Source organism: Streptomyces sp. NPDC048331, from assembly GCF_043201215.1.
Classification (GTDB): domain Bacteria; phylum Actinomycetota; class Actinomycetes; order Streptomycetales; family Streptomycetaceae; genus Streptomyces.
On the sequence record NZ_JBICYT010000005.1, the window covers coordinates 262,325 to 319,995 of the forward strand.

At 73.3% G+C, this 57,671-nt stretch carries 46 protein-coding genes and 1 tRNA gene (2 of these 47 running past the window's edge); 29 read left to right on the forward strand and 18 right to left on the reverse strand.

Annotated elements, in window-relative coordinates:
* Together ACGFYY_RS11200 and pepN are read left to right on the forward strand one after the other, a co-directional pair.
* Nucleotides 1-588, forward strand: partial view of an aspartate-semialdehyde dehydrogenase gene (locus tag ACGFYY_RS11200; protein WP_393708338.1) — the 3' portion only. The gene continues 441 nt to the left of window position 1, outside the view; 588 of the gene's 1,029 nt are visible here — the last part of the coding sequence; its start codon lies off the left edge, out of view; it ends in the stop codon at nt 586-588.
* Nucleotides 589-729: 141 nt separating this feature from the next.
* The gene (gene pepN / locus ACGFYY_RS11205; protein WP_365267527.1) at nt 730-3,315 is read left to right on the forward strand and encodes an aminopeptidase N; all 2,586 of its coding nucleotides are present in this window, start codon (nt 730-732) and stop codon (nt 3,313-3,315) included.
* A gap of 115 nt (nt 3,316-3,430) precedes the next feature.
* On the opposite strand, the gene ACGFYY_RS11210 is transcribed toward pepN, so the two are convergent.
* From ACGFYY_RS11210 to ACGFYY_RS11225, 4 genes are all read right to left on the reverse strand, one after another.
* The gene (locus ACGFYY_RS11210) at nt 3,431-4,333 is read right to left on the reverse strand and encodes a LysR family transcriptional regulator (protein WP_393708341.1); all 903 of its coding nucleotides are present in this window, start codon (nt 4,331-4,333) and stop codon (nt 3,431-3,433) included.
* A 10-nt stretch (nt 4,334-4,343) separates the two neighbouring features.
* Nucleotides 4,344-5,264, reverse strand: coding sequence for a DMT family transporter (locus ACGFYY_RS11215; protein WP_393708343.1), 921 nt, complete (start codon nt 5,262-5,264; stop codon nt 4,344-4,346).
* A 50-nt stretch (nt 5,265-5,314) separates the two neighbouring features.
* A complete protein-coding gene (locus ACGFYY_RS11220; RefSeq protein ID WP_393708345.1) occupies nt 5,315-6,247 on the reverse strand; it encodes an EamA family transporter in 933 nt (310 codons plus the stop codon).
* A 63-nt stretch (nt 6,248-6,310) separates the two neighbouring features.
* Complete coding sequence (locus tag ACGFYY_RS11225; RefSeq protein ID WP_393708347.1) at nt 6,311-7,624, reverse strand: MFS transporter; 1,314 nt, start codon at nt 7,622-7,624, stop codon at nt 6,311-6,313.
* A gap of 104 nt (nt 7,625-7,728) precedes the next feature.
* On the opposite strand from ACGFYY_RS11225, the gene ACGFYY_RS11230 reads away from it, so the two are divergent.
* The gene (locus ACGFYY_RS11230) at nt 7,729-8,220 is read left to right on the forward strand and encodes a MarR family winged helix-turn-helix transcriptional regulator (RefSeq protein ID WP_393708349.1); all 492 of its coding nucleotides are present in this window, start codon (nt 7,729-7,731) and stop codon (nt 8,218-8,220) included.
* A 109-nt stretch (nt 8,221-8,329) separates the two neighbouring features.
* Here the strand turns inward: ACGFYY_RS11230 and ACGFYY_RS11235 are convergent, their stop codons facing one another.
* On the reverse strand, nt 8,330-8,569 hold the full coding sequence (locus ACGFYY_RS11235; protein ID WP_150257463.1) for a hypothetical protein: 240 nt from the start codon (nt 8,567-8,569) through the stop codon (nt 8,330-8,332).
* A gap of 20 nt (nt 8,570-8,589) precedes the next feature.
* Nucleotides 8,590-10,617: a 4-alpha-glucanotransferase gene (locus tag ACGFYY_RS11240; protein ID WP_393708351.1), complete on the reverse strand. Its 2,028-nt coding sequence runs from the start codon at nt 10,615-10,617 to the stop codon at nt 8,590-8,592.
* A 214-nt stretch (nt 10,618-10,831) separates the two neighbouring features.
* Between ACGFYY_RS11240 and ACGFYY_RS11245 the strand changes: the two genes are divergently transcribed.
* A complete protein-coding gene (locus ACGFYY_RS11245) occupies nt 10,832-13,834 on the forward strand; it encodes a beta-N-acetylglucosaminidase domain-containing protein (protein ID WP_393708353.1) in 3,003 nt (1,000 codons plus the stop codon).
* Nucleotides 13,835-14,024: 190 nt separating this feature from the next.
* Here the strand turns inward: ACGFYY_RS11245 and ACGFYY_RS11250 are convergent, their stop codons facing one another.
* Nucleotides 14,025-14,567, reverse strand: a complete 543-nt coding sequence (locus ACGFYY_RS11250; RefSeq protein WP_365280008.1) for an HNH endonuclease — start codon at nt 14,565-14,567, stop codon at nt 14,025-14,027.
* Between the two features lie 286 nt (nt 14,568-14,853).
* Between ACGFYY_RS11250 and ACGFYY_RS11255 the strand changes: the two genes are divergently transcribed.
* The 14 genes from ACGFYY_RS11255 (at nt 14,854) to ACGFYY_RS11320 (ending at nt 34,240) form a co-directional block, all read left to right on the forward strand.
* Nucleotides 14,854-15,936, forward strand: a complete 1,083-nt coding sequence (locus ACGFYY_RS11255) for a mechanosensitive ion channel family protein (protein ID WP_393708356.1) — start codon at nt 14,854-14,856, stop codon at nt 15,934-15,936.
* A gap of 516 nt (nt 15,937-16,452) precedes the next feature.
* Nucleotides 16,453-17,682, forward strand: a complete 1,230-nt coding sequence (locus ACGFYY_RS11260) for an ROK family transcriptional regulator (protein WP_365280014.1) — start codon at nt 16,453-16,455, stop codon at nt 17,680-17,682.
* Between the two features lie 154 nt (nt 17,683-17,836).
* Nucleotides 17,837-19,171, forward strand: a complete 1,335-nt coding sequence (locus tag ACGFYY_RS11265; RefSeq protein WP_365280017.1) for an ABC transporter substrate-binding protein — start codon at nt 17,837-17,839, stop codon at nt 19,169-19,171.
* 4 nt (nt 19,172-19,175) lie between these two features.
* Nucleotides 19,176-20,120: a sugar ABC transporter permease gene (locus ACGFYY_RS11270; RefSeq protein ID WP_365280020.1), complete on the forward strand. Its 945-nt coding sequence runs from the start codon at nt 19,176-19,178 to the stop codon at nt 20,118-20,120.
* On the forward strand, nt 20,117-20,971 hold the full coding sequence (locus tag ACGFYY_RS11275; RefSeq protein WP_393708360.1) for a carbohydrate ABC transporter permease: 855 nt from the start codon (nt 20,117-20,119) through the stop codon (nt 20,969-20,971). Before ACGFYY_RS11270 ends, ACGFYY_RS11275 begins: the two co-directional genes overlap by 4 nt.
* A 5-nt stretch (nt 20,972-20,976) precedes the next feature.
* A complete protein-coding gene (locus ACGFYY_RS11280) occupies nt 20,977-22,242 on the forward strand; it encodes a 6-phospho-beta-glucosidase (RefSeq protein ID WP_393708362.1) in 1,266 nt (421 codons plus the stop codon).
* Nucleotides 22,233-23,228: an N-acetylglucosamine kinase gene (locus tag ACGFYY_RS11285; RefSeq protein ID WP_393708364.1), complete on the forward strand. Its 996-nt coding sequence runs from the start codon at nt 22,233-22,235 to the stop codon at nt 23,226-23,228. Before ACGFYY_RS11280 ends, ACGFYY_RS11285 begins: the two co-directional genes overlap by 10 nt.
* A gap of 207 nt (nt 23,229-23,435) precedes the next feature.
* Nucleotides 23,436-24,845, forward strand: coding sequence for a hypothetical protein (locus tag ACGFYY_RS11290; RefSeq protein WP_393708366.1), 1,410 nt, complete (start codon nt 23,436-23,438; stop codon nt 24,843-24,845).
* 188 nt (nt 24,846-25,033) lie between these two features.
* Nucleotides 25,034-25,984 (forward strand): glutamate ABC transporter substrate-binding protein, encoded by a 951-nt coding sequence (locus tag ACGFYY_RS11295; RefSeq protein ID WP_393708542.1) that lies wholly within the window; start codon nt 25,034-25,036, stop codon nt 25,982-25,984.
* A gap of 110 nt (nt 25,985-26,094) precedes the next feature.
* A complete protein-coding gene (locus ACGFYY_RS11300; protein WP_393708368.1) occupies nt 26,095-27,381 on the forward strand; it encodes a hypothetical protein in 1,287 nt (428 codons plus the stop codon).
* Nucleotides 27,378-30,194: a tetratricopeptide repeat protein gene (locus tag ACGFYY_RS11305; protein ID WP_393708370.1), complete on the forward strand. Its 2,817-nt coding sequence runs from the start codon at nt 27,378-27,380 to the stop codon at nt 30,192-30,194. Before ACGFYY_RS11300 ends, ACGFYY_RS11305 begins: the two co-directional genes overlap by 4 nt.
* A 3-nt stretch (nt 30,195-30,197) precedes the next feature.
* On the forward strand, nt 30,198-31,763 hold the full coding sequence (locus tag ACGFYY_RS11310) for a protein phosphatase 2C domain-containing protein (RefSeq protein ID WP_393708372.1): 1,566 nt from the start codon (nt 30,198-30,200) through the stop codon (nt 31,761-31,763).
* Between the two features lie 60 nt (nt 31,764-31,823).
* On the forward strand, nt 31,824-33,158 hold the full coding sequence (locus ACGFYY_RS11315) for a VWA domain-containing protein (protein WP_393708374.1): 1,335 nt from the start codon (nt 31,824-31,826) through the stop codon (nt 33,156-33,158).
* A 44-nt stretch (nt 33,159-33,202) separates the two neighbouring features.
* Nucleotides 33,203-34,240 carry an FHA domain-containing protein gene (locus tag ACGFYY_RS11320; RefSeq protein WP_393708376.1) on the forward strand — a complete coding sequence of 346 codons (1,038 nt, stop codon included), beginning with the start codon at nt 33,203-33,205 and terminating at the stop codon, nt 34,238-34,240.
* A 13-nt stretch (nt 34,241-34,253) separates the two neighbouring features.
* Here the strand turns inward: ACGFYY_RS11320 and ACGFYY_RS11325 are convergent, their stop codons facing one another.
* Entirely contained in the window at nt 34,254-35,243 is a 990-nt protein-coding gene (locus ACGFYY_RS11325; RefSeq protein ID WP_393708378.1) for a methyltransferase domain-containing protein, read from the reverse strand.
* A gap of 160 nt (nt 35,244-35,403) precedes the next feature.
* On the opposite strand from ACGFYY_RS11325, the gene ACGFYY_RS11330 reads away from it, so the two are divergent.
* On the forward strand, nt 35,404-35,808 hold the full coding sequence (locus ACGFYY_RS11330; RefSeq protein ID WP_150257476.1) for a globin: 405 nt from the start codon (nt 35,404-35,406) through the stop codon (nt 35,806-35,808).
* 51 nt (nt 35,809-35,859) lie between these two features.
* Here the strand turns inward: ACGFYY_RS11330 and ACGFYY_RS11335 are convergent, their stop codons facing one another.
* From ACGFYY_RS11335 to ettA, 3 genes are read right to left on the reverse strand one after another with little or no spacing between them, the layout of a single operon-like run.
* Nucleotides 35,860-36,573 (reverse strand): hypothetical protein, encoded by a 714-nt coding sequence (locus ACGFYY_RS11335; protein WP_393708381.1) that lies wholly within the window; start codon nt 36,571-36,573, stop codon nt 35,860-35,862.
* Nucleotides 36,570-37,019 (reverse strand): thioesterase family protein, encoded by a 450-nt coding sequence (locus tag ACGFYY_RS11340; RefSeq protein ID WP_365272013.1) that lies wholly within the window; start codon nt 37,017-37,019, stop codon nt 36,570-36,572. Before ACGFYY_RS11340 ends, ACGFYY_RS11335 begins: the two co-directional genes overlap by 4 nt.
* A 10-nt stretch (nt 37,020-37,029) precedes the next feature.
* Nucleotides 37,030-38,694: an energy-dependent translational throttle protein EttA gene (ettA, locus tag ACGFYY_RS11345; protein WP_393708383.1), complete on the reverse strand. Its 1,665-nt coding sequence runs from the start codon at nt 38,692-38,694 to the stop codon at nt 37,030-37,032.
* Nucleotides 38,695-38,931: 237 nt separating this feature from the next.
* Between ettA and ACGFYY_RS11350 the strand changes: the two genes are divergently transcribed.
* Nucleotides 38,932-39,159 carry a hypothetical protein gene (locus ACGFYY_RS11350; RefSeq protein WP_393708385.1) on the forward strand — a complete coding sequence of 76 codons (228 nt, stop codon included), beginning with the start codon at nt 38,932-38,934 and terminating at the stop codon, nt 39,157-39,159.
* Between the two features lie 153 nt (nt 39,160-39,312).
* Here the strand turns inward: ACGFYY_RS11350 and ACGFYY_RS11355 are convergent, their stop codons facing one another.
* From ACGFYY_RS11355 to ACGFYY_RS11375, 5 genes are all read right to left on the reverse strand, one after another.
* Nucleotides 39,313-40,788, reverse strand: a complete 1,476-nt coding sequence (locus ACGFYY_RS11355) for a bifunctional phosphatase PAP2/diacylglycerol kinase family protein (RefSeq protein WP_393708387.1) — start codon at nt 40,786-40,788, stop codon at nt 39,313-39,315.
* A gap of 133 nt (nt 40,789-40,921) precedes the next feature.
* Entirely contained in the window at nt 40,922-42,073 is a 1,152-nt protein-coding gene (locus ACGFYY_RS11360; protein WP_393708389.1) for a thioester domain-containing protein, read from the reverse strand.
* A 239-nt stretch (nt 42,074-42,312) separates the two neighbouring features.
* Complete coding sequence (locus ACGFYY_RS11365; RefSeq protein ID WP_030715964.1) at nt 42,313-42,720, reverse strand: single-stranded DNA-binding protein; 408 nt, start codon at nt 42,718-42,720, stop codon at nt 42,313-42,315.
* Nucleotides 42,721-42,842: 122 nt separating this feature from the next.
* Complete coding sequence (locus ACGFYY_RS11370) at nt 42,843-44,702, reverse strand: GTPase (RefSeq protein WP_393708392.1); 1,860 nt, start codon at nt 44,700-44,702, stop codon at nt 42,843-42,845.
* Nucleotides 44,703-44,706: 4 nt separating this feature from the next.
* On the reverse strand, nt 44,707-46,323 hold the full coding sequence (locus tag ACGFYY_RS11375; protein WP_393708394.1) for a dynamin family protein: 1,617 nt from the start codon (nt 46,321-46,323) through the stop codon (nt 44,707-44,709).
* Between the two features lie 332 nt (nt 46,324-46,655).
* Between ACGFYY_RS11375 and ACGFYY_RS11380 the strand changes: the two genes are divergently transcribed.
* From ACGFYY_RS11380 to ACGFYY_RS11390, 3 genes are all read left to right on the forward strand, one after another.
* Nucleotides 46,656-46,728: transfer RNA gene (locus ACGFYY_RS11380), tRNA-Arg, on the forward strand.
* A 290-nt stretch (nt 46,729-47,018) separates the two neighbouring features.
* On the forward strand, nt 47,019-48,302 hold the full coding sequence (locus tag ACGFYY_RS11385; RefSeq protein WP_393708396.1) for a phosphoribosyltransferase family protein: 1,284 nt from the start codon (nt 47,019-47,021) through the stop codon (nt 48,300-48,302).
* 86 nt (nt 48,303-48,388) lie between these two features.
* On the forward strand, nt 48,389-49,510 hold the full coding sequence (locus tag ACGFYY_RS11390; RefSeq protein WP_393708398.1) for a sulfite oxidase: 1,122 nt from the start codon (nt 48,389-48,391) through the stop codon (nt 49,508-49,510).
* A 33-nt stretch (nt 49,511-49,543) separates the two neighbouring features.
* Here ACGFYY_RS11390 and ACGFYY_RS11395 read toward each other — a convergent pair whose 3' ends face one another.
* The gene (locus tag ACGFYY_RS11395) at nt 49,544-50,008 is read right to left on the reverse strand and encodes a phospholipase (RefSeq protein WP_365272041.1); all 465 of its coding nucleotides are present in this window, start codon (nt 50,006-50,008) and stop codon (nt 49,544-49,546) included.
* Nucleotides 50,009-50,199: 191 nt separating this feature from the next.
* On the opposite strand from ACGFYY_RS11395, the gene ACGFYY_RS11400 reads away from it, so the two are divergent.
* Nucleotides 50,200-50,721, forward strand: a complete 522-nt coding sequence (locus tag ACGFYY_RS11400) for a hypothetical protein (RefSeq protein ID WP_393708401.1) — start codon at nt 50,200-50,202, stop codon at nt 50,719-50,721.
* An 85-nt stretch (nt 50,722-50,806) separates the two neighbouring features.
* On the opposite strand, the gene ACGFYY_RS11405 is transcribed toward ACGFYY_RS11400, so the two are convergent.
* Nucleotides 50,807-51,577: an alpha/beta fold hydrolase gene (locus ACGFYY_RS11405; protein WP_393708403.1), complete on the reverse strand. Its 771-nt coding sequence runs from the start codon at nt 51,575-51,577 to the stop codon at nt 50,807-50,809.
* A gap of 125 nt (nt 51,578-51,702) precedes the next feature.
* Between ACGFYY_RS11405 and ACGFYY_RS11410 the strand changes: the two genes are divergently transcribed.
* The 5 genes from ACGFYY_RS11410 to ACGFYY_RS11430 form a co-directional block, all read left to right on the forward strand.
* Nucleotides 51,703-52,137, forward strand: coding sequence for a GNAT family N-acetyltransferase (locus tag ACGFYY_RS11410; RefSeq protein WP_393708405.1), 435 nt, complete (start codon nt 51,703-51,705; stop codon nt 52,135-52,137).
* A 181-nt stretch (nt 52,138-52,318) separates the two neighbouring features.
* The gene (locus tag ACGFYY_RS11415; protein ID WP_393708407.1) at nt 52,319-53,971 is read left to right on the forward strand and encodes a serine/threonine-protein kinase; all 1,653 of its coding nucleotides are present in this window, start codon (nt 52,319-52,321) and stop codon (nt 53,969-53,971) included.
* A 162-nt stretch (nt 53,972-54,133) separates the two neighbouring features.
* Nucleotides 54,134-55,339: a S8 family peptidase gene (locus ACGFYY_RS11420; protein ID WP_393708409.1), complete on the forward strand. Its 1,206-nt coding sequence runs from the start codon at nt 54,134-54,136 to the stop codon at nt 55,337-55,339.
* A 211-nt stretch (nt 55,340-55,550) separates the two neighbouring features.
* Nucleotides 55,551-56,846 (forward strand): hypothetical protein, encoded by a 1,296-nt coding sequence (locus ACGFYY_RS11425; RefSeq protein ID WP_393708411.1) that lies wholly within the window; start codon nt 55,551-55,553, stop codon nt 56,844-56,846.
* 86 nt (nt 56,847-56,932) lie between these two features.
* Nucleotides 56,933-57,671 carry the 5' portion of a WxL protein peptidoglycan domain-containing protein gene (locus tag ACGFYY_RS11430; protein ID WP_393708413.1) on the forward strand. 320 nt of this gene lie beyond the right edge of the window, so the window shows 739 of its 1,059 coding nt (coding positions 1-739); the start codon lies at nt 56,933-56,935; its stop codon lies beyond the right edge, outside the window.

Genomic DNA, 57,671 nt, shown 5'->3' on the forward strand with positions numbered 1-57,671 from the left:
CTGATCGCCACCACCTACCAGGCCGTCTCCGGCTCGGGCCTGGCCGGTGTGGCCGAGCTCAAGGGCCAGGCCTGCGCGGTGGCCGAGGCCGCCGACCAGCTGACCTTCGACGGCGACGCGGTGGCCTTCCCCGAGCCGGCCGTCTACAAGCGCCCGATCGCCTACAACGTGGTCCCGCTCGCGGGCAACCTGGTCGACGACGGGTCCTTCGAGACCGACGAGGAGCAGAAGCTCCGCAACGAGTCCCGCAAGATCCTGGAGATCCCTGGGCTCAAGGTCTCCGGCACCTGCGTGCGCGTCCCGGTCTTCTCCGGCCACTCCCTGCAGGTCAACGCGCGCTTCGCGAACCCGATCAGCGTCGAGCGCGCCTACGAGCTGCTGAAGGACGCCCCCGGCGTCGAGCTCTCGGAGATCCCGACCCCCCTGCAGGCGGCGGGCAAGGACGCCTCGTACGTGGGCCGCATCCGCTCCGACGAGACGGTGGAGAACGGCCTCGCGCTGTTCCTGTCCAACGACAACCTGCGCAAGGGCGCGGCCCTGAACGCGGTGCAGATCGCCGAGCTCGTGGCCGAGGAGCTGCGCGGCTGATCCCGCCCACCCGACGCGAGGGCGGCACCGTCACGGTGCCGCCCTCGCGCGCGTTTTTTCGCCCGTGGATTACTCCGGGGCGGTGACGGTGTCCGGATGGCAGGATGGCCGGGCAACGTCACCATCGAAGGAGATGAACGCGTGCCTGGCACGAATCTCACCCGTGAAGAGGCTCAGCAGCGGGCCAAGCTGCTGACCGTCGACTCCTACGAGATCGAACTCGATCTCAGCGGCGCACAGGAGGGTGGCACCTACCCGTCCGTGACCACCGTGCGCTTCCAGTCGACCGAGGCCGGGGGCGAGACTTTCATCGACCTGGTCGCTCCGGCCGTGCACGAGGTCGTCCTCAACGGCAGGTCGCTGGACGTCGCCGCCGTCTTCCACGACTCCCGGATCGCGCTGAGCGACCTGGCGGCCGGCGCCAACGAGCTCCGGGTCGTCGCGGACTGCGCGTACACGAACACCGGTGAGGGCCTCCACCGCTTCGTCGACCCGGTCGACCAGCAGGCATACCTCTACACCCAGTTCGAGGTACCGGACGCGCGGCGAGTCTTCGCCAGCTTCGAGCAGCCCGACCTGAAGGCCACGTTCCAGTTCACCGTGACGGCCCCCGAGGGCTGGACGGTCATCTCGAACTCCCCGACCCCGGAGGCCGCGGACGTCAAGGACAACGTCTGGCGCTTCGAGCCGACCCCGCGCATCTCCTCGTACATCACCGCGCTGATCGTCGGTCCGTACCACGCGGTACACAGCTCCTACGAGGGCCCGGACGGCCAGTCGGTACCGCTCGGCATCTACTGCCGCCCCTCGCTCGCCGAGTTCCTCGACGCGGACGCGATCTTCGACGTCACCCGGCAGGGCTTCGACTGGTTCCAGGAGAAGTTCGCCTACGCGTACCCCTTCGCCAAGTACGACCAGCTCTTCGTCCCGGAGTTCAACGCGGGCGCCATGGAGAACGCGGGCGCGGTCACCATCCGCGACCAGTACGTCTTCCGCTCGAAGGTGACGGACGCGGCGTACGAGGTGCGCGCGGAGACGATCCTCCACGAGCTGGCGCACATGTGGTTCGGCGACCTGGTCACCATGGAGTGGTGGAACGACCTGTGGCTGAACGAGTCCTTCGCGACGTACACCTCGATCGCCTGCCAGGCCTACGCCGAGGGTTCGAAGTGGCCGCACGCGTGGACCACCTTCGCCAACTCCATGAAGACCTGGGCGTACCGGCAGGACCAGCTGCCCTCCACGCACCCGATCATGGCCGACATCCGTGACCTCGACGACGTCATGGTCAACTTCGACGGCATCACGTACGCCAAGGGCGCCTCGGTGCTCAAGCAGCTCGTGGCCTACGTCGGCATGGACGCCTTCTTCAAGGGCGTGCAGGCGTACTTCAAGGCGCACGCCTTCGGGAACACCCGCCTGTCCGACCTGCTGGGCGCCCTGGAGGAGACCTCGGGCCGTGACCTGGCCGCCTGGTCGAAGGCGTGGCTGGAGACGGCCGGCATCAACATCCTGCGCCCGGAGGTCACCACCGACGAGAACGGTGTGATCACCGCCTTCGGCATCCGCCAGGAGGCGCCCGCGCTGCCCGCCGGCGCCAAGGGCGAGTCCACCCTGCGCCCGCACCGCATCGCGGTCGGCCTGTACGAGCTCCAGGACGGCGCCCTCGTGCGCACCGACCGGATCGAGCTGGACATCGACGGCGCGCTCACCACGGTGCCGGAGCTGGTCGGCCGCACCCGTCCGGCGGTCTTCCTGCTGAACGACGACGACCTGTCCTACGCGAAGGTCCGCCTGGACGAGGAGTCCCTGGCCACCGTCACCGCGCACATCGGCGACTTCACCGAGTCCCTGCCGCGCGCCCTGTGCTGGGCCTCGGCCTGGGACATGACCCGCGACGGCGAGCTCGCCACCCGCGACTACCTCGCGCTGGTCCTCTCGGGCATCGGCAAGGAGTCCGACATCGGCGTGGTCCAGTCGCTGCACCGCCAGGTGAAGCTGGCCATCGACCTGTACGCCGCCCCGGCGTGGCGGGAGGAGGGCCTGGCGGCCTGGACCGAGGCCACCCTGGAGCACCTGCGCGGCGCCGAGCCGGCGGGCGACCACCAGCTGGCGTGGGCGCGCGCCTTCGCGGCCACCGCCCGTACCGAGGGGCAGCTGACCTACCTGTCGGCGCTGCTGGACGGCGCGGCCGAGATCGAGGGCCTGGCCGTCGACACCGAGCTGCGCTGGACGTTCCTGGAGCGGCTCGTCGCGACGGGTGTCGCCGGGGAGCCGGCCATCGCCGCGGAGCTGAAGCGGGACGCCACGGCGGCCGGCGAGCGCCACGCGGCGACCGCCCGGGCGGCGCGCCCGACGGCGGAGGCCAAGGCCGAGGCGTGGGCCTCGGTGGTGGAGTCCGGCGACCTGCCGAACGCGGTCCAGGAGGCGGTGATCGGCGGCTTCGTCCAGACCGACCAGCGCGAGCTGCTGGCCCCGTACACCGAGAAGTTCTTCTCGGCGGTCAAGGACGTCTGGGAGAACCGCAGCCACGAGATCGCCCAGCAGATCGCGGTGGGCCTCTACCCGGCGCTGCAGGTCTCGCAGGCGACGCTGGACGCGACGGACGCGTGGCTGGCCTCGGCCGAGCCGAACGCGGCGCTGCGCCGCCTGATCTCGGAGTCCCGCGCGGGCGTCGAGCGGGCGCTGAAGGCCCAGGCGGCGGACGCGGCTGCCGCTCAGGTCTGACGGCTCGCACCGTAGCCGGGGCTCCGCCCCGGACCCCGCGCCTCAAACGCCGGCGAGGCTGGTTTTTCAGCCCGTCCGGCGTTTGAGGACCGGGTCCGGGCGGAGCCCGGCCCCCCTACCGACGGGCCGAGGCCACCTCGCGGAGGGCCGCCAGGACGTGGGCCAGCGCCGGCGCGGACTCGGCGCCGCGGCGGACCGCGGCGAGCACGTGCCGCGTCGGGCGGTCCCGCGACAGCACCCGGACGGCCACGCCCGAGGCGCGGCTCGACACCATCCGGGGCACCAGCGCCACCCCCATCCCCGCCTCCACCATCGCCAGGATCGCGGTCCAGCCGGAGGCCGAGTGCGCCTGTTCCGGGACGAAGCCCGCCGCCTCGCACGCGGACCGGGCGATCTCCGACCAGGGGCCGCTGCCCCCGTAGATCCACGGGTCGCCGGACAGGTCCGCCAGCCGCAGATCGGCCGCGGCCGCCAGCGGGTGGCCCGGCGGGAGCGCCACGTCCAGCGGGTCCTCCAGGAGCGCCACCCGGGTGAACCGGGGATCCCGCGCGGTCGGCGCGTGGGCGGTGAGGGACAGCGCCAGGTCCACGCCCCCGGCCGAGAGCAGCTCGTAGGCCTCGGCCGCCTCCGTCTCCCGGACCCGGATCTCCACCCCTGGGTGGGTCCGCCGCAGCGCCGCCACCGCCGGGACCACGAGCGCCGGTACGGCGGTGGAGAAGGCGCCCACCCGTACCTCGCCCGTGTCGCCGGCGAGGTATCCGGCCAGTTCCGCGTCGGCCCGCTCCAGCTGCGCGAACACCGCCTCCGTGTGCCGCAGGACGAGGTGGGCCGCGTCCGTGAGCCGTACCCGGCGGCCCTCGGCCTCCAGCAGCGCCACGCCGAGTTGCCGGGCCAGGTTCGTCAGTTGCTGCGATACGGCCGAGGGCGTCATGTGGAGCGCCTCGGCCGCTCGGGTCACGGTCCCCTGGTCGGCGAGGGTCCGCAGGATCCGCAGCTTCTTGATGTCCCACTCGGTCATGGGCCCGAACCTACCGCCGGGCACTCCCCAGCCCGACTCCGCCGAGGATGAGCGCCATGCAGAGCAGCTGCGCCGGTCCGGTCCGCTCGCCCAGGAGCAGGAAGCCGAGCCCGGCCACGCACACCGGCTGGAGGTAGTAGACGACTCCCGCGCGGGCGGCGCCGATCATCGAGACGGCCTTGTTCCAGGCGAAGAAGGCGACGGCCGAGGAGAACACCCCGACGTACAGCAGCGGTACGACCGTCCCGGTGGTGACCTCGAAGCCGCCCTGGACGGAGACGGAGACGGCGTAGGCGGGTGCCAGCATCAGCGCGCCGAGCACGAAGGTGGTGATCAGGAAGGCCAGTCCGCCGAGTTCGGCGGGCTTGCGCCGCAGCAGGGCGCTGTACGTGGCGAAGGAGAGGGCGGCCGCGAACATCCACAGGTCTCCGGCGCCGAAGTCGAAGCCGATCGAGCCGTCCCCGACGAGCAGCAGCACCCCGAGGGCGGCGAGCAGGATGCCGAAGGTCCGTCGTGCGCCGAGCCGTTCGCCGCCGAGGCGGGCGTAGAGCGCCATGATGACGGGCGAGGCGGCCATGATCATGCCCATGTTGGAGGCGGAGGTGGTCAGTCCGGCCTGGTGCACGAGCGTGTTGTAGAGGGTGACGCCGAACAGCGAGGCGAGGGTGATGAAGCCGAGGTGCCGCCGGATCAGGGCCCGCTGCTGCCATGCCTGGCGGGCGGCGAAGGGGGCGACGGCCAGCAGGGCGATGATCCAGCGCCAGAAGACCGCCTGGACGGGTGGGACGGTTTCGGCCATGCCCCGGGTGGCGACGAAGCTGCCGGACCAGACGACCGTCGCGAGCAGGGCGAGGAGCGCGCCGAGCCCGGCGGCACCTTTCTTCCCCGTGCTGCCGGGCTTGGCTTGCGAGACGGTACGGACGCGGTCCATGACGGCCACTGTGGGTCTGCTCCTCGGGGTGGGTCGGTGGTGTGTGGGGACTACCGTCGCACCACCTCATCCGTCAGGTCCATCGAAATGTTCTGATCATTCTTTTCAGCAGAACTGAACGATCGGGAGGTGCGGGCGGCCGCCAGCTGGCCGGCGACGGTGGCCCCGAAGGCGATCGCCATCCCGACGAGCTGTACGGGCGACAGCGCCTGGCCGAGGGCGGCCCAGCCGATGACGGCGGCGGTGAGCGGGGAGAGCGGGCCGAGCAGGGTGACCGAGGTGGCGCTGAGGGCGCCGATGCCGCGGAACCAGAGCCAGTACGCGATCCCGGTGTTGATCAGCATCATGTAGCCGTAGCCGAGGAAGGCCTTGCCGTCGAGCGCGGGCGGGGCCCCCTCGACGAGTGCGGCGACGGGGATGATGAACAGTCCGCCGGCGGTGAGCTGCCAGCCGGTCATCGCCAGCGGGCCCACGCCCTCCGGGCGGCCCCAGCGCTTGGTCATCACGGTGCCGGCACCCATGGAGGCGGAGGAGATCACACCGGCGACGACACCGGCCGCGTCGAGCCGGGCCTCGGCGGTCAGGACCACCATGCTCACGCCGAACGCCCCGACGACGGCGGCCAGTACGGTGCGCAGGCTCGCCCGCTCCCCGAGGACGAGCGCGGCCAGTCCTACGACGAACAGCGGGCCGGCGGCGCCCAGCACGGCCGCGACACCGCCGGGGAGCCGGTAGGCGGCGAGGAACAGCAGCGGGAAGAAGGCGCCGATGTTGAGGATGCCGAGGACGGCGGACTTCCACCACCACTGCCCCTTGGGCAGGGTGCGGGCCAGGGCGGTCAGCAGCAGTCCGGCGGGCAGGGCCCGCATGACCCCGGTGAACAGCGGCCGGTCGGGCGGTAGCAGCTCGGTGGCGACGGCGTAGGTGGAGCCCCAGGAGATGGGGGCGAGTGCGGTCAGGGCGACGGTGGCCAAGCGCTTCATGGCGGTGGCTCCTCGATCGGGCGAAGGAAGCGGAAGGGCGGAGGGGAGGGCCGGGGGCGGGGCTCAGGCCGCGGCGGTCACGGGAACCGGCCGGGCGGCGCCCGGGACGACCGGGGGCTCGGCGTGCACGGCCTGGGCCGGCAGGTGCCGCTCCAGCCGGAGCAGCGCCAGGGCGGCGCCGAGGGCGGCGACGGTCAGGACGGCCCAGGGCAGGCGGCCGTCGACGGCGAGCAGGGCGGTGAAGAGGGAGGGGGCGAGCGCACCGGCCAGCGAGTAGGACAGCTGGTAGGTGGCGAGGTAGCGGCCGCGGACGGCCTCGGGGGCGGCGGAGACCGACAGGGCGCCACCCGAGGGGCTGTGGACGAGCTCGCCGAGGGTGTAGACGACGACGATGACCAGCAGGGCGATCAAGGTGGCGGTCCGGCCGGGCCGCAGTGTGCCCAGCGCGATCTGCCCGACGAAGGCGGCGGCGAAGAGCACGGCGCCGAGGGCGGCCGAGCGGGTGCGGCGGGCGCCGGAGCGGCGGACCCGGCCCGCGATCAGTACGCCGATCCCGGCGCACAGCGCGGTGTTGACGGTGAACGCGGCTCCGGTGAGGGAGTCGGGGGCCCCGAGCCAGGTGGAGAGGTAGAGCGGGAAGAGGACGGAGAGGGCGGAGTAGCCCAGCGCGGTGAGGAAGTTGGCGGCGGTGAGCCCGAGGAAGGGGCGGTCGCGCAGGACGGTGCGGTATCCGGCGGATCCGGTCACCGGGGCACCGGCAGCGCCGGCCCCTGGGACGGCCCGGACCGCCCGGACCCGGCCGACGAGCAGTCCGGCGAGGGCGAAGGCGAGCGCATTGCCCCAGGCGGTGTACGTGAATCCGCCGGTGCCCCACAGGGCCAGCACCCCGGTGACGAGCAGGGCGCCCGCGCCCATCCCGGCGTTCTGCAGGGCCCGGGTCGACGCCTGGAGCCGGTCGCGGGCGGCGCCCCGCGCCACCTCGCCGATCAGGGACTGCTGGACGACGGAGAAGGAGCGGTCGGCGAGGGCGGTGACGAGGGCGACGGCGGCGAAGGCGGGCAGGGAGCTCGCGAGGGGGTACAGGGCGAAGCCGAGCGCCCGCACCCCGTAGAGCAGCAGGTTGACCCGCTTGGCGCCGAACCGGTCGACGGCCGTGCCGGCCAGCGGCATGAACGCCAGCCCGGCCAGTCCGGTGACCGTCATGACCAGGCCGACGACGGTGAGGGAGAGGCCGGTGACGTGGTGGAAGAAGACCAGCGAGAACGGGACGTACATACCGATCCCGACCGCGCTGATACCGATTCCGAGGAGCAGCGACCGCTCCCCCGCGACCTTCGCTTCCCCTGACGCGGTCGTCTTCCTCATGAACACCGTCATGACCCCTCCCCAGATTCGGTTGCTGCTAAGTAGCTTACCGTTAAGCTACTTAGCGTCAAGCAACTTTCTTGCGAACGATCTCGGGGAGGCCGGATACTGCACGCATGAGTGACGACAAGGACGCAGTGGACGCGATCACGGCCCAGTGGTTCGCGGTGCGCCCCGACCTGGAAACGGCACCCATGGCCGTCTTCGGACGCATCTACCGGATCACCAAGGCCATGGGCGACGCGATGGAGCAGTGCTACGCGCGCTTCGGCATCTCGCGCGGCGAGTTCGACGTCGTGGCCACGCTGCGCCGATCGGGAGAGCCGTACACGCTCTCACCCAGGCAGCTCTCGGCCACCCTCATGCTCACCACGGGCGGCATGACCGGGCGTCTGGACAAACTGGAGAAGGCCGGGCTGCTGTGCCGCAAGCCCGATCCGCACGACCGGCGGGGGCTCCAGGTGACGATCACCGACCGCGGCCTGGCACTCATCGACGAGGCCGTCAGCGCCGGTCTGGAAGTGCAGCGCGCCGCGCTCACCGGGCTGACCGACGACGAGGTCGCCGTGCTCACCGGCCTGCTCCGCCGACTGCTGGCCGCTGTCTGAGGACACGACAAGGCGCCGGGGGGCGTCGCACGGCCGAATCGAATCGGCGGTGCGGACCCCCGGCGCCCGGGAAGATCTGCTGGTCCCGGCCCCGTGGGGCCGGACCGGATCAGGCCTGCTTCTGCTTGCGGTCCGACTTGTCGAGGACCATCACGAGACCGATGATGCCCAGGAAGATCACCAGGGGCAGGGCCACGTACAGGCCGACCGTCTCACCGATGCTCAGGCCCGGACCCGGGTCGTCACCGTCGTCGCGGGTGAGCGCGAGGGCGGGAGACGTCATCAGCAGCATCATCAGCGCGGTTCCGGCCGTGACGGCGCCGGCGCGCAGAGCGTTCTTCTTGTCCACGGTGCAAACGTAGCGAACACCTAAACGGGGCGCGCGCCCGGGGGTGCCGTACGGGGTCGTACGCCCTCCCCCACCGCGCTCAGCAGGGCGTTCGCCCGCGGCGAGGACACCAGCTCCTCCAGGGTCAGCGGCCGCCCCGCGGCATCGGCGACCGGCAGCCTCCAATTGGGGTACTGGTCCCAGGTGCCGGGCAGGTTCTGCGGCCGCCGGTCCCCCACCGCGTCCGGCAGCCATACGCCGACCAGCCGCGCGGGGGTGCGCAGCAGGAAGGCGTACAGGGCCCGTACGGCGGCCTCCTCGCCCTTGGTGTCCAGGCCCAGCCCGTCCAACAGCTCCAGCCACTGGGCGGTGTCGGCGGCGTCCTCGGCCCGCTCCAGCTCGGCCGGGCGGGTCAGCAGGCCGAGCCGGTCGCGCAGTTCCACATGGCCCCCGGCGAGCTTGGCGGCCGTGGGCGGCAGGTCGTGCGTGGTGACGGTGGCCAGGCAGTCGGACCGCCAGGCCTGGGGGGCCAGCGGGTCCCCGCCGCCGTCCCAGTCCCGCTCGAACCAGAGCACCGAGGTGCCGAGCACCCCGCGCCGTGCCAGTTCCTGACGGACCCGCGGCTCCACCGTCCCGAGGTCCTCCCCGATGACCAGGGCGCCCGCCCGGTGGGCCTCCAGGACGAGGATCGCCAGCATGGCCTCGCCGTCGTAGCTGACGTACGCCCCTTCCGCGGGCGGAGTCCCCTCCGGGATCCACCAGAGCCGGAACAGCCCCATCACGTGGTCGATCCGCAGGGCGCCCGCATAGCGGAACACCCCGCGCAGCAGGGACCGGAACGGCGCGTAGCCGGTGTCGGCCAGCACGTCGGGGCGCCACGGCGGCAGCCCCCAGTCCTGGCCGCGCGCGTTGAAGGCGTCCGGCGGCGCGCCGACCGAGATGTGCCGGGCGTAGCAGGGCGAGCCGAAGACGTCGGAGCCCTGCGGGTGCACCCCGACGGCGAGGTCGTGGACGATGCCGACCGTCATCCCGGCCTCGCGGGCGGCCCGCTGGGCGGCGGCGAGCTGGCCGTCCGTCAGCCAGACCAGCCAGCGGTGGAAATCGGCCCGCTCCTTCGGGTCCTCCTCCCCCGCGTGCCCGGCGCACCAGACGGCGTGCACGTCCAGCGGTGCGCCCTGTTCGGCGCAGAACGCCCGGTAGGCGGCTTCGCGTTCGGGCGTGCGCGGCACGGCGTACAGCAGCTCCAGGGCCGACCGCTTGAGCTCCCAGACGGCGTCGCGGTCGATCAGCGCACCCTTCTCCATGACCTGGCGGCGCAGCTCGCCGCCGCGTGCGGCGAGCTCGTCGAGGGCCGCGCGGTCGGGGCAGTCGGCGTACTCGGGGACGTCCTCGATCCGCAGGTGGACGGGGTCCGGGAAGCGCCGCGAGGAGGGCCGGTAGGGGGAGGGGTCGGTCGGGGCCCCGGGCACGGCCGCGTGCAGTGGGTTGACCTGGATGAACCCGGCGCCGTGGGTACGGCCCGCCCAGCGGGCGAGCTCCGCCAGGTCGCCGAGGTCGCCCATGCCCCAGGAGCGCTCGGAGAGCAGGGAGTAGAGCTGGACGAGCAGCCCGTGGGCCCGCTCGGGCGCGGCCGGGGCCCGCGCGGGGGCGACGACCAGGGTGGCCTCGGCGCTCCGCCCGTCCGGCGCCTCGGCGACGAGCCGGTGGACGCCCAGCGGCAGCGCGGGGCCCCACGCGAGCACCTCGCCCGCCTCCTCGGCCACCACCCGCACCCGGGTGCCGGGGGGTAGCCCGGCGGGCTCCGGAGCCACCCGCTCGCCCTGCCAGAGCACCACCGTGGGCGGCAGCAGCCGCCCGGCCGCCTCCCGGACGGCGGACTCGGCGCTCACCCGGATGCTTTCCGCGTCGTCGGTGACCACCCCCAGCAGCCCGAGGACCGTCCTGACGGTGGTCTCCGGCACCGGGACGGAGACGTCGGCGGCGGGCCGGTAGTCGGTGGCGACGCCGTACTGGGCAGCGAGCCGGGCCAGGTCGTCCATCTGCGGGCGCTCCTTCGTGCGTGCGGGCATGAGGGCATGAGGGTGAGTCAGAAGATTGGGACACAAGGGTGGTTCACGAGGGTGGGACGCCGCCGGGGAACACCGCGTCCATACCCACTCGGAGGCACCGCATTCCTGCCGCATACGGGGCAGATCACCCATCCACATTGACACTCCAGCCGCACGGATGGTGGGCTCAGGCTCATTCGTACGAGTGGGGGACGTCTCGGGACGAGGAGGCTCAGTGCAGCTCAGGGGTAGGAGGCGGAACACCGCCGCCGCTGTGGCGGTGATCGGCACGCTCCTGGGCGGCGCCGTGTCCTCCGCGCCGCCCGGGATCTTCGCGGCGCCCACCGCACCGGACAGACCGGCGCCCGGGGCCAACCCCGGCGCGACCCCGGTGTCCGCCGCGGCCGGGCCGATGCTCGACCCGGGAGCCGACATCGCGCGGGCTGCCACCGAGGGGCCCGCCGTGTGGCCCCGGCCGCAGTCGATGGCCGCCGATCCGGCGCGCGAGCTGCCGCTGGGCACCGAGGCCGTGCTCGTCGCGGCCCCCGACGCCGATCCGTATGCCGTCCGGGTCGTCCGGGAGGCCCTGCGCGCGGCGGGCGTCCGCACCGTCCACGAACCGGCCCCCGGGGCTCCGCTGCCCGCGCGGGGCACCGTCGTACGGCTCCAGGACACCGACGCGGAGCAGGCGCTGCGGGCGCTGGGCGCGGCCGCGCCGTCGGACCTGCCGACCGGTGGCTACCGGCTGGCCGCGGGCCGGCACGCCGGCCGGGACACGATCGCGCTGGCCGGCATCGGCGGGGAGGGGCTCTTCCACGCGGCGCAGACCCTGCGCCAGCTCCTCGCGGCCGGCGGCGGGAAGATGCCCGGCGTCCTGGTGCGGGACTGGCCGGCCGCGCCGGTACGCGGGATCACCGAGGGCTTCTACGGACAGCCGTGGACCCAGGAACAGCGCCTCGCCCAGCTGGACTTCATGGGCCGCACCAAGCAGAACCGGCTGCTCATAGCGCCCGGCGACGACCAGTACCGCACGACGGCCTGGCGCCAGGACTATCCGCAGGAGCAGCAGGCCGAGTTCCGCGCGCTGGCCGAACGGGCCCGCGCCAACCAGGTCGTCCTGGCCTGGGCGGTGACGCCGGGGCAGTCGATGTGCCTGTCCTCGGAGGCCGACCGGGCGGCGCTGGCGCGCAAGCTGGACGCGATGTGGGACCTCGGTTTCCGCGCCTTCCAGGTGCAGTTCCAGGACGTCAGCTACACCGAGTGGGGTTGCCGGGCCGACCGGGACCGGTACGGCAAGGGCCCGGCGGCGGCCGCGAAGGCGCACGCGGAGGTCGCGGGCGGACTGGCCGCGCACCTGGCCGCCCGGTACCCGGGAGCGCCCGCGCTGTCGCTGCTGCCGACGGAGTACTACCAGGAGGGCGCCACCACCTACCGGACGGCCCTGGCGGGCGCGTTGGACCCGCGGGTGGAGGTGGCCTGGACGGGCGTGGGCGTGGTGCCGCGGACGATCACGGGCAAGGAACTGGCCGGAGCCCGCTCCGCCCTGGGGCACCCGCTGATCACCATGGACAACTACCCGGTGAACGACTGGGATCCGGGTCGGATCTTCCTCGGCCCGTACGCGGGCCGCGAGCCGGCGGTGGCGGGCGGTTCGGCGGCGCTGCTGGCCAACGCGATGCCGCAGGGCACCCTGTCGCGGATCCCGCTCTTCACGGCGGCGGACTTCGCGTGGAATCCGCGCGGCTACCGGCCCGGCGAATCCTGGGCGGCGGCGGTGCGCGACCTGACGGGCGCCGATCCGCGCACCCGCCAGGCGGTGGCGGCGCTCGCCGGGAACACCACGTCGTCCGGGCTCAAGCAGGAGGAGTCGGCGTATCTGAAGCCCCTGGTCGAGCAGTTCTGGAAGGCCCGCGCCGCGGGCGATCCGGCGGCCGGGACCGAGCTGCGCAAGGCGTTCACGGTCCTGCGCGAGGCCAAGGAGCGGCTGCCCGCCCTGTCGGGCGAGGCGGGCCCCTGGCTGGACCGCCTGGCGCGCTACGGGACGGCGGGCGAACTGGCGGTGGACGTCCTGCAGGCCCAGGCCCGCGGGGACGGCACGGCCGCGTGGAAGGCCTCCCGGGCCCTGGCCGAGGTCCGGGCGACACTGGCGCAGCCCGGACCGGCCCGGGTGGACAAGGCCGTCCTGGAGCCCTTCCTGACGAAGGCGGTGGCCGAGGCCGACGCCTGGACCGGGGCCGCCCGCAAGACCGGCACGGTGACGAAGGAGGCCGAGGCCTGGACCGTACGACTGGACGCCCCGCGCCCGCTGTCGGCGGTGACCGTGATGACCGAGCCGCTCCCGGCCGGGGCACGGGGCGCCGTGGTCGAGGCACACGTACCGGGCGAGGGCTGGCGCAAGATCGCCGGCGCCGCGGCCTCGGGCTGGACCCAGGTGGAGACACCGGGGCTGAGCGCGGACGCGGTGCGGCTGTCCTGGGCCGGGGCCGAGTCCGCACCCACGGTGCACCAGGTGGTGCCGTGGTTCGGGGACGGCCCGCGGGCCCGCTTCGAGCTGGCGGACGGGGCCGCCGCGGACGCCGAGATCGGCGGCGCCGCGCAGCGGATCTCGGCGCAGCTGTCGGCGCTGGGACCCGCCGAGGTGCGCGGACCGCTGTCGGCACGGCCGCCGGCGGGCATCGAGGTACGTCTCCCGCAGACCGTGGTGGCCCCGCGGGGCGGCCAGGTGTCGATCCCGCTGGAGGTCAGCGTCGCCGCGGGCACCCCGGCGGGCAGCTACCAGGTGCCGGTGACCTTCGACGGGGAGTCACGGACCTTGACGGTGCGTGCGGTGGCCCGTACCGGTGGCGCCGATCTGCTGCGGAACGCGCGCGCGACCTCGTCCGCGAACGAGACCTCCGACTTCCCGGCCTCGGCGGCCGTGGACGGTTCCATGGCGACCCGCTGGTCGTCGCCGGCGGTGGACGGCGCGTGGTGGAAGGCGGAACTGCCCGCTCCGGCGCGGGTGGGACGGCTGGAGCTGCACTGGCAGGACGCGTACCCGTCGGCGTACCGGGTGGAGACCTCCACGGACGGGGTGACCTGGCGCCCGGCGGCCGCCGTCAAGGCCTCCCGGGGCGGCCACGAGACGCTCCGGATGGACGCCCCGGACACCCGCTTCCTGCGGATCACGTGCGAGACCCGCGCGACGCGGTACGGCTGCTCCCTCTGGTCGGCGGAGGCCTACGCGGTCACGCCGTAGCCGTACGCCTCACCCCAGCCGGCGCACCCACCCGGCCCCGCCGCCGCACCTTCGAGCCCCGCCGGAGATCGAGGCGCGGGGTCCGGGGCTGCGCCCCGGGACGCCGGGCCGCACGTCCACGACGGGCGCAACCCCACAGGGGACCGGCACCCCCGCAGGGGCAGGCAACCCCGCAGGGGAGCGGCGGGCGCTACCCGGCCGCCACCCCGATCCCGATCCGCTCCAGCGCGTCGTCCGCCCCGTACGGCTGGAGATACGGCATCCACTGCGGATCCCGATGCCCCGTCCCGATGATCCGCCACGCCAGACCGGACGGCGGCGCCGGCTGGTGCCGCAGGCGCCAACCGAGTTCCAGCAGGTGCCGGTCGGCCTTGACGTGGTTGCAGCGGCGGCAGGCGGCCACGACGTTGTCCCACGCGTGCCGCCCGCCCCGGCTGCGCGGGATGACATGATCGACGCTGGTGGCGACGGCACCGCAGTACATGCAGCGACCGCCGTCCCGCGCGAACAGCGCGCGCCGGGTGAGTGGAACGGGCCCCCGGTAGGGGACCCGCACGAAGCGCTTGAGCCGTACCACGCTGGGCGCGGGGACGACCCTTGTCGCGCTGTGCAGATAGGCGCCGGATTCTTCCAGGGAGACGGCTTTGTTCTCCAGGACGAGGACGAGCGCGCGGCGGAGCGGTACGACGCCGAGGGGCTCGTACGACGCGTTGAGGACCAGGACGTGCGGCACGGACTGCCTCCTTGTACGCCGGCGGCGCGTGGCTCGCGCCGGGACGATCTGCTCTCCAGTCTCTCCTCAGGGCTGGTCGAAACGCCACCACTCGCCCGTAACGGGTCCGAGGTGTTTTCAACCACAGTCAGTCATCCCCAGGTGAGTCTGGTCTCTCCCTCGAACACGGCACCAAGGTGAAGGGATTGCCCCGTTAGTGTGGTCTGTCTGTCCCGCATGTCCCCGGGATCCGTCCGGGGGTCCCCCCGGTTCCGCGGGCAGACCGTTACACCTGGAGGTTCCCGTCGTGCCCTGGCCCGCCGCTCCGCTGCCGCTGGCAGCCGACGTTCCGGACGCGCCCGCATCGGTCAAGGAGGCGCAGGCGAGCGTCACCGAGGCCGCCAGCTTCATCGAGCAGAACTGGGCCACCTGGCTGAGCATCGGCCTGCGGATCCTGCTGATCGTCGTGATAGCGGCGGTGATCCGCTCGGCGGTCCGCAAGGCGCTGACCAAGCTCATAACCCGGATGAACACCAGCGCCGAGGCGGTGGAGGGCACCGCGCTGGGCGGGCTGCTCGTCAATGCGGAGCGCCGGCGCCAGCGTTCGGAGGCGATCGGATCGGTGCTCCGGTCGGTGGCCTCGTTCCTGATCCTGGGTACGGCCGCGCTGATGGTCCTGGCCGCGCTGAAGATCGATCTGGCCCCCCTGCTGGCGAGCGCCGGTGTGGCCGGTGTGGCGATCGGTTTCGGCGCCCGGAACCTGGTGACCGACTTCCTCTCCGGCGTCTTCATGATCATGGAGGACCAGTACGGCGTCGGCGACAAGATCGACGCGGGTGTGGCCTCGGGCGAGGTCATAGAGGTCGGCCTGCGCGTGACCAAGCTCCGCGGGGACAACGGCGAGATCTGGTACGTGCGCAACGGCGAGATCAAGCGGATCGGCAACCTCAGCCAGGGCTGGGCGACCGCGGGCGTGGACGTCCAGGTCAAGCCCTCGGAGAACCTGTCCCGCATCCGCGAGGTGGTCAAGGAGGTCGCCGACGCCATGGCCAAGGAGTCCCCCTGGGACGAGCGCCTGTGGGGCCCGGTGGAGGTCCTGGGTCTGGACGAGGTGCTGCTCGCCTCGATGACCGTGAAGGTGTCCGCCAAGACCATGCCCGGCCAGCAGTTCGCGGTGGAGCGGGAGCTGCGTTGGCGGATCAAGGAGGCCTTCGACGCCGCGGGCATCCGGATCATCGGCGGGGTGCCGGCGGCCGACGAGGACGAGGAGGCTCCGGCCGACCCGTCGGCCTCGGTCGCCGCGCCGTCCGCCCTGGCGAACCCGACCTCTCCGCAGTCACTGGCCACGGCCCCGATCCCGCCGCCGGCCGGCCCCCGGGTCACCAAATAGCCACCCGGCCGGGCGGCCCCCTAAGGGCTGTCCCGTAATCCGCGGCGGGTCGGCGCGCGGCGTCAGATGCGGTGCATCGCAAGGCGGAGGGTCGTCCGCATACTGGGCGTATTCGGGCGATCCCGACAACGCGGCGAGGTGCCGTAGCTGGCGCCGCGCGCCCGCCGGGGATTACGGGACAGCCCTTAGGTCGTCTCTTTCGGATCTTGTCGGTCGGGCCCGCGTTGTCCGGTGCCGTGCCTCGCAAGGCGGAGGGGCTCCCTTGTGCTGGACGTACCGGGGTGCTCCGACAACGCCGCGAGGTGCGGTGCCGGGCCGCGCGGGCCCCGACAAGATCCGGAAGAGACGGCCTAGCCGCTCGGCCCCTTCGTCGCACGTCCCACGAGCCCCGCTCGTCCCGCTGCCCCGCAGGTCATCCGTGAAATGACACAGCCTGCGGGGCAGCGGCATTGACACACTTCAACAGGTGATAGGAAACTTACCTAACAGATCACCTCGGTGAGGGAGAGCCGCACGATGCCCGCCGCCACGCCCGGAACGCCCAGCCTGTTGCGCGCCATGAACGACCGGGCCGCACTCGAACTCCTGCTGACGCACGGCCCGCTGTCCCGGACGCGCATCGGGCACCTGACCGGACTGTCCAAGCCCACCGCCTCCCAACTGCTCGCCCGCCTCGAAGCGGTCGGGCTGGTCGTCGCCACGGGTACGGACGGCGGCCGCCCCGGCCCCAGCGCCCAGCTCTACGCGATCAACCCGCGGGCCGCCTACGTCGGCGGCCTCGACGTCACCCCGGAACGCGTGCTGGCCGCCGTCGCCGACCTCACCGGCACGGTGGTCGCCACCCACGAGGTTCCCTACACCGAGGGGGCCGAGGCCGTCGACCAGGTGACCGAGGCCCTCGGCGGGGCCGTCAAGGCCGCCGGACTGACCCGCACCGACCTGCGCCGGGTGGTCATCGGCACGCCCGGCGCCTTCGATCCCCAGACCGGCCGCCTGCGCTACGCCAGCCATCTCCCCGGCTGGCATTCCCCCACCCTCCTGGAGGAGCTGGCGGCGGCCCTGCCGATGCCCGTCGAGTACGAGAACGACGTCAACCTCGCCGCCGTCGCCGAACAGCGGCTCGGCGCGGCCCGCGGCCACGAGGACTTCGTCCTGCTGTGGAACGAGGAGGGCCTCGGCGCCGCGCTGGTCCTGGGCGGCCGGCTGCACCGCGGCTGGACCGGCGGCGCCGGCGAGGTCGGCTTCCTGCCCGTGCCGGGTCGGCCCCTGGTCCGGCAGGTCACCCGGGCCAACTCCGGCGGGTACCAGGAGCTGGCCGGCGTGGAAGGACTGCCCCGGCTCGCGGCGGAACTGGGCGTCGAGCCGCCGGACACCACCGATGCCGCGGCGGCGCCGGCCGCACCGCACGGACCGGAGGTCGCCGCGGCCGTCGCCCTGCTGACCGGGGCCGCGGCCGCGCCCGAGGGGGCGCGGCTGCGCTTCCTCCAGGCGTACGCCACCGCGCTGGCCACCGGTCTCGCCTCGGTCGTCGCCGTGCTGGATCCGGAGATCGTGGTCCTGTCCGGGGCGGCCATCAGTGCGGGCGGCGAGCCGCTGCGCGCGCTGCTGGAGGCCGAGCTCGCCGAACTGGCCCCCTCCCGGCCCCGGCTGGTCCCCGGCGAGGTACGGGAGCGGGCGGTCCTGCACGGTGCGCTGGAGAGCGCGCTGGCCGCCACCCGTGACGAGGTGTTCGACACCTCGGGCTGACCCGCCCGGTCCCCGCCGACCACCCCCTCGGCCGACACCCCGCATCCCGCATCCCGGACCCGCACACGCGACACGCACGTCCGCACGCATCCGCACACCCCACCGCCACCGGCACCCCCCACGGAAGTTCCTCCCGCAGAGAGCGAGCCCCGCCATGCCCAGAATCGGACGCCCGACCACCGCGATCGCCGTCCTCGCGGCGATATCCGCCCTCGCCACGGCCTGTACGGGCCAGGGCGCGGACACCGCCTCCGACGATCCGAAGGCGGACGTCACCCTCACCTTCTGGCACGGCTGGTCCGCGCCGAGCGAGACCAAGGCGATCGAGGACAACATCGCCCGGTTCCGGAAGGCGCACCCGAACATCAAGGTCGAGGTCACCGGCAACATGACCGACGACAAGATCAACCAGGCGCTGCGGGCGGGCGGGGACAAGGCCCCCGACGTGGTCTCCTCCTTCACCACCGACAGCGTGGGCAAGTTCTGCAACTCGCGTGCCTTCGCCGACCTGAATCCCTTCCTGAAGAAGTCCGGGACGGACAAGACGAAGGTCTTCCCCAAGACCCTGCTGGAGTACACGCAGTTCGAAGGCAACCAGTGCACCCTGCCGTTGCTGCACGACGCGTACGGCCTCGTCTACAACAAGACCGCCTTCGCGGCCGCCGGCATCACCGAACCCCCGCGGACCTGGAGCCAGTTCACCGAGGTCGCGCAGAAGCTCACCAAGCTCAAGGGCGACTCGTACGAGCAGGTCGGCCTGATGCCCACCTTCCACGGCTACGAGACCAAGCCGACCCGGCTCGCGGCGCAGTGGGGCGCGACGTACTTCGACACCGACGGCAAGTCCAACCTGGCCGCGGACCCGGCCTTCGCCAAGATGCTGACCGCGCAGAAGGACCTGGTGGACAAGCTCGGCGGCTACGAGAAGCTGGAACGGTTCCGCAACACCTTCGGGGACGAGTGGAGCGCCGAGCACCCCTTCCACCTGGGGCTGGTCGCGATGCAGATCGACGGCGAGTGGCGGGCCCCGATGGCGAAGGAGGCCGGGGTCGCCTTCGAGATCGGCACCGCGCCGCTGCCCGTTCCGGACGAGCAGGCCGACGACTACGGCAAGGGCTACCTCTCCGGCACGATCATGGGCATCGCCTCCGGCAGCAAGAAGCAGAACGCCGCCTGGGAGCTGGTCAAGTACATGACCACCGACACCGAGGCGGTCGTGGCCTTCGCCAACGCCATCCACAACGTGCCCTCCACCCTGGCCGCCCTGGAGTCCCCGAACCTCGAGGTGACCCCGGAGTTCAAGACCTTCCTCGACATCGCCCGGCACCCGAAGTCCGGCACCACCCCGGCCCAGGCCGACGGCGGCACCTACCAGCTGACCTTCGAGGACTTCGCGTACGGGGTCGAGAAGGGCGACGTGGCCGACATCCCGGCCGGTCTCGCCAGGACCGACCGGCAGATCGACACGGACATCGCGAAGGCGAAGTAACTCCATGACCGGCGCCCACCCCCTGCGGTCGAAGCGGCGGCGCTCCGCCCTGCGGACCGCGGCCTTCCTGTCCCCCTGGCTGATCGGCTTCGCGGTCTTCTTCGTCTATCCGCTGCTGTCCACCCTGTACTTCTCCTTCACCCGGTACGACGGCTTCCGGCAGCCCGCCTTCAACGGCCTGGACAACTGGAGCTACGTCTTCACGGACTATCCGCTCTTCTGGCCGGCGATGCGCAACACGCTGTGGCTGGTCCTGGTGATGGTGACCTGCCGGGTCGCCTTCGGCCTCGGCATCGGCCTGCTCATCACGAAGATCAAGACGGGCGCCGGGATCTTCCGGACCCTGTTCTACCTGCCCTACCTCGCCCCGCCGGTCGCCGCGACCCTGGCCTTCGTCTTCCTGCTCAACCCCGGTACCGGACCTGTCAACACCCTGCTGGACGCGGTGGGACTGCCCACCCCGGGCTGGTTCACCGACGCCGACTGGTCCAAGCCGGCCCTGACCGCCCTCGCCCTGTGGGGGGTGGGCGATCTGATGGTCATCTTCATGGCCGCGCTGCTCGACGTACCGAAGGAGCAGTACGAGGCCGCGGAGCTGGACGGGGCCGGCGCCTGGGCCCGGTTCCGGCACATCACCCTGCCCAACATCTCGCCGATCATCATGTTCGCCGTGGTCACCGGGGTCATCCAGGCCATGCAGTACTACGCCCAGCCGCTGGTGGCGGGGAAGGTCGCGGCCGGGGTGATCGGCGGTTCGGGCCAGCAGTTCGAGCCCGGCTACCCCGACAAGTCCACCCTGACGTTGCCCCAGCTCGTCTACAACCTCGGGTTCCAGCGCTTCGACTACGGCACCGCGTGTGTCGTCGCGCTCGTCCTGTTCGCCCTGTCCATGGCCTTCACCGCGCTCCTGATGCGGCGCCGTGGCGGCCTGATCGGAGCCGGTGAATGAGCAGCTCGCACTCCGGCCGGAGATCCTCCAAGGCGGTCCTGCACTGGGTCGCGGTGCACTCGCTCGGCGTGGCCGCCGCGCTCTTCTTCGTCCTCCCCTTCGTCTTCCTGCTCCTCACCTCCCTGATGGGCGACCGACAGGCGCTGACCCGCGACCTGTGGCCCGACACCTGGGAATGGGGCAACTACGCGAAGGTGTGGCACACCCCGGGCTTCCTGACCTGGTGGCGCAACACGCTCCTGTACGCGGGACTCGGCACCCTGTTGACCGTGGTCTCCTCCGTGCCCGTCGCATACGCGCTCGCCAAGTTCCGCTTCCGCGGGCGGCGGCTCGCGCTGCTCCTCGTGATCGCCATGATGATGCTGCCGCCACAGGTGGTGGTCATCCCCATGTACCTCTTCTGGGCCAGGCAGCTCGACCTGTCCGGCACGCTGTGGCCGCTGATCGTCCCGATGGCCTTCGGCGACGCCTTCTCCATCTTCCTGCTCCGCCAGTTCCTGCTGACCATCCCCGACGAGTACCTCGACGCGGCCCGCGTCGACGGCTGCGGCGAGCTGCGCACCCTGCTGCGCGTGGTGCTGCCGATGGCCAAGCCCGGGATCGCCGCCGTCGCGCTCTTCCAGTTCTTCTGTGCCTGGAACGACTACTTCGGCCCGCAGATCTACGCCTCCGACAACCCGGCCGCCTGGACCCTCAGTTACGGGCTGGAGTCCTTCAAGGGGGCGCACCACACCAACTGGAACCTGACCATGGCCGCGACCGTGCTGGTCATGGCCCCGGTGATCGTCCTCTTCTTCTTCGCCCAGAAGGCGTTCGTCGAGGGAGTCACCCTGACCGGCGTGAAAGGCTGACGACGTTGAAACTCGCAGTGGTGGGCGGCGGTTCCACCTACACCCCCGAACTGATCGACGGGTTCGCACGGCTGCGCGACACCCTGCCCGTCGCCGAACTCGTCCTGATCGACCCGGCCACCGAACGGCTGGAGCTGATCGGCGGCCTGGCCCGACGGATCTTCGCCCGGCAGGGCCACCCGGGCCGCGTCACCACCACCTCCGACCTCGACGCGGGCGTCGCCGGGGCCGACGCGGTCCTGCTCCAGTTGCGCATCGGCGGGCAGGCCGCGCGGCTGCGGGACGAGACCTGGCCCCTGGAGTGCGGCTGCGTCGGGCAGGAGACCACGGGCGCCGGCGGGCTCGCCAAGGCGCTGCGCACCGTCCCGGTGGTCCTCGACATCGCCGAGCGCGTCCGGCGGACCAACCCGGACGCGTGGATCATCGACTTCACCAACCCGGTCGGGATCGTCACCCGGGCCCTGCTGCGGGCCGGACACAAGGCCGTCGGGCTGTGCAACGTCGCCATCGGCCTCCAGCGGAAGTTCGCGGCCCTGCTGGACCTGGCGCCGGCGGACATCCACCTGGACCACGTGGGCCTCAACCACCTCACCTGGGAAATGGGCGTGCGCCGGGGCGGCCCGGACGGCGCGGACCTGCTGCCGGAACTGCTCGCCACGCACGGGGAGGCCGTCGCCGAGGACCTGCGGCTGCCCCGGGCGGTGCTGGACCGGCTCGGTGTCGTGCCCTCGTACTACCTGCGCTACTTCTACTCCCACGACGAGGTCGTGCGGGAGCTGGGGACCAAAACCTCGCGGGCCGCCGAGGTCGCCGCGATGGAGCGGCAACTGCTCGCCCTGTACGGGGATCCGGCGCTCGACGAGAAGCCGGCGCTGCTGGCGAAACGGGGCGGCGCCTTCTACTCCGAGGCGGCCGTCGACCTGGCGGCCTCGCTGCTGGGCGACGGCGGGCCGACCGTGCAGGTGGTCAACACGTACAACAACGGCACGCTGCCCTTCCTGCCGGACGACGCGGTGATCGAGGTGCCGGCCCGCGTCGACGGATCCGGCGCCGTCCCGCTGACGGTGCCCCGGCCGGCCCCCTTGTTCTCCGGGCTGATCGCGCACGTGAGCGCGTACGAGGACCTCGCGCTCGACGCGGCCCTGCGCGGCGGGCGCGAGCGGGTCTTCGACGCACTACTGGCGCACCCGCTGATCGGGCAGTTCGACCTGGCCGAAGGGCTGACCGACCGACTCCTCGCGCACAACAAGGAGCACCTGCCATGGGCGTGACCCTTCCTTCGGTGCTGGCGATCGACGCGGGCAACAGCAAGACCGACGTGGCGCTCGTCGGTCCGGACGGCTCGGTGCTGGGCTCCGGCCAGGCCGGGGGCTTCCAGCCGCCGCGGACGGGCGTGGCCGCGGCCGTCGACGTGCTGGCCGAGGCGATGGCCGACGCCGGCCTGCACGCGGGCACGGGGGCCGGGGCCGGGCCGTGGGTCGAGCACGTGTCGGCCTGCCTGGCCAACGCGGACTTCCCGGTGGAGGAGTGGGAGCTGGCGCGTGAGATCGAGCGGCGCGGCTGGGGCCGTACGACGACGGTCCGCAACGACACGTTCGCACTGCTGCGCGCCGGACTACCGGCAGGCGCCGACCCGTGCGGCGTCGCGGTGGTGTGCGGGGCGGGCATCAACTGCGTCGGGATGACCCCGGACGGGCGGACCGCGCGCTTCCCCGCGATCGGGCGGATCTCCGGCGACTGGGGCGGCGGGGGCGGACTGGCCGAGGAGGCCCTGTGGTGCGCGGCCCGGGCCGAGGACGGGCGGGGCGGGCCGACGGAGCTGGCCCGGGCGCTGCCCGCGTACTTCGGCCACGCGTCGATGGCCTCGCTGATCGAGGCGATGCACCTGGGCCGGCTGCCGCACGCGCGGCGGCACGAGCTGACCCCGGTGCTGTTCGCGGTGGCGGCCGCCGGGGATCCGGTGGCGCTGTCGCTGGTGCACCGGCAGGCGGACGAGGTGGTGGCCATGGCATCGGTGGCGCTGGGGCGCCTGGATCTGCTGGATCGGGAGGTTCCGGTGGTGCTGGGCGGCAGTGTGCTGGCGGCCGGCCATCCGCAGCTCAACGAGCGGATCGCCGCGGGCCTCGCCGAGCGGGCCCCGCACGCCCGGATCTCCGTGATCACGGCTTCGCCGGTGCTGGGCGCCGGTCTGCTGGGCCTGGACGCGCTCGGGTCCCCTCCCCCGGCGCACCGGAAGCTCCGTACCCATTTCGGTTGAACCCGCCCGGGAAGTCCTCCGGTCTGGAACCGTGGCGCCCGTAGGGACGTATTGACGGTGAAGGGGCGACGAAGGGGGCCCTCGGGGACGGATCGCCCTGGATCCAGCACCGGGTGCTGTGGTCGACCGGCACTACGGCCATACTGCTGCGCAGGGGGTACCTCCCAGCGTCGGCTGGAGGACGACAGGACCGAGGGGGAGGTCACGGTGGCGATCACATCACGCGCGCCCGCGCCAGGGGGCGGTGCTTCCGTGCCGTCCGCCGGGCCGACGGCGCCACCGCCCGCCGGGCCGGCCCGGCGGGGCACCGCCTGGGCCGAGGGTGTGGAGCGGCTGCGCGAGGCGGCGACCACCGAGCCGGGCCGGCTGCGGATCATCGGCGCGGTACTGGCCGCCCTGATCGTGCTGTTCGGCACGGTGAGCGTCTGGGAGATCTCCGACCGGGCCGCGGCCGCCGACGACGTGGTGGGCCGCAGCCAGCCGCTGAGCGCGGACGCGGCGAGCATCTACCGCTCCCTGGCCGACGCCGACACGACTTCCTCCAGCGGGTTCCTGCTGGGCGCCCAGGAGCCGCGCGAGGTCCGCAGTCGGTACGAGAAGGACATCGCCAACGCCTCCAAGCTGCTGGTGAGCGCCGCGGCCAACACCGGCGGCAACGAGGACTCCCGCCGGCAGATCACCGTGCTGAGCGAGCAGCTCCCGCGCTACACCGGTCTGATCGAGCAGGCCCGGGCCACCAACCGGCAAGGCCTGCCGCTGGGCGGCGCCTACCTCCGCTACGCCAACGAGCAGATGACCACCCAGCTGCTGCCCGCCGCCCAGCGGCTGTACGAGTCCGAGACGAAGCGGCTCTACCAGGACGACGACGACGCCCGGTCCTGGCCGTTGGCGTCGATCGGTCTGGGCCTGCTCGCGGTCGCCGCCCTCGTGTGGGCGCAGCGGCGCAACTACCGGCACACGAACCGGGTCCTCAACCACGGGCTCGTGGCCGCGACGGCCGCCTCGGTGGTGGTCCTGCTGTGGCTCGCCGTGGGGCACACGGTGGCCCGGTCCTCGCTGAGCGAGGCCCGCGCGGACGGGCAGGAGTCGTTGAAGGTCCTCAACGACGCGCGGATCGCCTCCCTGCAGGCGCGAGCCGGTGAGAACCTGACGCTGATCGCGCGGGGCGCCGTCCTGGCCGAGGACAAGAAGTCCGACAAGTACGACGTGGACTTCACCCAGAACATGAAGCAGCTGGACGCCGGACTGGCGACCGCGCTGCGGCTCGCCGACGACGCGGCCGGCCGGGATCCCGTCGGCCGGGCCGCGGACGGCGTGCAGCAGTGGAAGCAGCGGCACTCGGCGGCCCGGGAGGCGGACCTGAAGGGGGACTACGAAGCCGCGCTGCCCCTGGTCGTCGGGGACGAGAAGCACAAGGAGAGCAGCGGCGCCGCCTTCGACACGGTGGACGCCTCCCTGGAACAGGCCGTCACCCACGAGCAGGAGGAGTTCACCCGGGCCGCCCAGGACGGACTCGGGGCGTTGGGCGGCCTGGTGACGGGCGCCGCGGTCCTGGTGGTCATCGGCGCGACAGCGGCTCTGCTCGGCATCGGGCGCAGGCTTTCGGAGTACAGGTGAGCGCGATGCGGATACGAGCGAGGCGGGCCGCCGAAGGTCACGAGAACGTCGAGAGCCGCGAGGGCGTCGGGAACCCCGCGGGCCGCGAGGGCCGCGCGGGCCGGGCCCGGCACGCGGCGAGCGCGGGCGCTGCGTCCGGATTGCGCCGTGCCGCCGGCCGGCTGCGCGGCTGGGGCGGGGTGAGCGCGATGGCCGTCGCCTGTGCGACGACCGTCGCCGTCGTCCTGCTGCCGCTGGCCCACGCGACGCCCGACACCGGCAAGCCCGTGGTCCGCCGGCCCGCCTCGATGGCCGCGGCTCCGGCCACGCCCTGGACCCTCACCGACACCTGCCAGGACCCCGAGGCCAGCCTGCGTCCCTCCGACGTGGACGGGGCGACCATCGCGCGGATCAAGGCGGCGGGCAAGCTCGTCGCCGGCGTGGACCAGAACAGCTTCCGCTGGGGATACCGCAACCAGACCGCCGAGGGCAGCCGCCTCGACGGCTTCGACATCGACCTGGTGAAGGCCATCGCCAAGGACATCCTGGGCGACGAGAACGCGGTCATCTACCGGGCCATCCCCACCAGCCAGCGCATCCCCGCCCTCCAGGAGGGGCGCGTCGACATCGTCGTGCGGACCATGACCATCAACTGCAAGCGGCTGGAGGACGTCGCCTTCTCGACGGCCTACTTCGAGGCCGGGCAGCAGGTGCTGGTGCCGAAGGGTTCGCCGATCACCGGGTACGACACCTCGCTGAAGGACAAGCGGATCTGCGTCGCGTCCGGTTCCACGGCCGAGTCGGCCCTGAAGGCCCAGTCGTACGGCTCGGCGGCGGTCACCGTCGCCAACCAGCTCGACTGCCTGGTCCGGCTCCAGCTGGGCGAGGTCGACGGCATCATCACCGACAACGCCCTCGCGGCCGGCCAGGCCGCCCAGGACCCGTCCGTGCAGCTGGTGGGCTCACCCTTCACCCGTGAGTTCTACGGGGTGGCGATGAACAAGGACGCCTCCGACCTGGTCCGCCGGGTCAACAAGGTGCTGGAGAACTACCGCGCGGGCGGCGGTGAGAGCCCGTGGATGAGGGCCTACCTCAAGCACCTGCAGCCCGTGCTGCCCGGCGTGACCGCGCCTCCCGCGCCCAAGTACCGGGACGGCTGAGGTCCGTGACGGTTTCGGACACGGGACCGGGCGCGGGGCAGGATACGAGGTCGGACCCGGAGGCGGCGGCGGAAGCGGAGGCACAATCGGTGGAGGCGGGGTCTGCAGTGATGGACCGGGACGACGTCGACCGCGCCCTGTCCCGGCTGGGCGCGGAGCACGAGGCCGTCGAGACCTCGCTGCTCGCCCTCCAGGACCATGCCGGGCGCCGGCTGCTGGAGGGCGCCGCGCTGGCCGGTACCACCAAGGACCGCTGGACGACCGCCGACGCGGACATCACCCGGCTGTGGACGTACTTCGACGCCTACAGCGGGGCGCTGACCGCCGCCCGGGAGGTCCGGGAGCGGCGGCGCTGGCCGAGCCGCGAGGACCTCATCGAGCTGACGGAGCGGCTGCGCGGGCCCGGGGTGCTGATCGCCGGGGCCGCGGCCGAGGGAGTGGCGCTGGCCGAGCGGCTCTCGCTCGCCGAGCTCGTCGCGCGGATGAACGGCCTGTACGCCCGCTCGCTGGACGTGGTGGTCGCCGCCGATGCCGTGTGGTCGGCGCTGCCCGCCCGGATCGACCTGCTCGCCGCCGAGCTGCACCGCACCCGCTCGCTGGCCCACTCGGTGGGCGTGCGGCCGGGCGAGCACCCCTCGGGCGACGACCTGGAGGACATCACCGCCGAGCTGACGGAGCTGCGCACCCAGGTGATCGCGGATCCGCTGGCCTTCTGGCTGCCGGCCACGGGCAGCTCGGCGCCCGGCGGCGGCCGTCCGGACACCGGGCGCTACGACCGGGCCGCGCTGGCGCTGGAGGACGTACGCCGCGAGATCGAGGCGGTGCTGGACGTACGGCAGGACGCCGAGCAGCGGTTGATCGCCTTGCGGGACGTGCTCTCGCGGGCCGACCGGACCCTGGCGGAGGCGCGGACCGCGCGCGGCGAGGTGCTGGCGAAGATCGCCGCGTCCGAGGTGCCCGCGGTGAGCGGCCCGCCCACGGTGCTCCAGGAGCAGCTCGCGGCGGCCGCCGAGCACCGGCGCCAGGCCCGCTGGCACCGGCTCTCGCCGCTGCTGGAGTTGCTGGAGGTGCGCGCCGAGGAGGAACTGCGGCGGGCCCGTGAATCGTTGACCGCGGTGACGGCGCCGCTGGCCGTGCGGGCCGAGCTGCGCGGGCGGCTCGACGCGTACAAGGCGAAGGTCGCCCGCCACGGAATGGCGGAGGACCCGCTGCTGATCGAGCGGTACGACACCGCCCGACGGATGCTGTGGAGCGCGCCCTGCGACCTGCGGGCCGCCGAGCAGGCCGTCCTGCGCTACCAGCAGGCGACGGCGGAGTCGCTGGTGCCGCAGCACCGGCCCGAGCAACCGCGAGACCAGGAACAGCGGCCCGACGGGCCGGGAGAGGGGGACGCATGAGCCTGATCGGAACCACGTGCGTCCGCCCCGGCTGTCCGGGGGCGTACGAGGACATGGGCGGTGGCGAGGTCTACTGCGACACGTGCGGGCTGGCGCCGATCGGCTCGATCGCCGCGGGTGCGGACGAGCTGGTGTCGCCGCCGACCGGGATGACGAGCGCGGCCCGGGGTTCCCTGGGGTCGGGCGGGTCCCGTGGGTCGATGGGCTCGCAGGGCTCCCACGGCTCGGCGCGGTCCTCGGCCTCGGCCCGGTCCTCCCGCTCCTCCTCCTCGCGCCGTTCGGTGTCCGGGCGGCTGTCGCGCTCGGTGTCGGGGACGACGTCCACCCGTTCGGTGTCGGTGCGCAGTTCGGGCTCGGCGGCCTCGGGCCGCAGCCGGCTGGGCGCCGGGCTGGTCAACGTGCCGGAGGTGCCGCGTCCGAATCCGTCGACCGCGGTCCTGGAGAACCCGGAGGTGCCGGAGCGCAAGCGGTTCTGCTCGCGCTCGGACTGCGGGGCCCCGGTGGGCCGCTCCCGGGGCGACCGGCCGGGCCGGACGGAAGGGTTCTGCACCAAGTGCGGACACCCGTACTCCTTCGTGCCCAAGCTGCGCTCCGGTGATGTGGTGCGCGGCCAGTACGAGGTGGCGGGCTGCCTCGCGCACGGCGGTCTCGGCTGGGTGTACCTGGCGGTGGACCGGGCGGTCGCGGACCGGTGGGTGGTGCTCAAGGGCCTGCTGGACACCGGGGACCAGGACGCGATGGAGGCCGCGATCTCGGAGCGACGCTTCCTCGCGGAGATCGAGCACTCCAACATCGTGCGGATCTACAACTTCGTGGAGCACCTGGACCAGCGGACCGGTTCGCTGGACGGGTACATCGTCATGGAGTACGTCGGCGGCAAATCGCTGAAGGAGATCGCGAACGAGCGGCGCCGGCCGGACGGGCGACGCGACCCGCTGCCGGTGGAGCAGGCGTGCGCCTACGGCATCGAGGCGCTGGAGGCGCTCGGCCACCTGCACAGCAGGAACCTCCTCTACTGCGACTTCAAGGTCGACAACGCGATCCAGCAGCAGGACCAGCTGAAGCTGATCGACATGGGCGCGGTGCGGCGGATGGACGACGCCGAGTCGGCCATCTACGGCACGGTGGGTTACCAGGCCCCCGAGGTCGCGGAGCTGGGCCCCTCGGTCGCCTCCGACCTGTACACGGTGGCGCGGACGCTGGCCGTGCTGACCTTCGACTTCCAGGGCTACACCAATGTGTTCGTGGATTCGCTGCCGGACCCCGAACACATCGAGGTGTTCCGGCGGTACGAGTCCTTCTACCGACTGCTGGTGCGGGCCACCGACCCGGATCCGGGGCGGCGGTTCTCGTCCGCGCAGGAGATGGCGGACCAGCTGACGGGCGTGTTGCGGGAGGTGGTCGCCCTGCAGACGGGCCGGCCGCGGCCGCAGCTGTCGACCCTCTTCGGCCCGGAGCTGCGCGTTCCGGACACCCGACTGTTCGCCGACGTGGCCGACCAGGTCGTCTCCCGGCTGGGCTACCGGCCGATCGCCTCCCGGCGGGGTGGCGGGCTGTTCGCGATGCTGAGCCGCGGCGCGGCCCCGGGTGGGGCGCACGCCGGGTCCCGCACCGGGGTCGCCGCGGGGATCCACGCGCCCGGCGGCGCGGCCGCCCTGCCCGCGGCGGCTTCCGCGCCCGGAACGGCGGGAGGCCCGACCGGCGGGGCGGCGACGGCCCCGCCCGGGAACCGGACCGGTGCCGCGCCGGTGCCCGGGCTCGGCAGCACCGCCACGCACGTGACGGCCGCGCCGGTGCCGGGTCAGCGGCCCGCGCCGCCCGCCGCGTTCCAGGGCGCGGGAGTGGCACCCGTACCCGTACTCCTGTCCCCGGAGCGGTCCGCCGCGAGAGCGACGACCCTCGACGCCCGCGACAGCGCGCTGGCCCTGCCCGTACCGCTGGTGGACTCGACCGACCCGAACGCCGGTTTCCTGACCGGTCTGCTGGCCTCCGCGCCGGGCGACCTGCTGGGCGCCCTGAACGCGGCACCGGCCGACTCGGCCGAGCTACGGCTGCGGGAGCTGCGGGCGCACCTGGAACTGGGTGAACTGCCCGCGGCCGGACGCACCCTGGCGGATCTGGAGACCCGGCACGCGGACGACTGGCGGGTCGTGTGGGCCCGTGGCATCGCCTCGCTGGCCACCGGTGACGACGAGATAGCGGCCCTGTCCTTCGACGCGATCTACGACGCCTTCCCGGGCGAGCCCGCGCCGAAGCTGGCCCTCGGGCTGTGCGCCGAGGTGCTGGGCCAGTTGGACAACGCCGCCGAGTACTACCGGCTCGTGTGGATCACCGACCCGGGATTCGTGAGCGCGGCCTTCGGGCTGGCCCGGGTCCAACTGGCCGCCGGGGACCGGGACGCGGCCGTGCGCACGCTGGAATCCGTGCCGGAGGCGTCCATCCACTACACCGCCGCGCGGGTGGCGGCGGTACGCGCACGTCTGCGCGACCGGTCCCCGCAGGAGCCGCTGCTGGCCGACCTGGCGGCGGCAGCGGACCAGGTGGAGGCCCTACGGCGGTTCGGGCTGGACCCGGAGCGGCAGGAGCGGCTCGCGACGGAGGTTCTGGGCTCGGCCCTGGACTGGGTACTGTCGGGTAGCCGGGGTTCCGACCCCGGCCGCACCTCGCTGCTCGGCAGTCAACTGGACGAGCGGGGCCTGCGCTTCGGACTGGAGCGCTCGTACCGCGTCCTCGCACGGCTGGCGCGGCGTGGCGAGGAGAGGATCGAACTGGTGGAACGGGCAAACCGTTTCCGTCCCCGGACGTGGGTGTGAGTGATGTCGATGCATCGGCTGTCGGGCTGCCCCAGCTGCGCGGAACCCTTGGAGGAGGGTGACCGTTTCTGCGGTGTCTGCGGCTACGCCGTGAGCGCTTCGCCCCCGGCGGCCGTGGACCATCCGACCATCCCCATCCCACCGGCGCCACCGTCACCGTCGGCCGCCGCGGGCGGGGGCGCGGGGGCGGGCGCGGGCGGTTACGGGAGCCCGGCCCCCGGCACCTCGCACGCTGCCGCCGTCGAGCCCGCGCCCGGCTGGGGCAGTGTGGCCGCGGCCGCGCCCACACTGGTCGGCGACCCTGCCGACTGGGCCACCACCCCGGCGGAACCGGAGCCTGAACCGGAGCCGCGGCAGAGCCCGACCGGAGCCACCTACGCGGCCTCCGGCCACGGGAACCCGTACGGCGACGGCACCCCGCCGGAAGGCACCCCGTGGGGCGCGGCGGAGCACCCCTACGGCGCCACGACCGACGCCCCGCGGGCCCGGTACGACCTCCCGGGCGGCGGCACCACGCCCGACGGGAGCGGGCACCCCGCGGGCGAGAACCCGTACGGCGCCGAGTCCGCCCAGGAACCGGCGTACGGCGCCCCGCAGCCCCCGGCCCCGGTCCAAGCCCCGGCCCAGGCCCCGGACGGCGGGAAGACCTGCGTCGCCTGCCGCGCCGGGCACGTGGACACCGACGGGTACTGCGAGCACTGCGGGCACGCGCAGCCCCGCGAGCGCGACCACATCGAGGAGGAGCTCGGGAGCGTCGCCGCCGTCACCGACCGGGGGCTGCGCCACCACCGCAACGAGGACTCGTTCGCCGTGGCGGCCACCGCCCTGCCCGACGGCTCCGCCGCCACCGTGGCCATCGTCTGCGACGGTGTCTCCTCCGCCAGCCGCCCCGACGAGGCCTCGGCCGCGGCCGCCGGCGCCGCCAACGAGGCGCTGCTCGAAGCGCTGCCCCGCGGCGCCCACCCCCAGGAGGCCATGCACGAGGCGATCCTGGCCGCCGCCGACGCGGTGAACGCCCTGGCCCCGGAGACCCCGGGCGCGCAGAACGCCCCCGCCTGCACCCTGGTCGGCGCCGTCGTCAGCGGCGGCCTGCTGACCATCGGCTGGGTGGGCGACAGCCGTGCCTACTGGATCCCCGACGACCGTGCCGCCCTGCCGCGCCGGCTCACCGAGGACGACTCCTGGGCCGCCCAGATGGTCGCCGCCGGTCTGATGGGCGAGGCCGAGGCCTACGCGGACGTCCGCGCGCACGCCATCACCGGCTGGCTGGGGGCCGACGCGTACGACCTCGAACCGCACACCGCGACCTTCAAGCCCGACCACCCCGGGGTGGTGGTGGTCTGCACCGACGGACTGTGGAACTACGCGGAATCCGCGCGGGAGATGGCCCAGGTGGTACCCACCGACGCCGCGACCCGCCCGCTGCACAGCGCCCAGGTACTGGTGGGCTACGCCCTCGACGGCGGCGGCCACGACAACGTCACCGTGGCGATCGTGCCGTTCGCCACGCCACCCGAGCAGGAACCGGGACCGGATGCGGAGCCAGGCCCGGCGGCAGGACCGGAATAGGAAGTGGAAGCGCGCCCGCAGGTCTGACCCGCCTGCCCGAGCCCTCTAGGAGTCCAACCGATGGCGAATTTCGCCAAGCCGAGTGCCCCACGGTTCAGCGTGGAGGTGTACCAGAACGAGTTTCTCCCCGAGGGCGGACGGGACGTCCACGCCATCGTCACGGTCACCGCCACCGGCGGTGCCACCGCCACGCGCGCACCGGTCGCCGACGGCACGGCGGCCGTGGTGCTCATGGTCGACTGCTCGGGGTCCATGGAGTACCCGCCGGAGAAGATGCGCGGCGCCCGTGAGGCCACGGCGGCCGCCGTCGACACCCTGCGCGACGGCACCGCCTTCGCGGTGATCGCCGGTACGCACGTGGCCAAGGAGGTCTACCCGGGCCAGGGCCGCCTCGCGGTCGCGGACGCGGCCACCCGCGCCCAGGCCAAGGAGGCCCTGCGCGGGCTGAGCTCCGGCGGCGGTACCGCCATCGGCACCTGGCTGCGCCTCGCCGACGGCCTGCTGCGCGGCTCCACCGCCGCCATCCGGCACGGCGTGCTGCTCACCGACGGCCGCAACGAGCACGAGGAGCCGGCCGTGCTCCGCGCCACTCTCGACGCCTGCGCGGGCCGCTTCACCTGCGACGCCCGCGGGGTGGGCACGGACTGGGACGTCAAGGAGGTCACCGGGATCGCGCACGCGCTGCTCGGCTCCGCCGACATCGTGGCCGACCCGGCCCACCTCGCCGAGGACTTCACGCGCATGATGGAGAACGTCATGGGCAAGGAGGTCGCGGACGTCGCTATGCGCCTGTGGACCCCGGTCGGCGTGGAGATCCAGTACGTCAAGCAGGTGGCTCCCATCCTCCAGGACCTGACCGACCGGCGCACCGAGGCGGGCCCGCTCGCCGGTGACTATCCGACCGGGTCGTGGGGCGACGAGTCCCGCGAGTACCACGTGTGCGTCCGCGTGCCCACGGCCACCGTGGGCCAGGAGATGCTGGCCGCCCGCGCCACGCTCGTCCTGCCGGCCACGGCGGGCGGGCCGGAGGAGAAACCGACCGTACTGGCCCAGGGCCTGGTGCGCGCGGTGTGGACGAACGATCTCGCGGCGTCCACCGCCATCAACGCGCAGGTCGCCCACTACACCGGACAGGCGGAGCTGGCGGAGGCTATCCAGCAGGGCCTGGAAGCCCGCAAAATGGGCGATGTCGGTGGTGCCACGGCCAAGCTGGGGCGTGCGGTACAACTGGCGAGTTCCTCCGGAAACGCCGACACAGCACGACTCCTGGCGAAGGTGGTGGATGTGGTGGACGCGGTGGCGGGTACTGTGCGGCTGAAAGCGAAGGTCGCCGATGCCGACGAGATGACTCTCGATACGCGTTCGACGCAGACCGTCCGAGTGAAGAAGACCTGAGACCTGACGTGATGACGCAGGGAGAAGAAGGGGGAAGCGCCGCCATGCCGACCTGCCCGAACGGGCACCAGTCCGCGTCCGACGACTGGTGCGAGGTCTGCGGCCATCGCATGGCTGCCTCGGAGGGCCCGCCTCCGGTGCCGTCCTACGGCTACGGCTTCCCCCCGACCGCCGGTGAACCGACCGCCCAGGCCGAGCTCTGCCCGCAGTGCCGGACCCCGCGCGAAGCCATGGCGCCGTTCTGCGAGGAATGCCGCTACAACTACCTCACCCGTAGCTCGACTTCGTACGCGCCGCCGGTTCCGGACCAGGGCCCCCAGGCGACGGGGGTCGGCGTCGGTGGTGGCGGCGGTGCCGGAGGTCGCGGTACGCCTCCGCCGCCCGTGCCCGCTCCCGGGACCTACTCCCAGGACCACTTCGAGTACCAGGGTTCGCGGCCGTCCCGGGTCAACCGGCCGGCCGAGCCGCTCCAGCGCGAGGACGACTGGCTGCTGCCGCCGCCCGCGCACGAGCCGCTGGAGTACCAGCAGGCTCCGCAGCCCCAGTACCAGCAGCAGCCCCCGCCGCCACAGCAGCGGGAGTACCAGCAGGAGTACCAGCAGCAGGGACCGCCGCCCCAGCAGCAGTACCAGCAGCAGCCTCCGCCGCAGCACCAGCCCTTCCCGCCGCAGGGCGGGGGCGCCTGGAACGCGACGATCGGCCCCGACCGCTCGTACTTCATGGCGATGATGCAGCGCAGCGGCCCCGAGGCCGCCGGGCTGAACCTGCCCGCCTACTCTCCGGAGCAGCACCTTCCGCTGTCCGGCGGACAGATCACCATCGGCCGCCGGCGCGCCTCCACGGGCGAGTCCCCCGACATCGACCTGTCGGTGCCCCCGGAGGACCCGGGCGTCTCCCACCAGCACGCGGTGCTCGTCCAGCAGCCCGACCTCAGCTGGGCGGTGGTGGACCAGAACTCCACCAACGGCACCACCATCAACGGCGGCGAGGAGCCGATCCAGCCCTACGTCCCGGTCCCTCTCGCCGACGGCGATCGGGTCCACGTGGGCGCCTGGACGACGATCACGATCCGCCGCGGCTGATCCGGTCCTCGGTTCACCCCTCCCCCAGGGGCCACACGTACGGCCCCTGGGGATCGTCGAGCCACGACCACTGGCCGTCCGCGCTCACCGAGACGCCGAAGCGTTCCCGGGCCGGGCGGCCTTCGCGGCGCCACAGGTCGAGGGCCTCGCGGGGGTGCAGCACGCCCGCGGTCAGGACGAGCATGAACTGGAAGCGCTCGTTCTCCACCAGCTCGTACGGAAGCCCGTACCCCGTTCCGGCCAGGTCGGGCGGCGGGGCGGCCGTGGCCCCACGCAGCGGGACGAAGTACGCCGAGGTGTGCAGGAAGTTGCCCTCGGCGAAACCCGCGTCCCGGACGGTCAGCGCGATCAACCCCGTCGACAGCGGCGCCAGGATCCGCGCCCCCGGCCGGCACTGGCCGAGCCAGGTGTGCGGGATCAGCGGCAGCGTGCAGGTCACCATGATCCGGTCGAACGGGGCCCGGGCGGGGCAGCCGCGCGCCCCGTCCCCGGTGACCACCACCGGCCGGTACCCGAGCTCGGCCAGGTGGGCCCGCGCGGACTCGGTGATCTCCTCGTCGAGGTCCACGGTGGTGACGTGCTCCTCGCCGAGCCGGTGGCACAGCAGGGCCGCGTTGTAGCCGGTACCCGCGCCGATCTCCAGGACGTCGTCGCCGTCGCGCACGTCCAAAGCGGCCAGCATCTTCGCCATCAGGGAGGGCTGGCTGCTGGAGGAGACCTGCCGGCCGTCACGCATCCGCGTCGCCAGCGGGGTGTCCACATAGACCCCGCGCAGCCAACGGGCCCGTCGTTCGGGGTCGGGATCCTGCGCCCAGAGCCGCTCGTGACCGGCGCCGCGGCCGGTCCAGAAGTACGGGACGAACACGTGCCGGGGCACGGCGGCGAAGGCCGCCCGCCAGCGCGGATCCTCCAGCACACCGGCGGCGGTCAGCTCCCGCACCTGGGCGGCGTGCGCGGTCTCCCGCAGATCCCGTGTCTCGGTGTGCGCGGTGTGTGCGGCCATGCCTCCACTGTCCTGCTCCGGGCCGCCGCGTGCGAACGCGAGGGGCTCGGCGGGCTCAGGGGGGCCAGGGGTGCCAAGGGGTGCCAGGGAGGCCGGCGGGCCTCGGGGGGACGGTCCTAGGACCTCGGTCCTGGATCCGGGCGTCTGAGACGATGGTCAGGTGAATGAGATCCCGCGGGGCACGCTTGACGAGCAGACCTTCTACGAGCAGGTGGGCGGCGAGGACACCTTCCGCCGCCTCGTCCGGCGCTTCTACGAGGGGGTCGCGGAGGACCCGCTGCTGCGCCCGATGTACCCGGAGGAGGACCTGGGGCCCGCCGAGGAGCGGTTCGCGCTGTTCCTGATGCAGTACTGGGGCGGTCCGACCACCTACAGCCAACACCGCGGCCACCCGCGCCTGCGGATGCGGCACGCGCCGTTCCAGGTGGACGCGGCCGCCCACGACGCGTGGTTGCGGCACATGCGGGTCGCGCTGGACGAGCTGGGTCTGGCACCGGAGCACGAGGCGCAGCTGTGGAAGTACCTGACGTACGCCGCCGCCTCGATGATCAACACGGCGGGCTGACGGACGTCCCGGGGGAGGGACCGGTCGGACGGGTCGGACCGCTCGGACCGGTCAGACCGGCCGGACCTGGAGGGCGCCCAGGCCGCCGGTGACACCGGGGCGGCGCATGGCGACGGATCCGTACGGGGTCCGCAGCCGCAGCCAGGTGCCGGCAACGAGCAGCGCCACGGGGGCGGGGGCGTCCGGCAGGGGTGCGGAGGCGGGCACGGCGGCCCGTACCGGCCTCAGGAAGCCCAGGGACTGCGCGGCGTGCACGGCGCGCAGCGGGAGTTCGGTGTCGCCCAGGGTGCGGGACCAGATCTCGCGGCCGATCCGGTCGCGCTCGGACCGGGTCCGGTGCTGCGCGGGCAGGGCCTCGTCCCGGGCCCGGAACTCGGCGACGGCGGCGGCCACGGCCGCTCCCATCGCCTCGGGGCCGGGCAGCCCCGGAACCTGCCGCCAGCCGCCGCGGGGCGGCAGCACACCGGCCCAGGGCGGTCCGGTGACCGGCCCGGGCACGGTGGCCGCGGCCGAGGTCTCGTCCACGGCCTCCAGCAGCTCTCCGGCGGACACCGTGAGGTCCAGCGGCATCGCGACGGGTGCGGCGAGCCGCACCGTACGGATGGCGAGGATGTCGAAGGACGGCGGCCGTCCGAAGACGGCGAGCGCGCCGCCACCGGCCTGCAGGCGTACGGCGGCGGCGCGGTCGTAGTGCACCAGCCGACCCAGGAAGGCGGCGAGGTCCGCCGCCTCCCCGGAATCGGCGAAGCGCAGCTGGTCGTTCATGCCGCGATGGCCTCGGTCCGCGGCTCGTCGAGGTACTCCTCCAGGAAGTGCCTCTCCTCGGCCGTGATGCGGCGGGGCCGCCCCGCGGCGAGGTTGTAGGGCACGACCACGGTCTCGGCGCGCACGTAGACCGTCTCGGGCGCGTCCTCGGTCGCCTCGTCCTTGACCTCGTAGCGGATGGTCAGGGACGCGGCGCCTATCCGGGTCACCCAGGACTCGATGAGGACCGGCTCGTGACGGTGCACGAGGGGCAGCTTGTAGTCGATCTCGTGACGGGCCACGACGGACCCGCCCGTGAAGGACTCGCTGCCCTCCCCCGGGGCCAGACGGAACATGAAGTCGATCCGCGCCTCCTCCAGATAACGGAGGAAGACGACGTTGTTGACGTGCCCGAAGGCATCCATGTCCGCCCAGCGCAGGGGGCACCGGTAGTGGTGTCTGGCCATGACGGCGACCTCAGCCTCGCGTGAGCTTCTTGTAGGTGGCACGGTGCGGACGAGCCGCGTCCGGACCGAGACGCTCGATCTTGTTCTTCTCGTACGACTCGAAGTTGCCCTCGAACCAGTACCACTTGGACTCGCCCTCGTACGCCAGGATGTGCGTGGCGACCCGGTCGAGGAACCAGCGGTCGTGGGAGATGACCACGGCCGCACCGGGGAACTCCAGCAGCGCGTTCTCGAGCGAGGACAGGGTTTCGACGTCGAGGTCGTTGGTGGGCTCGTCGAGGAGCAGGAGGTTGCCGCCCTCCTTGAGCGTCAGCGCCAGGTTGAGGCGGTTGCGCTCACCACCGGACAGGACGCCGGCCGGCTTCTGCTGGTCCGGACCCTTGAAGCCGAAGGCGCTGACGTACGCGCGGGACGGCATCTCGACCTGGCCCACGTTGATGTAGTCCAGCTCGTCCGACACGACCGCCCAGAGGGTCTTCTTGGGGTCGATGTTGGCGCGGGACTGGTCGACGTAGCTGATCTTGACGGTCTCGCCGACCTTGATGGCGCCGGAGTCCGGCGTCTCCAGGCCCTGGATCATCTTGAAGAGCGTGGTCTTGCCGGCGCCGTTCGGGCCGATGATGCCGACGATGCCGTTGCGGGGCAGGGTGAAGGACAGGTCGTCGATGAGGACCTTGTCACCGAACGCCTTGGAGAGGTTGTTGACCTCGACCACGATCGAGCCCAGACGCGGGCCCGGCGGGATCTGGATCTCCTCGAAGTCCAGCTTCCGCATCTTGTCCGCCTCGGCGGCCATCTCCTCGTAGCGGGCGAGGCGGGCCTTGGACTTGGTCTGGCGGCCCTTGGCGTTGGAGCGGACCCACTCCAGCTCTTCCTTGAGGCGCTTCTGGCGCTTCTCGTCCTTGCGGCCCTCGACCTTGAGGCGGGTGGCCTTCTTCTCCAGGTAGGTGGAGTAGTTGCCCTCGTAGGGGTGCGCGCGGCCGCGGTCGAGCTCGAGGATCCACTCGGCGACGTTGTTCAGGAAGTAGCGGTCGTGGGTGACGGCCACGACGGCGCCCTTGTACTGCGAGAGGTGCTGCTCCAGCCAGTTCACCGACTCGGCGTCGAGGTGGTTGGTGGGCTCGTCGAGGAGGAGCAGGTCCGGGGCCTCGATGAGCAGCTTGCAGAGCGCCACGCGGCGCTTCTCGCCACCGGAGAGGGTGGTGACCGGCCAGTCGCCGGGCGGGCAGCCCAGGGCGTCCATGGCCTGCTCCAGCTGGGCGTCCAGGTCCCACGCGTCGGCGTGGTCCAGGTCCTCCTGGAGCTTGCCCATCTCGTCCATGAGGGCGTCGGTGTACTCGACGCCCATGAGCTCGGCGACCTCGTTGAAGCGCTTGAGCTTCTGCATGACGTCGGCGGCGCCGTCCTGGACGTTCTCCAGGACCGTCTTCGACTCGTCGAGCTTGGGCTCCTGCATGAGGATGCCGACGGTGAAGCCGGGCGACAGGAACGCGTCACCGTTGGACGGCTGCTCCAGGCCCGCCATGATCTTCAGAACGGTGGACTTACCGGCGCCGTTGGGGCCGACCACACCGATCTTCGCGCCGGGCAGGAAGTTCAAGGAGACGTCATCAAGAATCACCTTGTCGCCGTGCGCCTTGCGCGTCTTGCGCATGGTGTAGATGAACTCAGCCAAGAGAAACCGTCCGGCAGATCGATGGTGGGCAGATACACCCCATCTTGCCAGGCGTCCATACCTCGGGGGAAACGCGTAGGGGCCGGCCCCCTGAGCCGGGGCGCGGCGTGGGGACGGCCCGGGGCCGGTCCGGGGACGGTCCGGGGACGGTCCGGGGCGGGACTGCATCCTTCGGCCTACCGCGTTTTCGACCCTACGGACGATGATCTTGCGGCACGGCCGCGAGAGGGTTGATCCGTGCGGACAACCATCGGATACACCGTCGAAAGCATCGGCTACGTCATAGGAGCCCAGGGGCTCGTCAGCTTCGCCTCGCAGACCTTCTTCGGCATGGAGTGGGGCTGGCTCCACAAGATCGTCGACCTTCCGTCCGCCGCCTACCTCGGCATCGTCGCCGTGGGGCTGGCGCTCGTCGCCACCGGGGTGCGGACGCGCAAGGCTCCGAACCGCCCGAAGGCCGCCTGACCGGCGGTCTCCGCCGGCGTGCTCCCGGCCGCCGGCGTGCTCGCGGCAGCCGTGGTGCTCGCGGCCGCTTTCGAGCGCCGGCCCGACGGCTCCCGCCGTCCACCAGGCGCTGGGCCGGGAGGACGGCGGGGAACGCGCGGCGGGGCGGGCCGGTCAGCGGGGGCGGTAGACCGTCAGGGCGTGGGGCAGTCCGTCGAGGACGAGGGCGGAAGGTGCCTCGGCGTGCTCGCCGTCGTAGGCGAGCGGGGTACCCGCCGGGATGTCCGCGATGCGCAGGCTGCGCAGTCGGGTGGCGACGTGGACGGGGGACCGACTCAACGGGCCGGTGAAGGCCGCCGCCAGCAGCCGGGGGCCGGGGCGGCCGCCGCCGTGGACGAGCCGGAGGTCCAGCAGGCCCTCGCCGAGGTTGTCCCGGCGGCGGGGGGTGGGGCCGGTGCCGTGGTAGGTGCCGTTGCCCGCGAAGAGCAGCCACACGCTCCGGGGGCGTCCGGCCAGCCGTAGCCGGACGGGCCGCTGGGCGCGCAGCACCCGCCAGGCCGCCAGGAGCGCGGCCGGGCCGCCGCCGATGCGCGGGGCCCAGCGCAGCCGGTGGCCCAGCAGCTCCGGATAGGCACCGATGCTGAAGTTGTTCAGGAAGTAACCGCTCTCGCCGTCGGGCCCCGGGGAGAAGCGGCCCACGCCGACGCGGACGGCGTGCCCGTCGACCAGGGCCTGGCAGGTGGCCTCGGTTCCGGGGAGGCCGAGGTCCGTGGCGAAGTGGTTGAGGGTGCCGCCGGGGAACACGGCCAGCGGCACCCCGGCGCGCAGTGCGGCGGTGGCGGCCGCGTTGATCGTGCCGTCGCCGCCGCAGACGCCGAGCACGGTGGCCCGCGAGGCCGCCTTGGCGAGCGCGGCCGGCAGCTCCGGGCCCTCGCACTCGATCACCTCGGCCGCGGGCAGGCGGGTGCGCAGTACGTCGAGACCCGCGGCCGCTGCCGTCCCGGATCCGGTGTTCACCACCACGGTGAGACCGGCCCCGTCGGGCAGCGCGGGGGCCCCGGCGGCGGTCCGCTCGTCGCCCGGTACGACCCGGGCCTCCCGCGCGTCCCGGGCGAGGCGGCGTACGACGAACCCGGCGGCCACTCCCAGCGACGCGCCCACGAGCACGTCGGAGGGGTAGTGCACCCCGGTGTAGACCCGGGAGAACGCCACGGACGCGGCGACCGGGGCCAGGACGGCCCCCCAGCCCGGGGACGCCAGCGCCACACCGGTGGCGAAGGCGAAGGCCGAGGCGGAGTGCCCGGACGGGAAGGAGGTGGTCTGCGGCTGCGTGGTCAGCTGCCGGGTCAGGGGGACGCCTTCCAGCAGCGGCCGCGGCCGGCGTACGGACCACTTGCCGACGGTGTTGATGGTCGCGGAGGCCAGCGCCAGCGAGGCGACCCCGCGCACGGCGGCCTTGCGGGCACCGGCCGACCCGAAGATCGCGATGGCCGCGGCGGCCCCGCCCCACAGCACTCCGTGGTTCGCGGCCCGCCCGAGCCGGGGCAGCACCCGGTCGGCGCCGGGCCAGTGCCGCCGGGCCACCGCGTCGAACAGCCGACGATCCCACCACCCGAGAGCGCCGGACCAGGTCAGTTCTTGATCAGCCATCTTGTGCCCTTACCCCGGTCGGCGGATCCGAATCGGCGGGCGCGGCCACCCGGCCCAGCGGACCCGTCCCCCCGAGCCGCCCGAGCCGTACGGACGTGCGGACGTGCGGACGTCCGCCGGCGGCGGGCCCCTCCTACGGGGTGTCCTCCTCGTCCAACGGGCGCTTGCGGAGCAGCAGCACGACCAGGCCGCCCAGGACCACCAGGCCCACCGCCAGGGAGGCGATCACCGGGGTGGCCGCCGAGCTGCCGCTGGTCGCCAGCCGCTCCTCGTCCGGGGAGGTCGTCGTGAGGGCCGCGGACTGGGAGCCCAGCGCTTCGGCCGCCGAACCGGAACCGGATCCCGTGGCATCACCCGTGGCGTCGCCCACCCCCGTCGCCGGGGGCTGCGGCCAGACCGCCGTGGCCCTGGCGACGGCCGCGGACGCGCTGGAACCGGCCACGATCTGGGCGTGGGCCGGCAGCTCGCCCGTGAAGACCCGCCCGACCGGCACCCTGGTCGCGCCCTGGACGGTGACCGAGGCGCTCCCGTCGGGGGTGCCCGCGGGCACCTCGAAGTACAGCCGGCTCCCGTTGACCGCGGTGGTCATCGGCTGCCCGTCGGCGTCCACCACCCGCACCCCCATCGCGACGGCCGCCGCGTCCGGGATGACCGACACGCTCGGCGCCCCGGTCCGCACCGTCACCGGGCCGAGCCTGGTGCCCACCGCCCCCGACACGTCGCCCGGGTCCAGCCCGAGCGAGGCCGGCGGCTCCGGCAGCTGCCCCGCGGCCCGCTGCAGATAGTCGGCCAGCTTCTCGGCCGCCGGATCCGCCGCCTCGACCTGCGCCCCTTCCGCCAGCCGCCAGATCGCCACCTGGGTGCCGGCGGCCGCGCTCTGAGCGGTCAGGGCCCCGGCGCCGGCCGCCTTGGCGAGCCCGGCCAGATCGTTGTGCTGCGGGTAGGAGTGCTCCAGGACCCAGCGGATCCGGCCCGCCTCCCGGTTCCCGGCGAGCGGGCTGCCGCTCCAGCCGCTCTCGGTGTACCGGGCCTGCGGCTGGGCGTTGCCCGTCACGCCGACCCCATAGGTCTGGAGCATGCCGCCGCCGTCGACCCGCATCTCGTAGAGCCCGGCCGGGATCTGCCGGACCGAGCCGTCCCCGGACCGCAGGACCGCCTGCCCGAACGTCTTCAGCCCGTCCAGCACGGCGCTCGCACCCTCCGGTGACCTGGGCGCCACCGGGCCGGAGTCGGCGACCGCCCGCGCCGCCGGTGCGGTGGCGAGGGCCGCGGCCAGCAGGGCCACCGTGAGCGGGCGGCGCGCGGAGCCCCGTACCGCGGCGGGAGGTTCGAGAGGAACCGCGCCAGGAGCAGGAACGGGAGCGAGTGCGGGTGCGGGTGCAGGAGCAGGAGCAGGAGCGAGCGCGGACGCAGGAGTGGAATCAGGAGCGGAGGATGCGGGAACGGCAATCGACACAGTCTTCCCCTTCGGGCCAAAGACCCAGGTGCCCGTGAGTACCGGGGAATCCTATCCGCCTCGAACACTCAGACCACCGCCGCCTCCTGATTGGCCATCAGTGGTGTCTCGGTCCGCACCACGCGCCGGAAGGCCGCGGTCCCGCGGTTCAGGTCGTGCCCGATGGCCGTCGCGTCGATCTCCGCGGAGAACCATCGGTTCCCCTCGCCGTCGGGCGGATCCTCACGCACCCGTAGCCGCCCGTGCACCACCAGCGGCTCGCCCACCGATACCGAACCGGCGAGGTTCACGGCGAGCGTGCGCCGCGCCCACACCGTGTAGAAGCTGGTGGGTCCGTCCGTCCAGACGTCCTTGCGCCGGTCGAAGTACCGTGGCGTCACCGCGAAGCGGAACCGAGCCGCCGGACCGCTCACCGTCTCCTTGTAGTCGATCTGCGTCGCCACATGGCCCACCAGCGTCACCTGGGTGTCGTACATCCCGGTCGTCCTCCCCCGTGGTTCCGGTCCGAACGGATCCGCGCGGACCAGCCGTACGGACCATCCGTACGAGGTACGAACCATGGTGGGGCAGGGCGCCGATCCCCGCTCCGGCCTGTGGACTACTGCCGGGTTGTGGACAACTTGCTCCCCCCTGCGGCCACCGTGGCGTACTGCTCCCGCACCTCCCGGTAACGCAGCAGTTCCGCCGCCACCGGTTCCAGCACCCGGGCCCGCCCGCACCCGGCCGCCGCCTCCCGGAGTTTGCGTTCCGCGTCCTGCCCGTAGCGCCGCGCCGGCCCCCGGGCCGCGATCGAGCAGGACCACTCCACGAGCGGCCCGCCGATGATGCCCGCGACCATCAGCAGCACCGGCGGCAGCAGCCTCGGTTCCAGGACCCCGACGATCTGCCCGACCAACCACAGCCCGCCGAAGATCTGCAGCAGGGTCATGGCCGCCTGGGTCAGCACCGCCGCCGGCCACCACTTGGGCCGCGGCGGCTTGACGCTCGGCACCGCGACCGCCGCCCCGAGGGTCACCGCGATCTCGTCCAGCGCCTCCGGGAGCCGGTCGGCGCCGCGCACCGCCGTCTCGCGGACCGCCTGCGCCCACGGGTCGGGCAGCCCGGACACCGCCTCGTCGGCGACGACCCGTACGGCCTGCTCCACCCGCTGACGCGCGGTCACCTCCTCCTCGACCGGGGCCTGGGCGACCGCCGGGCCGCGCCCGCCGATCGTCGCGAGGGCGGCCAGGCCCGCCAGGGTGCGCGGCGCGCGGCGGCCCTCGTACCACCGCCACAGCCGCAGCCACGGCGTCCCGCACGCCTTCCCGGCGTTGCGCCGCCACGCGCGCTCGGCGGCGAGCCCGGCCGCGTACGCCCCGACCGCCTCGGCGAGCCGGTCCTCGAACTCGGCGCGCGCCGCCTCCCCGATCTCCGGCCCCGGATGCCCGTCGGCCACGTACAGCGGGCGCAGGCGCGTGGCCGCGCGGTCGACGTCGGCGGAGATCCGCCGGGTGGCCGCGCCCTTCTCCTGGGTGAACTGTCCGAGCAGCTCGCGCAGTTCCCCGACGCCCTCCCCGGTCAGGGCGGACAGCCCGAGGACGGTGGCACCCGGCTCGCCGTGCTCGCCGAGGGCGATGCCGTCGTCGTCGAGGAGCCGGCGGAGGTCGTCCAGTACGAGGTCGGCGGCCTCCCCGGGCAGCCGGTCCACCTGGTTCAGGACGACGAAGGTCACCTCCGCGTGCCCGGCCAGGGGCCGCAGGTACCGCTCGTGCAGCACGGCGTCCGCGTACTTCTCCGGATCCACCACCCACACCACGGCGTCGACCAGCGCCAGTACGCGGTCCACGTGGTCGCGGTGCGCGCCGACCGCCGAGTCCAGGTCGGGCAGGTCGACGAGGACCATCCCGCGCAGCGCCTCGGCCTCCGAGGTCTCGCGGGGCCGGCGCCGCAGCCGCCCCGGGATCTCCAGCCGGTCCAGCAGTCCGGCGGCTCCGTCGGACCAGCTGCACGCGATGGGCGCGGCGGTGGTCGGGCGGCGCAGCCCCATCTCGGAGATCTGCACACCGGCGAGTGAATTGAAGAGAGTGGACTTGCCGCTTCCGGTGGCTCCGGCGATCGCGACGACCGTGTGCTGGGGTGACAGCCCGCGGCGCGCGGCGGCCTCGTCCAGTACCCGGCCGGCCTCGGCGAGGGTCTTGCCGTCGAGCCGGGTCCGGGACAGCCCGACCAGCTGGCGCAGTGCGTCGAGGCGCAGGCGCAAGGCCTGCCCCTCCGGGCTGAGCGGGGGCGTGGTCGACTTGCCACCGTCGCTGCCGGCGCCGGAGACGGCCCGGACGAGGGCGTCGTCGCCCTCCTCGCCCTCGTGCCCCTCCTCCTCGTCCCCTTCGTCGTCCCGGTTCCCGTCGACGACCCGGGGGCGGGAGCGCGCGATGAGTCCGTCGTCCCAGCGGTCGTCGGTGCGGTCGGTCAGGGCGGTCACCGCGTCACCTCTCCTTCTGCAGTACGGACAGCGCGGCAATCAGCTCGGCCTGTGGTTCCGGGGTCACTTCGAGCGCCTCCAGCGGGGCGAGCCGGCGGTCGCGTTCGGCACGCAGCACCTGGTCCAGGTGGTCGCCGACCAGCTCCCCGCCCCGGTCGCGCAGCCGCAGGGCGGCCTGCGCGCCGATCCGTTCGGCCAGCCTCTCCCCCGCGGGCCGGGCCCGTTTGCCGCCGAGGAGGGCGGCGCCGAGCAGGGCGGCGACGCCGTCGGAGTCGGGGGCGGGCTGCCTGTCGCTCTTGGCCACTTCCTCCTCGACGAGTTCCTCCAGGACCCGCCGCCAGCGGCGTACGGCCATGCCGATGCGCTCCCCCGCCTCCCGGTCGGGCGCGGGCAGCGAGACCGCGCCGGCGGCCGGCTCCCGCCGCCAGGCGTCGGCGATGCGCTCGTCGGCGGCGGCGACGGCGCACTGGAGGAGCGCGCCGAGGGATTCGGCGAGCGAGTCCAGCAGTTCGTCGGCGCTCGTGTCGAGCGGGTACCCGCGCCACCGGGTCAGCGCGTCCCCGGCCAGTACGGCGCCGTGGTCGAGGCGACCCCGGACCCGCTTGCCCTCCCGCTTGTACGCGTCCTCGACGGCCGAGGTCAGCCGTACGGCGGCGGCGTGCTGGGCGGCGACGGCGGAGGCCAGCTCCGGCATCCGGCGCGCGAGGGAGTCCAGCGCGCCGAGTGCGGTGCGTCCGACGGCGTACTGCCGGGCGGCGGGGTCCTGCACGTGGTGGGCGAGCCAGGCGAACAGCGGGGCGACGGCGCTGGCCGGCAGCAGCCCGCCCCCACCGGCGGACTCGGGCAGCTCCGGGACGGTGAACCGCGGTACGTCGCCCAGTCCGGCCTTGGTGAGCAGGGCCCCGTACTGTCGCGAGACCTCGGCGAGCACCTGGTGCGGGACCCGGTCGAGGACGGTGATGAGGGTGGCCTTGTACTGCTTGGCGGTGCGCAGCAGGTGCCAGGGGACGGCGTCGGCGTACCGCGAGGCGGTGGTGACCATCACCCAGACGTCGGCCGCGCAGATGAGCTGGGCGGCGAGGGTCCGGTTCTCGACCACGAGCGAGTCGATGTCGGGCGCGTCGAGGATGGCCAGGCCGCGCGGGAGGCTGGAAACGGTCTCGATCCGCATTTCGCGGGTCGCGTGGGTACGGGCAGGCCGGCGGTCGCGGGCCCTGGAGATGGCGGTCGGGGGCGTCTCCTCCTCGTCGTGCGGCACCCAGACCCGCATCAGGTCGGGCAGCACGCGCATGCCGGCGAACCAGTGGTGGTCGTCCGGATGGCAGACGAGCACCGGGGTGCGTGTGGTCGGGCGCAGGACCCCCGCTTCGCTGACCTGTCGGCCGACGAGGGAGTTGACGAGGGTGGACTTACCGGCCCCGGTGGACCCGCCCACGACGGCGAGCATCGGCGCCTCGGGCGCCTTCAGTCGGGGTACGAGGTAGTCGTCGAGCTGCGCGAGCAGCTCGGCTCTGGTCTGGCGGGCGCGCGGAGCGCCGGGCAGGGGCAGCGGCAGACGCACGGACGCGACCCGGTCGCGCAGGGCGGACAGGGCATCGAGCAGCTGAGGCCGAACATCCAAGGTCACCACATGCGAAGAATGCCCAATTTGGGACCATTTTTGAAGCTTATACGTCCTCTGCGCGCCGACCGCGATTCCAGTGGGACATTCTGGGCACGGCGGACGAGTGGGGCGCAGGCATAACGAGTGCACAACACCAGGGGCGACGCGGCGCAAAAGCGATGCGAGAATCGCACCTGCCTGCGATTATCGGGACCGCTTCACCGAACCTCCACATCGTGGCCCGCGAGTGAAGCAACCGGGACAAGGCAACCGGAGCCCTATCCTTGACCCGGCACGGACCTCAGCCCCACCCCCACCGGAGGCTCCAGGCCCACCAAGGCCACTTTCCGGCCCCCGTAGCTCAGTGGATAGAGCAGGTGCCTTCTAAGCACTTGGCCGCAGGTTCGAGTCCTGCCGGGGGCACTCTTTCCGCACCACCCGAAGCCCTCCCTCCGCGGAGGGCTTTCGCGCAGGTGAAGCAGCTCGAAAAGCATCTTGTGGTGACGCGGTGAGCGCGTGGGCGACAAGGGCGATCAGCGAACTGCACGTCGAATTCCGACCAGTTCGCCGCGGGGGCTCCGGATCGGAACGCGTCGGCCGGGGTCCGCCGCACGCAGCGCGCGCCGACCGACTTGCGGGACGGCCGGGGATGCGGTTGCGTCGAAGGAGATGCGTACGTGGTTTCCGTCTCCCCTGGTTGGGGGTGAGCCATCGTGCTCTTCACCCATCGCGCGGACGCCGGTGAGCGGCTCGCCGAAGCGCTCCGGCACCTGAAGGGGGAGGATCCCGTCGTGCTGGGCCTGCCCCGCGGCGGAGTCCCGGTCGCCTATCGGGTGGCCCGCGCGCTCGGCGCTCCGCTCGACGTCGTCGTGGTGCGCAAGCTCGGCGTCCCGCACCACCGTGAGCTGGGTTTCGGCGCCATCGGCGAGGGCGGCGTCCACGTCATCAGCGAGGACATCGTCCGCGGCAGCCGGCTGGGCCCGCAGGACATCGCGTCGGTGGAGCACGCCGAGGCGGCGGAGCTCGCGCGACAGGCCGCGAAGTTCCGGGGAGACCGGCCGCGGGTGCCGCTGGACGGCCGGACCGTGATCCTCGTGGACGACGGGATCGCGACCGGGGCCACGGCCGCCGCCGCGTGCGAGGTCGTACGGGCACAGGGCGCGGCGCGGGTGGTGCTGGCGGTGCCGGTGGCCCCGCCGGATGCCGTCGCGCGGCTGGCCTCGGCCGCCGACGAGGTGGTGTGCCTGGCCACGCCGCACGCCTTCCGCGCCGTCGGCGAGTGGTACCAGGACTTCTCCCAGACCCCTGACGAGGAGGTCGTCTTCCTGCTGGCGAGGGCGGCGGCCGACCCCGCCGGTCGCCCGCCCGTCCGGACCACCGAGGTGGAGGTGGACGCCGGCGGCCTCCTGCTGGCCGGGGATCTCGCCCTGCCTGAGGGTGCCGGGGCGGTCGTGGTGTTCGCGCACGGCTCCGGCAGCAGCCGCCACAGCCCGCGCAACCGGTCGGTGGCCGCGGACCTCAACCGGGCGGGCCTCGCCACCCTGCTCCTCGACCTGCTCACGCCCGACGAGGAGGCCGACCGGGCCAACGTCTTCGACATCGAGACCCTGGCCCGGCGGCTCGCCGAGGCCACCGCCTGGCTGCGTCGGCGCGAGTCCCTCCCGACGGGCTGGTTCGGGGCGAGCACCGGGGCGGCGGCCGCGCTGTGGGCGGCCGGGGAGACGGGCGCCGACATCGGCGCCGTGGTCTCCCGCGGCGGCCGGCCGGACCTGGCCGGTGAACGGCTCACCGCCGTACGGGCCCCCACGCTGCTGATCGTCGGCGGCCGCGACTCGACGGTGCTCGACCTCAATCGCCGGGCCCAGCGCGAGCTGCGCTGCGAGAACCGGCTGGAGATCGTCCCGGGGGCCGGCCACCTCTTCGAGGAGCCCGGAGCCCTCGACGAGGTGGCCCGCCTGGCCGGTGACTGGTTCACCCGGCACCTGGTGCCGCGGTAGACCGGAGACCGGAGACCGGAGGCCGCACGAGGGGGTGGTCGCGGCAGCGGTGGCGCGGCAGCGGCGGCACGCGCGACCATGAGGGGATGGAGCAGCCGTCGGTGCGGGATGTCAGCACCCCGGGCCGCATCGCGTCGCCCGGCGAGGGCATCGGCCCGGAGGAGTTGGCGCTCGCGGCCCGCAACCACGGGCTTCCGCTGGAGGCCCTGCGCTACGAGGTCACTCCGCCCGGGCTGCACTACGTACTGGTCCACTACGACATACCCGCCACCGACCCGGTCGGATGGTCCCTCACCGTCGACGGCCGGGTGCGGACCCCCTTGAGCCTGGACCTCGCCGCCCTGCGCGCGTTCCCCGAGGTCACCCACCGCGTCACGATGGAGTGCGCGGGCAACGGCCGGGCCCGCCTGACACCCCGACCGGTCAGCCAGCCGTGGCTGGTCGAGGCGGTGGGCACCGCCGACTGGACGGGCGTACCGCTGCGGCTGGTGCTCGCCGAGGCCGGGATCCAGGAGGACGCTGTCGAGGCCGTCTTCACCGGCGCCGACCACGGGGTCGAGCGCGGCGTCGAGCAGGACTACCGGCGCAGCCTGCCGGTGGCCGCCGCCACCGGGGACGATCCCGAGGTGCTCATCGCCTACGCCATGAACAGCCTGCCCCTGCCGCCGCAGCACGGATGTCCACTGCGGCTGGTCGTCCCCGGCTGGTACGGGATGGCGCACGTCAAATGGCTGCGTGAGATCACCCTCGTGGACGCGCCGTTCACCGGGTTCCAGCAGGCCGTGGCCTACCGCTACCGGTCGGCCGCCGCCGATCCGGACGATCCCGGCGAGCCGGTCACCCGGATCGCGCCGCGCGCCCTGATGGTCCCGCCGGGATTCCCCGACTTCATGTCCCGCACCCGCGTCGTGCGGCCCGGCCCGGTGCCGCTGGAGGGGCGGGCCTGGTCCGGCCGCGGGGCCGTCGACCGGGTGGAGGTGAGCGCCGACGACGGCCGCACCTGGACCCGGGCCGAGGTCGCGCCGCCGGGACCGCACCGGTGGGCGTGGCAGGCCTGGTCCTGTGTCTGGACGGCGACGCCGGGCCTCCACACGCTCACCGTCCGCGCCACGGACGCCGAGGGCGGTACGCAGCCCCTCGAACCGCCGTGGAACCGGGGCGGATTCGGCAACAACCTGGTCCAGCGGGTCCCCGTGCTGTGCTGCTGAGCGCTCCCCACCGACCGTGCGTCGCGCGGGGGTTCAGGAGATGCCGAAAACCCTGACCGCCTGGTAGTAGGTCCACGCGGTGCCCTCGCAGGAGCCCCTGCGGGAGCCCGAGTACTGTGCGCAGACCCGCTTCAGGTCCGCGTGGAACGCCAGGTCCAGCCGGGACTTGGCGGCCGGGAACAGCCCGGCGGCACGGTGGTTGCGGTAGCCGAAGTCGTGGCGCGCGCACGCGTCCGCGAAGGGGAAGCCGAGGGGGTTGTCGGGGGACGAGGTGCACTGGTCCGTCGACCAGTCGAAGGCGTACGCGGCCCAGGCCGCCCGGTGCTCGCGCGCCTCGGCCCATGCCTGGTAGCTGGCGGCGCTGGTCTGCGTCCAGCGACTCAGCACCTGCGGCTTGTCGGCCGGGACCTGCGGTGCGGCCCAGGCCGTCGGGGCGAGGGCGAGCACCGCGGTGGCGGCGGCGGTGGCGAGAGCGGGGACGAGGCGGCGACGGCGCATGGAGTTCCTCGGTGCCGGGGCGGACGGATCACCTCCGTGAACTCCCCCGGTCGCTCGTCGGTTACTGCGGGCGCGACGCGACCGGACCGGACACCCTCCCAGGTATGAGTCCGTATGGGACCTGCGGCGCAGTCCCGGTTCGTCCTGAGGAGGGACGCGCGGTGGGGGCCCGACCGCCGAGACTGGACAGCATGAACCGCCGCCCTCTCGTCGTCGCCGCAGCCACCGTGGGAGTCATCGCCACCGCCGCCTTCGCGCTGCCCAACCTGCCGCCCAATCCCGTGACCGACACCATCGACAGCAAGGTGTACAAGGAGGCGGGCAAGCGCTTCGCGAGCGCCGCCGACGCCCCCACACGCGAGAGGGCGCCGTTCGCCCTGCCGTCCTGGATACCCAAGGACGCCACGGACGTCCGTATACGGATACGCACGAGCGGCGAGGCCCGGATGATCCGATTCACCCTCGGCGCGACCCCGCTGGACGCCCCCCGGTGCGACACGGGCACGCCGAAGCCGATCGGCAGTCCCGGCCTGCACGCCAGGTGGTGGCCGGGCAGCCTGCGGGAAGGCGTGCGGGCCGAGTGCCGAGGTGCCCTCCAGTACCAGGTCGCGGTGCGCGGCAAGCAGGTCTACGCCTGGACGGACGGCACCCCGTCCCCGAACTCCGTGGGGCCCCAGGACGGCGCCGCCTCCACGCCCCGGACCCAGGGCTGACCACCCCGCGCGCCCGCTCGGTGCGCCCTGACCGGCCCTGACCGGCCCTGACCGGCCTGACCGGCCCTGACCGGCCCCCGGTCGCTCAGTCGCGGGCCAGCGCCGCCGCGGTGGCCCGGGCGAAGCCCTCCGGGTTGTCGAGCATGATGTTGTGCCCGCAATCGGGGACGGACACCACGGCCACGCCCGAGGCTTCGAGGGCATCGGCGCCCGGGAGCGGGCCGTCCGCCTCGGGCAGCAGGTAGGTACGCGGGATCTTCGACTCCAGCAGCAGCTCACGCATGGTGGGCGTGGTGCCGGCGGCCAGGTGGACGGCCGTGCGGTACAGGGCTGTTCGGCCGGCCAGCCGCATCGTGGACCACCAGTGCGCGCCGACCCGGTCGCGCACCTCGGCCCAGCCCCCGGCCAGGAACTCCTCTTCGGTGTAGGAGGCGATCCCGCTGCTGCCCGGCATGACGGGAACGGTCCGCTGCGGATCCAGGTTGGCGTCGACGAGCACCAGCCGGGACACCAGGTGGGGGTGCCGGTCCGCGAGCACGATGGCCACGGCCCCGCCCATGCTGTGGGCGATGAGCTCGGCGCCCTCCACATCGGCCTCGGAGAGGGCGGCCGCGAGCGCGTCGGCATGCGCTTCGAGGGTGTAGTCGAACTCCTCGGGCCGGTCACTGTGCCCGTGGCCCAGCAGATCGACCAGCAGCGAACGCCGCCCCGCCAGCAGCGGATGCGTGGCGCTCGCCGCGAAGTAGGCGGGCGAGGTGGACCCGAGCCCGTGCACGTACACCCGGGCCGGCTCCTCCCCCGCCAGCTCGACCCAGCGGATCCGGTCGCCCCCGGGCGTGACCACGGCGTTCCTCACGATGCTCCCCCTCAAGTCCTCGACAGCCGGACCAGGTTAAGCGCTGCTCGGGCGCGGGTGCCTGCCGTGGGTCGTGGGTCGTGGGTCGCCACGCCGTGCCGCCATGTCGTCCGACCATCCGTCATGTGCGCACTATCGTGGCCGCCATGGACATCCGCCGGGCCCTCACCCCCGCCGAGCTCGCAGCCGCCGAGTCCCTCTTCGACGGGCCCGCCCGCGAGGAGTGGTCCGAGCGCTTCCTCGCCGCCCCGGGGCACCTGATGCTCATCGCCTACGTCGACGGCGTGCCCGCCGGGATGGTCTCCGGCATCGAGATGAGCCACCCCGACAAGGGCACCGAGATGTGCCTGTACGAGCTGTCCGTGGACGAGGGTTACCGCCGCCGCGGCATCGGCCGCGACCTGACCCTGGCCCTCGCCGAGGAGGCCAAGGCGCGTGGCTGCTACGGCATGTGGGTGGGGGTCGACACCGACAACGAAGCCGCTCTGGCCACCTACGATGCCGCCGGCGCCCGCGACGAGGGGGTCTTCTCGATGCGCGGCTGGCCCCTCTCCCCGTAGCTCCGGGTCACCGCGCCCGCGCCTCACCCCGCGCACCGACCCGGCACCGCCCCGAGTACCGCCGCAAGCACGGCCGCGCACCGCCCACGCACCGCCTCCCCGGCAGCCTTCGGCCACCGCCCGACGCTTAGGGTGTTCGCTGGTCGACCCGTCGGTCGACCGGGGGATCGGGGGAGGGCAGATGAACAGCGCGACCGAGGTGTTCGAGCCGCTGCGGACGGACGATCCGTCCACCGTGGCCGGATACCGCCTCGCGGCCCGGCTCGGCGCGGGCGGCATGGGCCGGGTCTACCTGTCACACACCCAGGGCGGCCGCCCTGTGGCGATCAAGGTCGTCCGCCCGGAACTTGCCGAGGACCCGGCGTTCCGGCGCCGCTTCCGCCGTGAGGTGGAGGCCGCCCGGCGGGTCCGGGGCGCGTACACCGCCGAGTTGATCGACGCCGACGCGGACGCGACGACACCCTGGCTGGCCACCCTCTACGTACCCGGGCCCTCGCTCTCGCAGGCCGTGACCCGGCGCGGACCGCTGCCCGTGCCCGCCGTGCTGTGGCTGATGGCGGGCGTGGCCGAGGCGCTGCAGGCCATCCATGGTGCGGGCATCGTGCACCGCGACCTGAAGCCGTCGAACGTGCTCCTGGCCGCCGACGGGCCCCGCGTCATCGACTTCGGGATCTCGCTGGCGTCCGACACCACCGCGCACACCGCCACGGGCGCCACCATCGGAACGCCCCAGTACATGGCCCCCGAGCAGGCGTCGGCGGGTGAGGTCACCGCGGCCGCCGACGTGTTCGCGCTGGGGCAGACCGCGGCGTTCGCCGCGCTGGGCGAGCCGCTGTACGGCACCGGCCCCTCCGCCACCGTGCTGTACCGGATCGTGCACTCCGAGCCCGACCTGTCCCGAGTTCCCGACGAGCTTCTTCCGCTGCTCGCCCGGTGTCTGGCCACCGATCCGCAGAAGCGGGCCACCCCCGCGGAGATCGTGGCGTGGTGCAGGGCCGAACTGGGCGAGGACGCCGACGCGGACGGCGGCCCGGCGCTCTGGCGCGAGGTGACCGGACCGGAGGTGACGGTCCCGGAGCCCCTGCCGGAGCCGATGCCTCAGCAGGTCCCGGCGCCCGCCGCCACTCCCCTCTCGCCGCACACGATGCACCAGGTGTGGCAGCCTCCGCGGCCGGCGGCGCCGGAGGGACCGGAGCAACGGCGCAAGCGCCGCCGGCGCACCGCGCTGGTCACCGCGGCGTCGATCGTGTCGGTCGCCCTGCTGCTGGGCGCGGCCTGGTCGGTGATCGACAATGCGGCGAACAATGTGCGCGACCGCGCGAAGTCCCCTACGGCCACGGGGACCTCGGCGGGTCAGGCCGGTTCGGCGAGCGGCGACCCGTCCCGGAAGTCCGCCGACGCCGCACCGAAATCGAGCCCGAGCCCGACCCCGACCCCGAGCGCTCCACCGAAGCCCATCCCCTACCCCGCGTTGAAACTGGGCGAGGACAACTCGATCAGCATCAAGGAACCGATCGAGCGCGCCACTCGCTCCGGGGACCTGCGACTCACCTGCAACCGGGTCGACTGCGACCTGGAGAGCGACACCAGTGTGATCATCCAGCTGTCGGGCAAGCCGAACGGCTCCCTCGACTCCTGTCGGGCCGCCCTCGAGGGGAGGACCGAGAAGAGCCGGTCATTGATGATCGCGGCGTCCGGCAGCGAGTTCTGCGTCAAACATCAGTCGGGGGACATCGCACTGCTCGTGCTCACGCTCAAGTCCATGCCGGTGATGTCGTTGGAGGACGTGTCGAGCTTCGTCATAGTGGACATGACGGTCTGGCGCGCGGCCTGACGAAGGCGTCGGCCGCGCCCACCCTGGCCGGTCGTGGCACCGCCCGGCCCGGTGGCCGATCTGTCCGGCCCGGTCGCGGATCCAGCCGCGCGGCGGCGTGTCGTGCGCCCACTCGGCGCACCCTCCGCGCGCCCGCGCCGCCCCTCGCAGAGCATCGGCCGCATGACCATGACCGCGTTCGCCGTGTTCCTCCCCGCCGCCGCCCTGCTCGCGGCCACCGTCACCGGCTCTTCGCCCGCTCCGGACGCCGGCGCCACCAGCTCCGACGCCGGCACCTCGGACGCAACGGCCCCCTACGTCGTCGTCCTCAAGGACACGACCTCCCGCGCGCCGACCCGCACCCTGGCCGCCGAGGCCGTGGACGCCGGCGACCGGGTCGGGGCCGTCTACGAGGCCGCCCTGAACGGCTTCGCCGTCCGCACCACGGCCGCCCGGGCCGCCGCCCTGGCCGCCGACCCCCGGGTGGCCTCCGTGGAACCCGACGCGGAGTTCCACATCACCGACGAACCGCTGACCGGGCCCCAGAGCCCCGCGCCCTGGTCCCTGGACCGGATCGACCAGCGTGAACTCCCGCTCGACGGCTCGTACACGTACCCCGGCAGGGGCAGGGGCGTCACCGTCTACGTCGTCGACACCGGCATCAACACCACCCACCGGGAGTTCGGCGGCCGCGCCCGCGCCGGCTACAACGCGATGTTCCTCGGCAGCTCTCGGGACTGCAGCGGCCACGGCACGCACGTCGCGGCGACCGTGGGCGGAGAGACGTACGGGGTGGCCAAGGGGGTCTCGCTCGTCGGGGTGAAGGTGGCCGACTGCCGTGGCTCCGCGCCCCTGTCGGCGCTCCTCAAGGGCGTCGACTGGGTGGTGAAGGACGCCGCCAGGGCCCCCACCGTCCCGGCCGTGGCCAACATGAGCATCGGTGGCAGCCGCAGCCGCGCGCTCGACGCCGCGGTGATCCGGGCCGTCGCCCAGGGGATCACCTTCACCGTGGCCGCCGGGAACGACGGCAAGAACGCCTGTGGCGGCTCCCCGGCCGCCGTCCCCCAGGCGCTCACGGTCGGGGCGACCGACGCCGAGGACCGGCGGGCACCGTTCTCCGACCACGGCCCCTGCGTGGACCTCTCGGCGCCCGGTGTGCGCATCACCTCGGCCTGGAAGGACTCCCCCACCGCCACGGCCCGCGCCTCCGGCACGTCGATGGCCGCCCCGCACGTGGCCGGGGTAGCCGCGCTCATCCTGGCGCGCGGTACGGCGCGCACCCCGGCGCAGGTGTCGGAGGAACTGCTGCGCGGCGCCGTGTCCGACAAGATCACCGGGCTCCCCACCGGGACCCCGAACCTGCTGCTCCAAGCCCCCGCCGAGCGCTAGATCGCCCCTCCTTTCACACCCCGACCGGTCGGTACCCGATGGGCCATCAGACTCTCCCTGATGGCCCATCAATTTCTGTGTGCTTCGGGCGAAAGCAAGTCATTGACTTCTCATCACGGCGACGCGTCAATATCGGCCACCGCACCGGCTCGGCCTCCCCCACACAGCGGGTGGGGGGAGGGGTTCGTCATGACGAAGGAGTCGCGACCCAGTGAGTACGAGAACGCTCAGACGAAGAGTGCTGGCCGGGGCGGGAGCCCTGTCTCTGGCCCTGACGGGCGGCGTGGTGGCCCTGACGGGTGCCGCGCAGGCCGCGACCAAGACCACGGCAGTCTTCGAGAACTGCGACGCCCCGGCGCCGCAGCCGGACGGCTCCGGCAACCAGAACTTCACGGTCACCCTGCCGGACGGCGCCAAGGCCGGCGACGTCGTCCCGATCACGATCGACCCGGGTGCCAGCCCCCTGATCCCCTCGTTCTCCGTCACCACGGTGAACACCTCCAAGATCACCCTGAAGGTCGGTACCACCACCCAGGTGGTGACCAGCCCGCCGGAGACGGTCTCCGTCGTGGCCGGGCAGCCGCTCGACCCGAAGGCGTTCTCCGGAACCATCAAGATCCCGGACGGCACCGAGGGCACCACGGTCCAGGTCGCCCTCGACCTGGCGGTGACCGACGCGGACCTGTCCGGATCGGTCTTCACCACCACCTGTACCCCGGCGCCGCGCCCGAGCGCCTCGCTCGGCTCGGTCGCGGTCGAGGCGCTGCCCAAGGACCCGGTCACCACGAAGCTGACGCCCAACAGCGGCCCGGCGGGCACCGCCGTCACCGTGACCGGCGCCAACTTCCCGGCCGGGGCCGTCGCCTGTTCCGCCCTGCTCGCGGGAACCGCGACCGGTGACACCGGTACCGGCACGGCGGACGCGTCCGGCGCCGCCACCTGCAACGTCACGGTCACCAAGAAGGCCGACGCGATCCGGATCGACGGTTCGATCACCCCGTACAAGGCCTTCGTGTTCCTGGAGGAGCAGGCCGGTGTGAAGAACCCGGTCGATGTCGAGGTCCTGCCCGGACCGCTGGCCCTCGGCCCGAAGGACGGCCAGCCGGCCGTCAGCTTCGGAGCGGTCACCATCAACGGCAAGGCCCAGTCGGTGGTCGGCGTCTTCAACGCCGCGACCGTCCAGGACTTCCGCGGCGGATCGCTCGGCTGGGACGTGACGGCGACGCGCACGCCGTTCCTGAACCAGACCACCGGTCACTCGATGGCGAAGGCGCAGATCGGCATCCAGCCGTCCTGCACCGTGACCAACCCGGACAGCCCGAGCACCTGCACCGCGGGCACGCCCGGCGCGATCTCCGACGTCCCGATGAAGGTGGCCTCCCAGGCCGCCGGCGGCGACGAGCTGACCGGCGGTGAGTTCGCCGTCGGCGGTGCCGGAATGATCCAGCTCCCGCCCTTCATGTTCGCCGACACCTACCAGACGGTCGTGACCTTCTCGATCGCCTGACCCGTACGGCCGCTCGACCCAGGGTGGTGCGGCGCTCCGGCGCCGCGCCACCCCTTTCCCCTTTCAGCGCCCACTGGAGACCGCCCATGCGCACCCGCACCCGCAGCCGCACCCGTCGTCGCACCCGCACCCTCCTGTACGGTCTGCTCCTCGGCCTGCTGCTCGGTGGCGCGGGCCTGCTGCCGGCCACCGCGGCGCGCGCCGCGGACAACGGCACGTGGGGGGTGTTCCCGACGCCTGCGGCCGGCGCGGCGATGACCGACCGCGCGTACTTCTTCCACCAGGGCACGGCCGGGAGCACGTTGAGCGACAGCGTGACGATCGTGAACTCCTCCGACCAGGAGCTGACGTTCCAGGTCTTCGCCACCGATGCCATGAACACCCCGGCGGGCGGCGCCTTCGCGCTGCTGCCGGTGGAGACGAAGCCGAAGGACGTCGGCGCGTGGGTCACGCTCGCGCCGGAGACCGCGAGCACCGTCACCGTGCCCGCCAAGGGCCGCAAGGACATCCCCTTCACCCTGAACGTCCCGGCCGACGCGACGCCGGGTGACCACGTCGGCGGGATCGTCGCCCTGGGCACCTCCGTGGAGGGCGTGCGGAAGGAGGGCAAGGTCCAGGTCGGGGTGAAGCGCTCGGTGGGCGCCCGGCTCTACTTCCGGGTGCCGGGGCCGGTCACGGCGGGGCTGAGCGTGGAGGACGTACGGGTCGACCGCTCGGCGCCGCTGCTGCCGTGGGTCAAGAACGCCCGCGCGACGGTCTCGTACGCGCTGGTCAACCGGGGCAACGTGGTGGTCGAGCCCACGGTGGCGGTGTCCGCCGAGGGAT

Bases quoted from the DNA above. Each gene is read 5' to 3' on its own strand.
- ACGFYY_RS11275 (WP_393708360.1), top strand. From the start codon at position 20,117: ATGAGCAGCTCGCACTCCGGCCGGAGATCCTCCAAGGCGGTCCTGCAC.
- ACGFYY_RS11355 (WP_393708387.1), bottom strand. From the start codon at position 40,788: ATGGCTGATCAAGAACTGACCTGGTCCGGCGCTCTCGGGTGGTGGGAT.
- ACGFYY_RS11390 (WP_393708398.1), top strand. From the start codon at position 48,389: ATGGAGCAGCCGTCGGTGCGGGATGTCAGCACCCCGGGCCGCATCGCG.
- ACGFYY_RS11225 (WP_393708347.1), bottom strand. From the start codon at position 7,624: ATGACGGTGTTCATGAGGAAGACGACCGCGTCAGGGGAAGCGAAGGTC.
- ACGFYY_RS11335 (WP_393708381.1), bottom strand. From the start codon at position 36,573: ATGAACGACCAGCTGCGCTTCGCCGATTCCGGGGAGGCGGCGGACCTC.
- ACGFYY_RS11230 (WP_393708349.1), top strand. From the start codon at position 7,729: ATGAGTGACGACAAGGACGCAGTGGACGCGATCACGGCCCAGTGGTTC.
- ACGFYY_RS11285 (WP_393708364.1), top strand. From the start codon at position 22,233: ATGGGCGTGACCCTTCCTTCGGTGCTGGCGATCGACGCGGGCAACAGC.
- ACGFYY_RS11305 (WP_393708370.1), top strand. From the start codon at position 27,378: ATGAGCCTGATCGGAACCACGTGCGTCCGCCCCGGCTGTCCGGGGGCG.
- ACGFYY_RS11210 (WP_393708341.1), bottom strand. From the start codon at position 4,333: ATGACCGAGTGGGACATCAAGAAGCTGCGGATCCTGCGGACCCTCGCC.
- ACGFYY_RS11240 (WP_393708351.1), bottom strand. From the start codon at position 10,617: ATGCCCGCACGCACGAAGGAGCGCCCGCAGATGGACGACCTGGCCCGG.
- ACGFYY_RS11340 (WP_365272013.1), bottom strand. From the start codon at position 37,019: ATGGCCAGACACCACTACCGGTGCCCCCTGCGCTGGGCGGACATGGAT.
- ACGFYY_RS11400 (WP_393708401.1), top strand. From the start codon at position 50,200: ATGAACCGCCGCCCTCTCGTCGTCGCCGCAGCCACCGTGGGAGTCATC.
- ACGFYY_RS11395 (WP_365272041.1), bottom strand. From the start codon at position 50,008: ATGCGCCGTCGCCGCCTCGTCCCCGCTCTCGCCACCGCCGCCGCCACC.
- ACGFYY_RS11365 (WP_030715964.1), bottom strand. From the start codon at position 42,720: ATGTACGACACCCAGGTGACGCTGGTGGGCCATGTGGCGACGCAGATC.
- ACGFYY_RS11315 (WP_393708374.1), top strand. From the start codon at position 31,824: ATGGCGAATTTCGCCAAGCCGAGTGCCCCACGGTTCAGCGTGGAGGTG.
- ACGFYY_RS11420 (WP_393708409.1), top strand. From the start codon at position 54,134: ATGACCATGACCGCGTTCGCCGTGTTCCTCCCCGCCGCCGCCCTGCTC.
- ACGFYY_RS11215 (WP_393708343.1), bottom strand. From the start codon at position 5,264: ATGGACCGCGTCCGTACCGTCTCGCAAGCCAAGCCCGGCAGCACGGGG.
- ACGFYY_RS11325 (WP_393708378.1), bottom strand. From the start codon at position 35,243: ATGGCCGCACACACCGCGCACACCGAGACACGGGATCTGCGGGAGACC.
- ACGFYY_RS11265 (WP_365280017.1), top strand. From the start codon at position 17,837: ATGCCCAGAATCGGACGCCCGACCACCGCGATCGCCGTCCTCGCGGCG.
- ACGFYY_RS11260 (WP_365280014.1), top strand. From the start codon at position 16,453: ATGCCCGCCGCCACGCCCGGAACGCCCAGCCTGTTGCGCGCCATGAAC.
- ACGFYY_RS11270 (WP_365280020.1), top strand. From the start codon at position 19,176: ATGACCGGCGCCCACCCCCTGCGGTCGAAGCGGCGGCGCTCCGCCCTG.
- ACGFYY_RS11320 (WP_393708376.1), top strand. From the start codon at position 33,203: ATGCCGACCTGCCCGAACGGGCACCAGTCCGCGTCCGACGACTGGTGC.
- ACGFYY_RS11220 (WP_393708345.1), bottom strand. From the start codon at position 6,247: ATGAAGCGCTTGGCCACCGTCGCCCTGACCGCACTCGCCCCCATCTCC.
- ACGFYY_RS11415 (WP_393708407.1), top strand. From the start codon at position 52,319: ATGAACAGCGCGACCGAGGTGTTCGAGCCGCTGCGGACGGACGATCCG.
- ACGFYY_RS11300 (WP_393708368.1), top strand. From the start codon at position 26,095: ATGGACCGGGACGACGTCGACCGCGCCCTGTCCCGGCTGGGCGCGGAG.
- ACGFYY_RS11295 (WP_393708542.1), top strand. From the start codon at position 25,034: ATGGCCGTCGCCTGTGCGACGACCGTCGCCGTCGTCCTGCTGCCGCTG.
- ACGFYY_RS11310 (WP_393708372.1), top strand. From the start codon at position 30,198: ATGTCGATGCATCGGCTGTCGGGCTGCCCCAGCTGCGCGGAACCCTTG.